Genomic DNA, 41,336 nt, shown 5'->3' with positions numbered 1-41,336 from the left:
ACGGAGCTTCGCTCCTGCTCCGCCCTAGAATGACGATCGCGATGGGCGTTTCGGCCAATCTCCAACGCATGCCACCTTCCAACGCTACCAGAGCCGACTGGTCAAAATCCCTGTGCAGTGCCGTTAGGTCAGCGCTTGTGGCTGCCCAACTCGCCAAGCAGCTTGGTCATCTCGTCATCGAGCGAAGGCTTGGCCGCGGGCTTGCTGGGTGCCGGCTGGGAATGCGTCTCGTCGAGAGAAGTCTCGAGCTCGTGCATCAGCGTGTCGTCGATGGAATCGTTTGGGGGCGGCGGCGCATATCGGGTGCTGCCGTTCGTCGTTCCGTAGCCCGGCAGCGGCATAACCTTCGCCGTCGGCTGGCTCGGCGCCGCCGGCTTGGGTGCGGGTGCGGGCGCCGGCGCGCGCGGACGTGCGACGGCAGCTGGCTGGGCGGCAGGCGGCGGCGCCGGCCTAGCGGCGGCAGGGGCGGGTGCGGGCGCCGGTTGCGGCGCGCGCGGGCGTTGCGCAACTCCTGCCTGCTGCTGACTGGCGTCGCCCGTCAATGCCGGGCGGCGCAGCGCCGCCAGCCTGATGTCGCGCTCGACCACGACATCGGTCGGCCCGCCGATCAGGATCAGATGCTCGATGTCGTCGCGGCGCACCAGGACAAGCCGGCGATGGCTGTCGACAGCGGTGGCATCCATCACGGCAAGCCGCGTCTTGCGGTTCCTGCCGCCGGCGACGAAGGTGCCGAACGTCAGGTTGCGGACCACCTTGATGGCGAGCAGGACGACAACCAGCATGATGAGAGCCGCTACCGTCCACAGGATTGCAGCGACATAACCCGGGCCCGCTACATTATCCAGCCACTGCATCAGTGCACCCCAATCGCCATCTTTGAAGTCAGGGGACACTAGACCGTTGGGACCAGCGACCGCAAGTTCACATCACCCATCGTGAACAGTTTGAAACATGAATCGTTGATTTTATCGGACATTTGCCGCCGAGGCCTTTTCCGCTACAGGAGAATGTGATTCAACCGGCCGTCCGTGCCCGTCGGACACCGGAATCACGAGCAGGGGGACCATGGCCAAGGAAGCGCGCGGCGATTTCTATCCGGTACCGATCGTCGACCAGAACACGCGTCCGGGCGCCGTCACCAGGCTCATCGTCTTCATCGTCGTCTTGACCGGCGCCGCGATCGTCTTCGGACTTTTCCGCGAGCGCCTCGGCGATCCTTTCCTGCTCGGCATGCTCGGCGTGCTCGCCATGATCGGCGTCGGCTTCCTGTTCGCGACCGCGATCGGCTTCGTGCAGATCGCACCGCGTTCGACCGGCGACGAATTGTCTAAAGCCTTCGTCGATTCCATGTCGCAGGGCCTGCTGGTCACCGACACCAAGGGCCGCGTCGTCTACGCCAACCGCGCCTATGCCGACATGACGGGCGCTGCCTCGGCCGCCGATCTCAAGACCGTCGAAGGGCTGTTGTCGGATGTTCCCGAGGCCTCGATGACGATCTACCGGCTGGCGTCGGGCCTGCGCGACGGCCAGGCTGGCGACGGCGAGTTCCGGCTGGCGCAGTCGATCAAGCCGGGCGCCGAGCCGGGCGCGCGCTGGTACCGCGCCCGCGCCCGCGCCTTCAGCATGCCCGGGCAAAGATTGCCGATGTTGGCCTGGCAGCTCGCCGACATTTCGCAGGAACGGGCGGAGCAGGAGCGTTTCTTCCTCGACCTGCAGAAAGCCATCGACCATCTAGACCATGCGCCGGCCGGATTCTTCTCTGCCGACCAGGAAGGCCGCGTCACCTATATCAACGCCACGCTCGCCGAGTGGCTGGGCATCGACCTTGCCTCCTTCACGCCGGGCGCCATCACGCTGCCGGAAATCATCGCCGGCGACGGCATGGCGCTGGTCCGCTCGGTCAAGGCCGACCCCGGTACCACCCGCAACGCCGTCATCGATCTCGATCTCACCACGATGAGCGGCCAGGCGCTGCCGGTGCGCTTCATGCACCGGGTTTCGGCAAGCCGCGAAGGCGTGAACGGCCCGACCCGCACGATCGTGCTCAACCGCACCCAGGGCGAGGACGCTTCCGCGGAGCTGCGGGCCTCCGAGGTTCGCTTCACCCGCTTCTTCAACTCGACGCCGATGGCCATTGCCGGCGTCGATGCGAGCGGACGCATCCTGCGCACCAACGCGCCGTTCCTGCAGCTGTTTTCGTCCGTGGTCGACCGCGACGCCGTCGACCGGCGGGTGCGGTTCGAGACCATCGTCCACGAGCGCGATCGGCCGGCATTCGCCGCCGCCTTCGAGAAGGCGCGGCAGCGGCAGGCCAATATCGAGCCGATCGATTCCGTCCTGCCCGGCAATGAGGAGCGCCACATCCGCTTCTACGTCAATGCCGTCGCCGACAGCGCGGGCAGCGAAGGCGCCGAGGAGGCGGCGATCGTCTATGCGGTAGAGACCACCGAGCAAAAGGCGCTCGAGGGCCAGATGGCGCAGAGCCAGAAGATGCAGGCGGTCGGCCAGCTCGCCGGCGGCATCGCGCACGACTTCAACAACGTGCTGACCGCCATCATCATGGCGTCCGACCTTCTCTTGACCAACCACCGGCCGTCGGACCCATCCTTCCCCGACATCATGAACATCAAGCAGAACGCCAACCGGGCGGCCTCGCTGGTGCGGCAATTGCTCGCCTTCTCGCGCAAGCAGACGCTGCGGCCGGAAGTGCTCAACCTGACCGATGTTCTTGCCGATCTCAGGATGCTGCTCGCACGCCTCGTCGGCAACGACATCAAGCTGAAGATCGACCACGGCCGCGACCTGTGGCCGGTCAAGGTCGATATAGGCCAGTTCGAGCAGGTGGTGGTCAATCTCGCCGTCAATGCGCGCGACGCCATGCCGAGCGGCGGCGATCTCACCGTGCGCACCCGCAACGTCCCCGCCGACGAGTGCAAATCCTTCGCCTACCGCGAATTGACGCCGGCCGACTACGTGCTCGTCGACGTCGAGGACACCGGCAGCGGCATTGAGCCCGACGTGCTGAAGAAGATCTTCGAGCCGTTCTTCACGACCAAAGAAGTGGGCAAGGGCACCGGCCTCGGCCTGTCGATGGTCTACGGCATCATCAAGCAGACCGGCGGCTTCATCTTCTGCGATTCCGAAGTCGGCAAGGGCACGGTGTTCCGTATCTTCCTGCCGCGCCACATCGCCGAGGTGAAGAAGCAGGCCGAGCCTGGCGAGGCGCCGTCGACAGCGGCGACTGCTCCGGCCAAGACCGCCGACACCGCGAAAGATCTTTCCGGCTCGGCCACGGTGCTTCTAGTCGAGGACGAAGACGCCGTGCGCATGGGCGGCGTGCGGGCGCTGACCTCGCGCGGCTATACCGTGCACGAGGCGTCGTCCGGCGTCGAGGCGCTTGAAGTGTTCGAGGCGCTCGGCGGCAAGGTCGATATCGTGGTGTCCGACGTGGTGATGCCGGAGATGGACGGGCCGACATTGCTCGTCGAGCTGCGCAAACGCCAGCCTGACATCAAGTTCGTGTTCGTTTCGGGCTATGCCGAGGACGCGTTTGCGAAGAACCTGCCGGCCGAGGCGCATTTCGGCTTCCTGCCGAAACCGTTCTCGCTCAAGCAACTGGCGACGATCGTCAAGGACGTGCTGGAATCCTAGGGCGTTCAGCGCTTCCCTGGATTGCCCTAAATAAGCCAGAGCTTGCGCATTGCGGCAGTCCTGCCATGATGGTCGCCGGATGGGTCTATCAGGGGTGATAGCGCGTGACGCCGCATATCGAGGCGGAGAGGGGGGACTATGCCGAAACGGCGCTCTTGCCGGGCGATCCCGAGCGCGCCCGATGGATGGCGGAAACCTTTCTCGAGGCGCCGCGTTGCGTCAACCGCCGAAGGGGCGCGCTGGGATTCACCGGCCGGTTTCGCGGCAAGCCGGTCAGCATCCAGGCGACCGGGATAGGGGCGCCATCTTTCCTGATTTATGCCTTTGAGTTGATGGATTATTACGGCGTCAAAACGCTGATCCGCACCGGCACATGCGGCGGCTTGTCGGAAGAGGTGCCTTTGCGCGGCGTCGTCATCTCCAGCGAGGTGCGGGCCGAGAGTGCAATCAGCGGGCAGGTGTTCGGGCTTTACCAGCCGGCGGGACCGGACCCGGCGCTGCATGCGCGGGCGCTGCAATGCGCCGCCGATCTCGGTATCGCCTGCAGCGCCGGACTGACGATCTGCAGCGACGTCTTCCACCATCCCGATGGCCGCGCTCGGTTTGACGAGCCGATGGCGCTGCGGGCGTTGGCCGTCGATATGGAAACCAGCGCGCTCTATCGCATTGCGACACAGTTCGGCGTTCGAGCGCTGTCGCTGCTGACCGTCGTCGATCATGTCGCCACCGGCGAGCTGACCGACGATTCGGAACGCCAGGCGCTTTTCACCGACATGACCCGGCTGGCGCTCGAAGTCGCAGCTGAGAGCTAGATTTTAGGGCTACCTTTTGGTGCAGGTCGAGGCTGTGAAGGCGCCGTCCTGCTGTTTCATTATGATGTCGAACGAAGGACCGCTCGGGTCATCCAAGGTCGCCTGGGTCATCGAGATCGAATTGCCGCCGCTGGTGTAGCCGCCGAGCGGACCGAGCCAGGTGATCTCGCCATTGGGATTCATCTGGTAATTGTAAGGCGGCGGCGCGGCGCCGAAGGTCACCGGGCCGCTGTAGAGGCTGCCCTTGATGGTGATGTCGCCGAGGTTGAGGAACAGGCCGAGCAGGTAGACCTCGCAGTGATAGACGCCATCGGGGAGCTTGCCGTCGGCGAAATCGGCGCGGGCGCCGCCGGCGGCGGACATAAGAAGCAGGAAAGCCAGGATTGTTCGCAGGGCCATGACGTCGCTCATTTGCACGGCGACCTTGCCCCATTTCGCCATGAACCCGCAACAGGGCCGACGAAGCTATCCTTGCCCATGTGGTGAAATCATAGGCATTTCTAACATTTGGGCAAAATCTAGGCAGCGGTGCGTAAACTTTTCTCAATCCTGCCGCCTTGCAGTAGAGGCGGCAGTTGCGCGGCCATCAGATAACCAACTGTAATCACTGCGTTATCGCGAAAATCAGTTCAGCGCATTCCTATCTGGCACGTCGCTTGCACTGCTAATATTGCGATGCAAAACAACCAGCTTGGGAGTGTGTCATATGAGGGGTAACTTCGCGAAAATAACAAAAATCCTGTCCGCCGGCGTCGTCGCGGCCGGTTTGCTGGCTTCAGCTTCCGCCAAGGCGGCTGAAGACACGATCAAGGTCGGTATCCTCCATTCGCTGTCGGGGACCATGGCGATTTCGGAGACGACGCTGAAAGACGTCATGCTGATGCTGATAGACGAGCAAAACGCCAAGGGCGGCCTGCTCGGCAAGAAACTGGAGGCCGTGGTCGTCGACCCGGCGTCCAACTGGCCGCTCTTCGCCGAAAAGGCGCGCGAGCTGATTTCCAAGGACAAGGTCGCGGCCGTGTTCGGCTGCTGGACCTCGGTGTCGCGCAAATCGGTGCTGCCGGTGTTTTCGGAACTCGACAATATCCTGTTCTATCCCGTCCAGTATGAGGGCGAGGAGAGCGAGCGCAACGTCTTCTACACCGGTGCGGCGCCGAACCAGCAGGCCATTCCGGCCGTCGACTACCTGATGAGCGCCGATGGCGGCTCGGTGAAGCGCTGGGTGCTTGAAGGCACCGACTATGTCTACCCGCGCACCACCAACAAGATCCTCGAAGCCTATCTCAAGTCGAAGGGCGTGCCGGCCGAGGACATCATGGTCAACTACACGCCGTTCGGCTTCTCCGACTGGCAGACCGAGGTCTCGGCGATCAAGAAATTCGGCTCGGCCGGCAAGAAGACGGCCGTGGTGTCGACCGTCAACGGCGACGCCAACGTGCCGTTCTACAAAGAGCTCGGCAACCAGGGCGTCAAGGCCGAGGACATTCCGGTCATGGCCTTCTCGGTCGGCGAGGAAGAATTGGCCGGTCTCGACACTGGGCCGCTGGTCGGCCATCTCGCCGCCTGGAACTACTTCGAAAGCATCGACACGCCGGCGAACAAGAAGTTCATCGACGACTGGCACAAGTTCATCAAGAACGACAAGCGCACCACCAACGACCCGATGGAAGCCCACTATATCGGCTTCAACATGTGGGTGAAGGCGGTCGAGAAGGCCGGCACCACCGATCCGGACAAGGTCATCGACGCCATGGTCGGCGTTTCGGTGCCGAACCTGACCGGCGGCTATTCGACGATGATGCCCAACCACCACATCACCAAGCCGGTGCTGATCGGCGAGATCCAGGCCGACGGCCAATTCGAGGCCGTCTCGCAAACGCCCGGCCTCGTCATGGGCGACGAATGGTCCGACTACCTGCCGGATTCCAAGGACCTGATCTCGGATTGGCGCGCGCCTCTGTCCTGCGGCAACTTCAACGTCGCCACCGGAAAGTGCGGCGGCAAGGGCACCAACTGATCCCGGTCCGTGATCCCAGGTCTGTCGGATCGCGGAGTGGCCCCGCGATCCGAGACCGCAGCCCGGGCAGGTTCCTGACCCGCCCGGGCAAGATCCCCGAAACATAGTTTTGCGCAATTCCGGACGGAAAACCGCTTCACACTTTTCCTGGAATTGCTTGAGAAAGCTGCTTGAAGACGACAATGCTGCTGCTGCGCGCAATCGGTCTGATGTTGCTGCTGACGATGGCTGGACTGACGCCGTCGAAAGCGGCTGAGGCCGACCTTCGCGCATCGATCGGCAAATTCGCGACTGCAACCGGCTTCTCGGCTACCGAGGCCGTCGTGCGCGAGCTTGCCGCGAGCGGCGATCCCGCCGTCGAGCGGCCGCTTTCGGCGCTGACCGACGGCAATCTCTATATCCGCAAGGCCGATTCCCAGGTTTTTGTCGGCAAGGAGAGCGGCAACAGCATCGAGCTGCTCGATCCGCTGAGCGGCGAGAACGCCGCCGAAGCGGCCAAGGCCGACCTCACCAAGATCAAGGTCAATAACGGGCTGCGTCGTGTCATCCGCGACGCGCTGGGCACGCTGACCTTGCGCGCCAGGGACGCGAGCGTGCGTCTTGCGGCGGCAATGACGATGTTCAAGACGCCCGACGCGGCGAACATCGAGCCGCTGGATGCCGCAATCGCCGCCGAGATCGATCCCAGCGTCAAGGCCCTGTTCGAGCAGGCGCGCGCGGCGTCGGTTCTGGTTTCCGACAAGCCCGAAGCCGATAAGCTCGCGGCGATCTCGGTCGTCGCCGCCCGCGGCGACCGCGACGCGCTCTCGCTGCTCACCTCAGTTGAGGCGAACGCCCGGGGCGCGGTTAAGGAGGCGGCAACCGCCGCGATCGGCAAGATCAACGCGACGCTGGCCGTGTGGGATGCCGGCCAGAACATCTGGTACGGCATTTCGCTGGGATCGGTGCTGCTGCTTGCGGCGATCGGGCTTGCCATCACCTTCGGCGTCATGGGCGTCATCAACATGGCGCATGGCGAGATGGTGATGCTCGGCGCCTACACCACCTTCGTCGTCCAGCAAGTCATCCGCACCTCGTTTCCGGGCCTGTTCGACTGGTCGCTGGTAATCGCGCTGCCGCTCGCCTTCCTTGTCGCGGGGCTGGTCGGCCTTGCAATCGAACGCGGCATCATCCGCTTCCTCTATGGGCGGCCGCTGGAGACGCTTCTGGCCACCTGGGGCGTCTCGCTGGTCCTGCAGCAGGCGGTGCGCACCATCTTCGGGCCGACCAACCAGGAGGTCGGCAATCCGTCCTGGATGTCGGGTTCGTTCGATGTCGGCCAGCTGGCCATCACCTGGAACCGGCTGTGGATCCTGGTGTTCGCGCTCGCCGTGTTCGGTGTGCTGCTCTACGTCATGAAGCGCACGGCCTGGGGGCTGCAGATGCGCGCCGTCACCGCCAACCGGCGCATGGCTGCCTCGATGGGCATCAGGACGCCATGGGTCGACGCGCTGACCTTTGCGTTGGGCTCGGGCATCGCCGGGATCGCGGGCGTGGCGCTCAGCCAGATCGACAATGTCTCGCCCAATCTCGGCCGCGGCTACATCATCGACAGTTTCATGGTCGTGGTCTTCGGCGGCGTCGGCAATCTGTGGGGGACGCTGGTCGGCGCCTTCTCGCTCGGCATCGTCAACAAGTTCCTCGAGCCCTATGCCGGCGCGGTGCTCGGCAAGATCGTCGTCCTGGTGCTGATCATCCTGTTCATCCAGAAGCGCCCGCGCGGCCTGTTCGCGCTGAAGGGCAGGGCGGTGGAAGCATGATCGCGCAGCGCTTCCTTTCCGCCGATCGCCGTATCGGCATTGCCATCTTCGTCCTGCTGGCCGCCGCGATCATCGTGCCCCTGCTCAACCTGGCGGTCTCGCCGCAAAGCGCCTTCCACATCCCGCCTTACATCGTGGCATTGGTTGGCAAATATCTCTGCTACGCGTTGCTGGCGCTCGCGCTCGACATGGTCTGGGGCTATTGCGGCATCCTCTCGCTCGGCCACGGCGCCTTTTTCGCGCTCGGCGGCTATGCGATGGGCATGTATCTGATGCGCCAGATCGGCTCGCGCGGCGTCTACGGCAATCCGATCCTGCCGGACTTCATGGTGTTCCTGAACTACAAGCAGCTGCCCTGGTTCTGGTATGGCTTCGATCATTTCTGGTTCGCGGCGCTCATGGTGCTGGCCGTGCCCGGCCTGCTCGCCTTCGTCTTCGGCTGGTTCGCCTTCCGCAGCCGCGTCACCGGCGTCTATCTTTCGATCATCACCCAGGCGATGACCTATGCGCTGCTGCTCGCCTTCTTCCGCAACGACATGGGCTTCGGCGGCAACAACGGCCTGACCGATTTCAAGGATATACTCGGCTTCAGCGTGCAGGCCGACGCCACGCGCTCGGCCCTGTTTGCGGCCAGCGCCGTGACGCTGGCGCTCGCCGTCTTCGTTACCGCTGCGATCGTGCGCTCCAAATACGGCAAGCTCCTGATGGCTGTGCGCGACGCCGAAAGCCGCACCCGTTTCCTCGGCTGGCGGGCCGAGAACGTCAAGCTGTTCGCCTTCACGGTCTCGGCTATCATGGCCGGCATCGCCGGCGCGCTTTACGTGCCGCAGGTCGGCATCATCAATCCCGGCGAATTCGAGCCGTCCAACTCGATCGAAGTGGTGATCTGGACCGCTGTCGGCGGGCGCGGCACCATTATCGGCCCGATCCTCGGCGCGCTCCTCGTCAACGCCGGCAAATCCTGGTTCACGGGCGTGCTGCCGGAATTCTGGCTGTTCGCGCTGGGCGGCCTGTTCGTCGCCGTCACCCTGCTTTTGCCCAAGGGCATCGTCGGCATGTGGGACGGTTGGCGCGGCAGGGCGAAGGCGCTGCGCGCGGCCTCGCTTGCGGCGGAGGCCGGTGCCGATCCGCAGGCGCCGGAGCCGAAGATCGTGCGCTCGGCGGCGACGATGCCCGGCGCCTTGTCTGCCAGCGGCGCCGAGCCGCAGCCGGCGGAGTGAACGATCATGAGCAAGTCCAACACCATCCTTTATCTCGACGGCGTCTCGGTTTCCTTCGATGGCTTTCGCGCCATCAACAAGCTGTCGCTGGTGCTCGACAAGGGCGAGATGCGCGCCATCATCGGACCGAACGGCGCCGGCAAGACGACGATGATGGATATCGTCACCGGCAAGACGCGGCCGGACGAGGGCGAAGTGTTCTTCGACGGCGAGGTCGATCTCACCCGGCACGACGAGGCCGAGATCGCCATGATGGGCATCGGGCGCAAGTTCCAGAAGCCGACGGTCTTCGAGAGCCACAGCGTCGAGGACAATCTCATGCTGGCGCTAAAAGGGCCGCGCTCGATCTTCCCCGCGCTGTTCCATCGCCGTTCGGCGGCCGAGACGCGGCGCATCGACGATATCCTTGGCATCATCCGTCTCGGCGACAAGCGCGGCGAGCTCGCCGCCAACCTCAGCCATGGCCAGAAGCAATGGCTGGAGATCGGCATGCTCCTGGCGCAGGACCCAAAGCTTTTGCTCGTCGATGAGCCGGTCGCCGGCATGACCGATGCCGAGACCGAGGAGACCGCGCGGCTGCTCAAGGACATTGCCCGCGACCATTCGGTGATCGTCGTCGAGCACGACATGCATTTCGTGCACGAGCTCGGCGTCAAGGTCACCTGCCTGCACGAGGGCTCGGTGCTGTCGGAAGGCACGCTCGATTTCGTTTCGTCCGACGAGCGCGTCGTCGAAGTCTATCTGGGGCGGTGAGCATGGTCTGGCGGGTTCCCTTCCACCGTTTCGATTTCGCTCTCCTGAAGCGCTGGAGAAGGGGCTGATCATGCTCGAGGTCTCCAATGCCACGCTGCATTACGGCGCCGCCCAAGCGCTGCGCGGCGTTTCGCTGAAAGCCGGCGCCGGCAAGATCACCTGCGTGCTCGGCCGCAACGGCGTCGGCAAGACCAGTTTGATGAGATCGATCGTCGGCCATCACCGGCTGACGAGCGGAAGCGTTGCCTTCGAGGGGAAGGCGCTCGACCGGAGCGCGGCGTATGACCGCGCCCGGTCGGGCATTGCATTCGTGCCGCAGGGCAGGGAAGTCTTTCCGCTGCTGACGGTGCGCGAAAATCTGGAGTCCGGCTTCGCGCCGCTGCCGCGCGCCGACCGCAACATTCCGGCCTATGTCTTCGAGCTGTTTCCGGTGCTGAAGCAGATGCTGTCGCGGCGCGGCGGCGACCTGTCCGGCGGCCAGCAGCAGCAGCTCGCCATCGGGCGCGCGCTGGTGATGCGGCCCAAGCTCCTGGTGCTCGACGAGCCGACCGAAGGCATCCAGCCTTCGATCATCAAGGATATCGGCCGCGCCATCCGGTATCTGCGCGACCAGGCGGGGATTGCCGTGCTTCTGGTCGAGCAATATCTCGACTTCTGCCGGGAACTTGCCGACGAGGTCAACATCATGGATCGGGGCCAGACCGTGCATACCGGTCCCGCGGAAGACCTCGACCGGGCGGATGTGCGGAAGTTTCTGACAGTCTAGAATCGTTTGCTCGACTTCGGTCGACATCGCGAGGCGGCAGCAACCCCAGTATTTCTCTCCGCCGGCCAGCCCCAGCTCTGGCGCGTTGAATACCGCATGCTAGTCTTTTCTTGGCCTTGGTGAGTCGGCCGCTTTCCGTATCAGTCGCGAATGAGGGGGAAGGCGCGGACTCCGCCCGCAAGTTCCACGCAAGCCAATCCACCTAGCTTTCTCCGCAGTGATTGTCGGTCAATGCGTCCAAAAAGAATTTTGCCAGGGGACGGCGATGGAACGTTTTGTCGAGGACTACCAAAAGCGGCGCCTCACCGAGCGCGTCGACATCATGACCGCGATCAACATCCTGATGTCGCAAGGCTATGACGAAGATCATCTCCTGGATGAGATCACCAAGGTTTTCTATGTCGATCTCGACGCCTTCAACGAAGTGATCTCACATCATTGAGAGTTTGCACGCGGCGGTAAAACTCAACCGGCGCGGCGAAAATCCAGGACGCGGTTGCGGCCGCCGCGCTTGGCGGCATAGAGCGCCTTGTCGGCGGCGCTGAGCACTTTGTCGAAGCTCATGCCATCCGTGCTGCCAAATGCGAAGCCGGCGCTGACCGTGCAGCGCAGCGGTCCGGTCTCGGTCTCGACCGTGCGCGCGGCGAACGCGGCCCGGACGCGTTCGGCCGTCGCCTCGGCCGACTCGGGCAAGGTGCGCCTCAAGACCATGGCGAATTCCTCGCCACCCATGCGGGCAACGGAGTCGCTCGGGCGCAGGTCGGCGGAGAGCACTTCGGCAAAGACCTTCAACACTTCGTCTCCCGCGGCGTGACCGAACTGGTCGTTGATCGCCTTGAAGCCGTCGAGGTCGAAAACCACGACAGCCGTGAAGGCGCCGACCGGTATCTTGCCGTGCAGGTCGAACAGGGCGCGGCGGTTGAGAAGGCCGGTCAAGGCATCGGTGTACGCTTCGCGCTGATGGTGGCGCGCGAGCCGCCCCTGGTTGAGCGCCAGCGACAATGCGCCGATACCGGTCATGGAGGCGATGACGATGACGAGGCTCAGATCCTCAGCCCAATTGCTCGGCGCGTGGCCGAGAACCAGCCTGCCGTCCCATGCCAGCACGGCGGCGCACAGCACGAAGGACACAGCGGTCAGCGAATAGAGCAGCGCTACGCCGATGAGATGGACGGGCGCCTCCGCGCGACCGCGCCAATATTGATATGCGGTGCCGAACAGCAACAGCGCGGCCAGAGCGTTTTCCAGCATGAAGCCCAGCCCGTCATAGCCGAGCGCCATGGGCGGCAGCGCGAGAGCATAGGACATGCCGACGCCAAGCGCGATGAGCGGCAAGGGCGAGCGGCTGGTCCTGAACTGGTGGGCAGCGCCCAGCATGACCGAGAAGCCGAGCAAGAGCAGCGCCAACGTCAGCACGCCAAGGGCCGTTCCGGGTCTCTCGATGTATGCCTCGTAGACAAAGACTTCGGCCACCACGACCAGCACGCTAATCGCCCAGGTCAGCAGGAACTTGTCGGAACGGGCGGTCAGCCATGTCCCGAACAGCGTGAGGCCGAGGCAAGCGGCCGAAAAGCCGACGGCAAGCAGCAATGAATTGTAGTCGAGCAGCATTCACGCGTCCTTGCCGGCGCCGGGCTTCTGCAACCTGACGTAGATGCATTAGTGCAGCAAGGAAGTATCGATTACGTTACGATAGCGGTGAAGATGCCATCATTCCGCGGCGTCAGAGGACCGCCACCAACAACAGCAGGATGATGCCGACGCCCATCATCAGCAGACCTGGCCAGTTCTGTGAAAGGCCGAGGAAACCGAGGCCGCGCCGGCGTGGCTCAAGCGTCGGGCCAGGCGTTGTAAGGTTTGGCATCGGGCGATCCGAGGCTGCAGGTGCCGGATCGCTGAGTTTCCCGCGCCTGAGGACCGCGCCTGCCATGTACACGATGCCGGCGACAATGAGCAATGCCCCGATGAGGATGACAGCCATATCACCTCGCTTTCTTCGGGCTCCCCCGATACCGGAGCCTGGGCCATTGTTCCGCGAAAGCTCAACCGCTGTGAAAACCGGCTCCCGGCGAGAAAGACAAAACGGTCAAGATGCCTCGTAAGTTCCGACGGAGCTCGCCCCTTCAATCGGTCACCCGCTTCATCAGCGCCATGGCGCCGAAGGGAGCGCGCACCTTGCCCTCGGTGATGAAGTAGGCGAACACGTCGCGCGGCTTGACCGGCGCATCGGTCTTGGGATCGGCGCGCGGCAGGTCGGCGGGTTGCTTGCCTTGCGCCCATGTCTTCACGCGTCCCGCCCATTCGTCCAGGCCTTTCGGCGTGTAGCAGTCGGGGTTGTCGTCGCTGCCGGTCTGCAGCCGCGCATAGACGAAATCGCCGGTTACATCGGCGATCGCCGGATATTTTGCGTGGTCGGCATAGACGATCGCGGCGTTGTATTTTCGGGCGAGCGCCGGGAATTCGGGCACAACAAAACTGTCGTGCCGCACTTCGACCGCGTGACGCAGAGGCACGCCGTCCTGCTTTTCAGGCAGCAGTTTCAGGAAAGCTTCGAAATCGTCCGCGTCGAATTTCTTGGTCGGCGCGAACTGCCACAGAATCGGGCCTAGCTTCTCGCCGAGCGCGGCGACGCCGGAGCCGAGAAAGCGCATCATCGATTCGCCCGCTTCGCCGAGCACGCGGCGGTTGGTGACGAAGCGGTTGCCCTTCAGCGAATAGACGAAGCCGTCAGGGGCCTCTTTCGCCCACTTGACGAAAGTCGGTTCCTTGAAGCTGGAATAATAGGTGCCGTTGACCTCGATGCTCGGCACCTGCCGGGTGGCGTAGTGCAGCTGCTTGGCCTTCGGCAGCTTGTCCGGATAGAAGGACGTGTCCCAGGGCTCGAAGGTCCAGCCGCCCATGCCGGAGCGGATCGTTCCTTGGCTGCTCATCGTCTTCCTCCTCCGTGTTTTCGAAATACGAATCAGGCGGCTCTGTCGACCGGCTTCACCATGTCGACCAATGTCCATCCTGGCCGGTATGGGTTGGCCCGGCGACCCGTTTCGCGATAGCCGTAGGCCAAATAGAGCGCGATGTTCCGCTCCATCCGTGAATTGGTGTAGAGCCGCACCTCCGGCGCGCCCCATGACCGCGCCTGCTCGTCGGCAAAATCGAGCAGCGCGATGCCGAGCCTCCTGCCTTGGAAAGCCGGCGCGACGGCGACGCTGAAGATCATGGCGTGGTCGGGATGACGCTCGAGGACGATCAGTCCTCCAAGGTCGGCGCCTTCTTCCAGCAGCCAGACCTCGCCGCGCTCGATCCGCGGTATGTAATCCTCGGTGACCGGGACCGGCGGCCCGCCGAAGATGGGCGTGTAAGGCGCATAGGCATTCGCAGTCAGCGCGACGACGGCGGCGAGATCGTCGAGGCGGGCCAGTCTCATGATTGGTCTACTCCGGCAGCGGCCGCGACAACCTTCTGCATCCCGGCAGCTATGGCTGCGACGGCGTCGCGGCTTGCATCGCCGAGGCCGTGGCGCTCCGCCAGCCAGTGTGGGCTGTTGTAGGACAGCCAGACCTTGCCTTGCTCGTCTTCCCAGGCCAGCGCCTTGATCGGCAGGTCGATGCCCGCAAGCTGCCGGTCCTGCATCAAGGGTGTGCCACCCTTCGGATGGCCGAAGATCAGCAATTCGGTTGGACGAAGCACGGCACCGATCTCGCGCGCGCCGGCGGCATGGTCGATGCGGGCGAAGACGCGCAGTCCGGCGCCGGTGACGATTTCAACGAGCCGATCGACCGTCTCCGCGACTCCAAAGCGGCTTTCGACGGAGACGAGACCGTTTTCAGTCATCACTCGGCCGCTTCGCGTTTGCCTCCGGGGCGCCGCTCCAGCAGCTCCTTGAGGAACTGGCCTGTGTAGCTGCGCTTCTCGCGCACGATCGCTTCCGGCGTGCCCGATGCGACCAACTCGCCGCCGCCGTCTCCGCCTTCGGGGCCGAGGTCCAGCACCCAGTCGGCGGTCTTGATCACTTCGAGATTGTGCTCGATGACCACCACCGTGTTGCCCTGGTCGACCAACTCGTGCAGCACTTCGAGCAGCTTGGCGACGTCGTGGAAATGCAGGCCGGTGGTCGGCTCGTCGAGGATGTAGAGCGTCTTGCCGGTCGCCTTGCGCGACAGTTCCTTGGCGAGCTTGATCCGCTGCGCCTCGCCGCCCGACAAAGTCGTCGCTTGCTGGCCGATATGGATGTAGCCCAGGCCGACCTGCTTCAGCGTCTCCAGCTTGTCGCGCACGCCCGGCACCGCCGAGAAGAAGTCGACGCCTTCCTCGACCGTCATGTCGAGCACGTCGGCGATCGATTTGCCCTTGAACAGCACGTCGAGCGTCTCGCGATTGTAGCGCTTGCCGTGGCAGACGTCGCAGGTGACGTAGACGTCGGGCAGGAAGTGCATCTCGATCTTGATGACGCCGTCGCCCTGGCAGGCCTCGCAGCGGCCGCCCTTGACGTTGAAGGAGAAGCGGCCCGGCTGATAGCCGCGCGCCTTGGCTTCGGGCAACCCTGCGAACCAATCGCGGATCGGCGTGAAGGCGCCGGTATAGGTCGCGGGGTTGGAGCGAGGCGTGCGGCCGATCGGCGACTGGTCGATGTCGATGACCTTGTCGAGGAACTCCAGGCCCTCGATACGGTCATGCTCGGCCGGATGCTCGCGCGAGCCCATGATGCGGCGCGAGGCCGCCTTGAACAGCGTCTCGATCAGGAAAGTCGATTTGCCGCCGCCGGACACGCCGGTGACCGCAGTGAAAGTGCCAAGCGGGATTTCCGCCGTCACGTTTTTGAGATTGTTGCCGCGCGCGCCGACCACCTTGATGCGCCGGTTCTTCTTCGCCTCGCGCCGCACCGCGGGCGTTGCCACTTCGAGCTCGCCCGACAAATATTTGCCGGTAATCGAGGCAGGTGTGGCCATGATCTGCTGCGGCGTGCCTTGCGCGATGATCTGGCCGCCATGGATGCCGGCCGCGGGGCCGATGTCGACGACATAGTCGGCATGCAGGATGGCGTCCTCGTCATGCTCGACGACGATCACCGTGTTGCCGATGTCGCGCAGGTGCTTGAGCGTATCGAGCAGGCGCGCATTGTCGCGCTGATGCAGGCCGATCGACGGCTCGTCCAGCACATAGAGCACGCCGGTGAGGCCGGAGCCGATCTGCGAAGCGAGCCGGATGCGCTGGCTCTCGCCGCCCGACAGCGTGCCGGAATTGCGCGACAAGGTCAGATAGTCGAGGCCGACATCGTTGAGGAAGCGCAGCCGCTCACAGATTTCCTTCAGCACGCGGACCGCGATCTCGTTCTGCTTGTCATTCAACTGCGCCGGCAAGTCCGTGAACCATTGGTCGGCCTTGCGGATCGACATCTCGGTGACTTCGCCGATATGCTTGCCGCCGATCTTCACCGCCAGCGCTTCCGGCTTCAGGCGGTAGCCGTTGCAGGCGGGGCAGGGGGTGGCCGACATGAAGCGCTCGATCTCCTCGCGCATCCAGGCGGATTCGGTTTCCTTCCAGCGCCGGTCGAGATTGGGGATGACGCCCTCGAAGGTCTTAGTCGTCTTGTAGGAGCGCAGGCCGTCATCATACTGGAAGGTGATCTCGCGCTCGCCCGTGCCGCGCAACACGGCTTCTTTGGCCTCGACGCTCAGATCCTTGAACTTGTCGCCGAGCTTGAAGCCATAGACCTTGCCCAGCGCTTCCAGCGTCTGCGCGTAATAGGGCGAGGTCGATTTCGCCCACGGGCTGATGGCGCCGTCGCGCAAAGAGACGTTCTCGTCCGGCACGACCAGGTTGGGATCGATGGCGCGCTGGCTGCCAAGGCCGTCGCAGGTAGGGCAGGCGCCGAACGGGTTGTTGAAGGAGAACAGCCTGGGCTCGATCTCCGGAATGGTGAAGCCGGACACCGGGCAGGCGAATTTTTCCGAGAACAGGATGCGCTCATGCGTCTCGTTCTTCGACTTGTTGACCGAATCCTCGCCGGTCTGGCTGGCGTCGAGCGGCTTGTCGGCGAATTCGGCCACGGCAAGACCTTCGGCAAGCTTCAGCGCCGTCTCGATCGAGTCCGCGAGCCGCGTGCCCAGGTCGCCGCGCACGACGACGCGGTCGACGACGACGTCGATGTCGTGCTTGTATTTCTTGTCCAGCGCCGGCACGTCGGCGATCTGGTAGAAGACGCCGTCGACCTTGACGCGCTGGAAGCCCTTCTTCTGCAGTTCCAGGAGTTCCTTGCGGTACTCGCCCTTGCGGCCGCGCACAATGGGCGCCAAGAGGAACAGGCGCGTGCCCTCGTCCAGCGCCAGCACGCGGTCGACCATCTGGCTGACCGTCTGGCTTTCGATCGGCAGGCCGGTGGCCGGCGAATAGGGGATGCCGACGCGCGCGAACAGCAGGCGCATATAGTCGTAGATTTCGGTGACGGTGCCGACGGTCGAGCGCGGGTTGCGCGAGGTGGTCTTCTGCTCGATCGAGATGGCGGGCGACAGGCCGTCGATCTGGTCGACGTCCGGCTTCTGCATCATCTCGAGGAACTGGCGGGCATAGGCCGACAGGCTTTCGACATAGCGGCGCTGGCCCTCGGCATAGATGGTGTCGAAGGCAAGCGACGATTTGCCGGATCCCGACAGTCCGGTCATGACGATCAGGCTGTCGCGCGGCAGGTCGAGATCGACGTTCTTGAGATTGTGTTCGCGCGCCCCGCGAATGGAAAGGTATTTATGGTCGGCCATCGCCGGTCGCCGCCTCAGATCTGGAATTTGCTGGATTGGCGGGATTGTCCCGGCCATCCCCTATGTAGGTATTTTCACCGCCACGTCGAGAGACGCCACAATCTCGACGGGACAAGCCGATCATGGGTTTAACCGTCTTTCGCGCGAGCGGGCAAGCGGAAAGAACAAAGGTCGAACACGCTCCTGACAAAGCGTTGTGGAAACAATCGCTCAAGCGTTGTGGAAACAATCGCCTGAGCGTTGTCGAAACAATCGCGGCCGAGATACGCGCAGTCGGCGTTTCGAAGCACTCGACTTACCTGCACGTAACCTCCAGGCGATCACATTTTTCGGTAACCGACTATTCAACGGTTGACGTCCCGGGCCCAGGGGAGCAGTCTCAAACGCGTCAACGAAGCCGGCCGTCTTCCGATGGCCTCGCCGCTCAGCAGGCGGCCTGCGAGACGCCGCAGGCGACAGCGATTTGCGCTTCGAACGACATTGTCGCAACGGACCCAGGAGCGGAGCATGACGCCACCGGACAGTCCCTTGAGGCTCCACACTGAGATGGAGCCGCGGCGGGCATAAGTGCCAGGGCAGACTTGAAACGCCGGCCCGACAAACCGTGACTTGCCGATTCCCTACAATTAGAGACGATAGTCGGATCGTCGGCTGAACGCCGCGTTGCATCCGAAACAGAACGCCGGCAGTACACTCCCGGCTAAAATTGGATTTCAGATCCATGAGGCCCCATCCGTCTGCACAGCAGGGATGGGGCTTACATTTTGTGGTGTTCGCGTGTGACTCGCTCGCGATCAGTGGTTCGGGATCCGGGCGCCGCCCGTGGCCATGTCAATTGTTATGCTGCCGCCGATCCTGACATCGGTGTTGCCGATCTTGAAGGAGACGCCTTTGCCGGTGGGCTGCGCGTCGTCCGGTTCCGGCTGCGGCGCCGGCTTGGCGATGCGGTAGTCGCCGCTGACGCCGGGCAGCTTCTGCGCCGAGCTGTCGTCGGCAAGCGCGGCGCCGGCAACCAGCACGCCGGCAAGCGCGGCGAGGGCAACGCACAAATGCCTGGATTGGAATGGATCGATCATGCGCGGACTATAGAGACGCGGCTCGAGCGATGCCAGTCGCGCGGCGATAACTTGCCGCGCGTCCGGCTCGAGGCGTCAGGCCGCTTTCTTGCGGGTGTCGTAGACGTGGTCGACAAGGCCCCAGGTCTTGGCTTCCGCGGCGCTCATGAAGTAATCGCGATCGAGCGTGCGCTCGACCTCCTCGTAGGTCCGGCCGCAATGCTTGGCGTAGAGCTCGGTCATATGCTGCTTGGTGCGCACGATGTCCTCGGCATGGCGCTGGATGTCTGAGGCTTGGCCCTGGAAGCCGCCCAGCGGCTGATGCAGCACGATCCTCGTGTTGGGCAGCGCGATCCGCCGCCCCGGCGCGCCGGCCATCAGCAGGAAGGAGCCCATCGAGGCGGCAAAGCCCATGCAGACCGTCGACACCGGGCAGGAGATGTACTGCATCGTGTCGTAGATGGCGAAGCCGCTGGTCACCATGCCGCCCGGCGAGTTGATGTAGATCGAGATTTCCTTGTCGGGGTGGTCCGATTCCAGCGACAGAAGCTGTGCGCAGACCAGCGCCGAGACGCTGTCGTTGATCTCGCCGTTGATGAAGACGATGCGCTCGCGCAGCAGCCGCGAGAAGATGTCGAAGGCGCGTTCGCCGCGGCTCGACTGCTCGATGACCATCGGCACCAGATTGGCCAGGGCGCTCATGTCGGATCTCCTCGGTTTTTTCGTTGATCAGGCCGCGCGCAGCATCATGCAGGGCGCGTTGGCGGCGATCGGGTTCTTGCGCGCGTGAAGCGAGAGCCCGCAGCCGGCTCCGGCAATGGCGAGGACAGGTTCCGCCACCGGCACGAAGCCGTCATGGACGATGCTGAGATGCGTGCCGCCTGAGGCGGTGCGCACCAGCGTGAAGGTGACGATGCTGTCGAAGGCGGGAAACCCGTCGCGGTCGTTCGCGTCGGGCCGCTGATGCCAGGAATAGCGCAGCAGCTTCCCGTGCTCGGCCTCGAGCACCTCGCATTCGATCGGTTCATCCGGTCCGGCAAAGGCAAAGCGGGCGCCGGCTTCCGCCTTCATGTCGTTCGGCATCATCCAGGCCGCCAGCAGTTCCGGCTCGGTCAATGCCCGCCAGACTTTTTCCGGCGGATCTGGAAGGTCGCACTCAAAGCAGAGCGGCGCTTCATTGACCGTCGGGTTTTCGGTTGCCGTCATTGGTCCATTCCCTTCAGAACCGTCTTCAACTTCTCGATGCGTTCCGGCCAGAAGGCGCGGTAGCGTTCGATCCAGCCGAGCAGCGGGTCGAGCCCTTGCGGATCGGCGCGGTAATAGGCGTTACGGCCGGCGCGTCGCTCGACCACCAGGCCGGCGCCTCGCAGCACGGCAAGGTGCTGCGAGACCGCCGGCTGGGACACGCTCATGCCGGCGCGCAGCTCGCTCACACTCATCTCGTCAGCGGTCAGCCGCTCGTAAACCGCGCGTCGCGTCGGGTCGGCCAGAGCGCGAAAAATCTCTGCTTCGATCATGGCAGAAGCATAAGTCGATACTTATCGATTTGGCAAGCTCCTATTTGATCGCCATATCAAGACGCACGTTCAAGCCTGCCTTTGCTGACATTCCTTGACAGAAAGTGCAGCTATGACTAGAACGAAAAGAGAACAAAAACCTTGTGGGAAAAGCCAGCCTTTTGCGGGCGGCGACGACCTGCAGGCTGTAAGGTGAGCGACTTGAAATTTGTTTCGGATGAGCGCGGAGAAGTAAGATGGCGGGTAGCGTCAACAAGGTCATTCTGGTCGGCAATCTCGGAGCGGATCCTGAAATCCGCCGCCTGAATTCCGGTGATCCGGTCGTCAACATTCGCATCGCCACGTCGGAAAGCTGGCGCGACAAGAACTCGGGCGAGCGTAAGGAAAAGACCGAGTGGCATAACGTCGTCATTTTCAACGACCAGCTCGCCAAGGTGGCCGAGCAGTATTTGAAGAAGGGCATGAAGGTCTATGTCGAGGGCCAGCTGCAGACCCGCAAATGGCAAGACCAGACCGGTGCCGACAAATACACCACCGAGGTCGTGCTGCAGAAATTCCGAGGCGAGCTGCAGATGCTCGACGCGCGCGGCGAGGGGGGCGGCGGCCAGGTCGGCAATTATTCCGGCGGCGGCAACAGCCGTGGCTCGGATTTCGGCCAGTCCAGCCCGAATGAAAGCTTCAACCGCGGCGGCAGTGGCAGCTCCAGGGGCGGCGGTGGCGGCGGCTCGTCACGCGAGCTGGACGACGAGATCCCGTTCTAAGCGTCTCGAAACGGCCGTCTAAGGGGAAGGCGTGATGTCGCTCGGACCGCTTTTGTCGGCGTCGCCTCCCATTCCGTGGCATGCATTCGCGGCCTTCGCCGCTTTAGCCATCGGCGGCGCCCAGCTGGCGCTGCCGAAAGGTACTGTGCGTCATCGTGTGCTGGGCTACAGTTGGGTGGCGTTGATGCTGGTCATCGCCATATCGAGCTTCTGGATCCAGCAGATCCGGCTCGTCGGTCCGTTCAGCCCGATCCATCTGTTGTCGATCCTGGTGCTGGTCACCGTGCCGCTGGCGACCTGGTATGCGCACACGCATAAGGTAACCGCGCATCGCGGCGCCATGATCAAGCTCTATCTGTTCGCGCTGGTCGGCGCCGGCATCTTCACGCTGCTGCCCGGCCGGATCATGCATGCCGTCGTGTTCGGCCAGTAGGCGACGCAAACCTCGTAAGGAAGATCAACGTGAAAGCACGCGTCAAATGGGTCGAGGAACGCACTTTCGTCGGCGAGTCCGGCAGCGGCCACAAGGTCGTGCTGGGCACGGCGCACGGGCCGGATGGCAAGACGCCGGGACCGAGCCCGATGGAACTGGTGCTGATCGGCACCGGCGGCTGCTCGGCCTATGATGTCGTGCACATCCTCGAGAAGGGCCGCGAGGCGGTCGAGGATTGCGTGGTCGAGCTCGACGCCGACCGAGCCGAGGCCGATCCAAAAGTGTTCACCCGCATCCACATGCATTTCATCGTCAAGGGCAGGGCCCTGTCGCACGACAAGGTGAAACGCGCGATCGATCTGTCGATCGAAAAATACTGCTCTGCTTCAGCCATGATGGCGAAGACCGCGACGATCACGCACGATTTCGAGATCGTCGATACGGCGGCGAAGTAAGGCGGTAGGCATTAGGCATTAGGCATTAGGCATTAGGCATTAGGATATTGTTCAAGCGGCCATCAGCGCCTTGATGCCGTCCGCCACGAACTGCACGGCAAGCGCCGCGAGGATCACACCGAGCAGACGGGTCAGGATCGAGCGGCCGGTCTGGCCGAGGATGCGGTCGATGCGCTCGGACAGCACGAAAACCAGAAAGGTGATCACCAGGCAGATCGCTATGATGCCGACCAGCGCCGCCTGTGCGCCAAAACCCTGGAAGGAGCCCGCCAGCAGCACGGTTGCCGAGATGGCGCCCGGACCGGCGATCAGCGGGATTGCCAGCGGGAAGGCGGCTATGTTGTGAATCATGTCCTTGGTGATGGCGACGTCGCCGATCTTCTCTTTGCGGTCCTGGCGGCGCTCGAACACCATTTCGAAGGCGATGAAGAACAAGAGGAAGCCGCCGGCGACGCGGAAGGCCGGCAGCGTTATGCCGAACACCGACAGGATCGAGGCGCCGGCAATCGCAAACAACGCCATGACCAGGAAGCCGATCACCGAGGCGCGGACCGAAACCTGCTGGCGCTCGTCACGGTTCATGCCGCGCGTCACGGCAAGGAACAGCGGCGCCAGTCCCGGCGGGTCGATGGTCACCAGGATGGTGACGAAGGCGTTGAACAGGCTGTCGAAACTCGGCATCGCTGGTCCCCTCCCGCCGGGCGAAGCCCAGTCTCCGCAATTGGTAGAGCAAAGCCCGGGCGCTGGAAAGCGGAAGGAAATGGTGTGCGAAGCTGTGAAAGCAGGCGCGAAGGATCGCTACTTTCAATTCCTTGCGGCTTTTCGATCGCTATCGAGGTTCATTTAGGCGGCGAGCCAGAAGCTCGACCTCCATGCGCCAGGTCGCGCCGCCATCATGCGAGCGCTCGCCGAGCCAGCGAAACGATTTTTCGGTAATGCGTGAAAAGCTCCAGCGCACAGACGCGCCGGTGCCGTCGGTACCGACCTGGACGATCGTGCCGTCCTCGGCGTGGCCGAGTTGGCGGCTGTAATACTGGTTGCGCGGATCGCTCCAGAAGATATGCCAGGCGTCGGCGCCCGGATCGTAGACACGCAATGTGGTGCCGTAGAAGGTCCATGCTCCGAGCGAAGTCTGGGCCCCGGTGTTCCGCGCGGGCAAGATCCAGACGTCCTGCACGGCGCGGCCTTCGAGAACCCAGCCGAAATGCACTTCGCCGCGACCCGTGAGCCTTGTGCCATCCTCGAGAATGCGTGTGGCATCGAACGTCCAGGCGCCGATGAAGCGGCCATAGAGCCTCAGCTTCTCGGCAAGGTCCGGTTTTGGGCCGTCGCTGTGCAGGGCCTCGGCAAAGGGATCTGTCATTGTTGCTGCCTCGTTTGTCAGGAGAGGGCCAGCAATAGCGGTATGGCAGGGTTCTGCGCTTGGGAAAAATTGCTATCTTTCAGCCATGGCGACCGCGCAGAAAACTCTGGCTTCCGGACATGGCTGGCAGGTGTCCGACGTCGTGTGCACGGCCATCGCCGGCGACAAGCCATTCGAGGAAGAGCATTGCAGCTTTTGCGTCGCCGCCGTGACCAGGGGCGCGTTCCGCTATCGCACGCGCCAAGGCACGGCGATGCTGGCGCCGGGCGCCATCCTGCTCGGCAATCCCGGCGCCTGCTATGAATGCGGGCATGAGCACGGCGCCGGCGACCGCTGCCTCTCCTTCCATTTTTCGCCGGCCTATCTGGAGCGCGTCCTGGCCGACCTGCCGGATGTGAAACGGCTCGGCTTTACCCATCCGCGCCTGCCGCCCTTGCCGGCGCTGGCGCCTCTGCTGGCCGAGGCGGAAGCGGCACGGGAAGCGGGCGACGGCGAGGCATTCGAGGAACTCGGCCTGCGCATGGCCGGGGCGGTCGCTACGGCTGCGGCCGACACTTCCACACCTAGCCGGGCGCCCAGCCGCCGCGACCAGAAACGCGTTGCCGAGGCGGTGCGGCTGATCGAGCTCAACGCCGATCGACCATTGTCGCTGACCAAGCTCGCCGCCGGCACGGCGACAAGCCCGTTTCACTTCCTGCGCACGTTCCGGCAGGTTGCTGGCATGACGCCCTATCAGTTCCTGCTGAGGACGAGGCTGCACCGCGCCGCGGTGCGTCTGCGCAGCTCGGGCGCGGCGATCTCGACGATCGCCTTCGATGCTGGCTTTAACGATCTGTCGACCTTCAACCGCCGGTTCCGGCGCGAGATGGGACAAGCTCCCGGCGCCTATCGCGCCAGACGGACCAGAGGACGCTGACGCCGGCCGAAGCGAAATCGACCTTGGCCATATCGTCGCAATCAGCGATATCCATTTGAAATTGCCATCAAAATTGTCTCTGGAAAAGTCCGGCTGACATTGGAGTTTCGGCGAGGCTTCCTATATAAGCGGTGAGTGATTCCCGACTGGATTGTGACCTGATTTGACCGACCAGAAGACACCGCGCGGGCCGGACGGCGGCCCCACCGGCATCGAGCCGATTTCGATCATCGAGGAGATGCAGCGCTCCTATCTCGATTACGCCATGAGCGTGATCGTCAGCCGTGCGCTGCCCGACGTGCGCGACGGCCTGAAGCCGGTGCATCGCCGCATCCTCTATGCCTCGCATGAGAGCGGCTACCACTGGAACCGCAAATATGTGAAATCGGCCCGCCCGGTCGCCGACGTGATGGGTAAATACCATCCGCATGGCGATGCCTCGATCTATGACGCGCTGGTGCGCATGGCGCAGGACTGGTCGCTGCGCGTGCCGCTGATCGACGGTCAGGGCAATTTCGGCTCGATCGACGGCGATCCGCCGGCGGCGATGCGCTACACCGAATCCAGGCTCACCAAGGTCGCGCATGAGCTCTTGGAGGACATCGACAAGGAAACCGTCGATTTCCAGGATACTTACGACGCGTCCGGCAGCGAGCCCAAGGTACTGCCGGCCCGCTTCCCGAACCTTCTGGTCAACGGCTCCGGCGGCATCGCCGTCGGCATGGCCACCAACATTCCACCGCACAATCTCGTCGAGGTCTGCAACGGCGCCATCGCTCTCATCGACAATCCGGCGGTCGACCTGACGGCGCTGATGGAGATCGTGCCCGGTCCGGATTTCCCGACCGGCGGCATCGTGCTTGGCCGTTCGGGCATCTACAATGCCTATTCGACGGGCCGCGGCTCGATCGTCATGCGCGGCCGAGTCGAGATCGAGCAGCGCGGCAATGACCGCGAATCCATCATCGTCACCGAGATTCCCTATCAGGTGAACAAGGCCTCGATGATCGAGAAGATGGCCGAGCTGGTCCGCGACAAGCGCATCGAGGGCATTTCCGACATCCGCGACGAGAGCGACCGCCAGGGCTACCGCGTCGTAGTGGAGTTGAAGCGCGACGCCGTAGCCGACGTTGTCCTCAACCAGCTCTACCGTTTCACGCCGCTGCAAACCTCGTTCGGCGCCAATATGGTGGCGCTCAACGGCGGCAAGCCGGAAGTGCTGACGCTGATCGACATGCTGAAGGCCTTTGTCGGCTTCCGCGAGGAAGTCGTCAGCCGTCGCACGAAGTATCTGCTGCGCAAGGCGCGCGAGCGGGCGCATGTGTTGGTCGGTCTGGCGATTGCGGTCGCCAACATCGACGAGGTGATCAAGCTGATCCGCACCGCGCCGGATCCGCAGACGGCACGCGAGCAGTTGATGGAGCGGCGCTGGCCGTCACACGATGTCGCTCCGCTGATCCAGTTGATCGACGATCCGCGCCATCGCATCAACGAAGACGGCACCTATAATCTGTCCGAGGAACAGGCGCGCGCCATTCTTGACCTGCGCCTGCAGCGCCTGACCGCCCTCGGCCGCGACGAGATCGCCGACGAATTGAACCAGATCGGCGCTGAAATCGTCGATTTCCTTGATATTTTGTCATCGCGCGCGCGCATCCAGCAGATCGTCAAGGACGAGCTGGTCGCGGTCCGCGACGAGTTCGGCACACCGCGCCGCACCGAGCTGACCGACGGCGGTTCGGATATGGAAGACGAGGACCTGATCCAGCGCGAGGACATGGTCGTCACCGTCAGCCATTCCGGCTACATCAAGCGCGTGCCGCTTTCGCTCTACCGGGCGCAGCGCCGCGGCGGCAAGGGCCGCTCCGGCATGTCGACCAAGGAGGAGGATTTCGTCACCCGCCTGTTCGTGGCCAACACGCACACGCCGGTGCTGTTCTTCTCATCGCGCGGCATCGTCTACAAGGAAAAGGTCTGGCGGCTGCCGATCGGCAACCCGCAATCGCGCGGCAAGGCGCTGATCAACATGCTGCCGCTCGAGCAGGGCGAGCGCATCACGACGATCATGCCGCTGCCGGAGGACGAAACCAGCTGGGGCGAGCTCGATGTGATGTTCGCGACCACGCGCGGCACCGTGCGCCGCAACAAGCTGTCCGACTTCGTCCAGGTCAACCGCAACGGCAAGATCGCCATGAAGCTGGAGGAAGAGGGCGACGAGATCCTCGGCGTCGAGACCTGCACCGACAATGACGATGTGCTTCTGACCGCGAATTCCGGCCAGTGCATCCGTTTCCGGGTCTCCGATGTGCGTGTGTTCCAGAGCCGCAATTCCATCGGCGTGCGCGGCATAACCATGGCCGAGACCGACCGCATCATCTCGATGTCCATCATCGAGAACGTCGATGCGTCGCCCGCAGAGCGCGCGGCCTATCTGAAGCGCGCCGCGGCGGAGCGCAGGTTTGCCGCCGGCGGAGCCGGCGAGGAAGAGGAGATCGCGCTCACCAATGAGGAAATCGGCGAGGAAGCCGAGCTTTCCGAGGAGCGTTACGAGTTCCTCAAGGCGCATGAGAAGCTTGTGCTCACGGTGACCGAATATGGCTACGGCAAGCGCTCGTCGTCCTACGATTTCCGGCTGACGGGCCGCGGCGGCAAAGGTATCCGGGCCACCGATGTGTCGAAGGTAGCCGAGATCGGCCGGCTGGTCGCGACTTTCCCGGTTGGCAATGACGATCAGATCATGCTGGTTTCGGACGGCGGCACGGTCATCCGCGTGCCGGTCAACGGCATACGCTTCGCCAGCCGGGCCACCAAGGGCGTGACGATCTTCAACACGGCCGAAGGCGAGAAGGTTGTATCGGTGGAGCGGATTTCGGAACCGCAGTCGGACGAAGAGGCGGAAGACGTGGCTTCAGGCGAGACCGGCACCGACGACATGAGCGAAGGCGAATAGGTTCAAGCTTCACCGGCCCCTCTGGGCCGGTGCGATCATGATTAGTGGCGACGGTAGACGTTGCGATGGGCGAAACCATCGAGCCGCTTGGTATTGGCCTTGACGCGCACCCGTGCTGCTTCCTGATGCAACCCGAATGCAGTCGCGATCAGCATCACAATGGTCATTGCAGTGGCAAGCATATAGATCAGCATTTGCGTGTTCTCCTGGGCTTACAACGATGACATGGGGATTTGGTTTCATCCCTTGAAGCGGCAACCTAGTGAACGCTGAGTGAAACATTCGTGATTGCCGCGTTCATCTGTCGTTCATCGGCGCGAAAAGGTTCACGGGCAGAGCGTTTCACCGTTTCACGGAAACGGCAAACCGCTCTGCCTCCTCGTTTTGGCGCAATTCCGGACGGAAAACTGCTCACACTTTTCCTGGAATTGCCCTAGGCAATCAATGAGATTTGCCTTTGTTCGAGAGGCTCGCTAGAAGCCTGCCATGACCGAACGCACCGCCCTCTACGCCGGCTCTTTCGACCCGCTGACCAATGGCCATCTCGATGTGCTGAAAGCGTCGCTGGCGGTGGCCGACATCGTCTACGCGGCGATCGGCATTCATCCGGGCAAGAAGCCGTTGTTTTCCTTCGAGGAACGCGTTGAGCTGATCGAGGCCGCAACCAAGGCCGAATTCGGTCGCGACAGCGATCGTATCAAGGTCGTGTCCTTCGACGGGCTGGTCATCGACGCGGCCCGCAAGCACGGCGCCTCGATCATGATCCGGGGGCTGCGCGATGGCACCGACCTCGATTACGAAATGCAGATGGCCGGCATGAACGAGACGATGGCGCCGGAATTGCAGACAGTTTTTCTGCCCGCCAGCCCTTCGGTGCGCACCATTACCGCCACACTTGTGCGCCAGATTGCGTCGATGGGCGGCGATATCCGCCCGTTCGTGCCTGCGGCCGTTGCCGGCGCGCTCGCCGCCAAGTTCACCAAATAGGCTTTCCCGGAGATACCCATGCAGCTGCAGAAGCTCGCTTCGTTCCTTGTCGTGCTTGCCGGCCTTTTCGCGGCGTCCTTGCCCGCCGTCGCCGCCGACAAGGAAAACACCATGATCATCATGCTCAAGGACGGCGACGTGACCATCGCGTTGCGTCCCGATCTGGCGCCCAAGCATGTCGCGCAGATCAAGAAGCTGGTGCGCGACGGCGCCTACGACAACGTCGCCTTCCACCGCGTCATCGACGGCTTCATGGCGCAGACGGGCGACGTCAAATTCGGCAACATGAAGAAGGGGTTCAACCCCGAAGCCGTCGGCACCGGCGGCTCCGATCTTCCCGACCTGCCGGCCGAGTTTTCGCAGAGCGAGCAGTTCGCGCGTGGCGTGGTCGGCATGGCCCGTTCGCAGGACCCGAACTCGGCCAACTCGCAATTCTTCATCATGTTCGCGCCGGCGCCGAACCTCGACGGCCAATACACCATCGTCGGCAAGGTGGTCGGCGGCATGGATATCGTCGACAAGATCAAGAAGGGCGACGAGGCGGACAACGGCACGGTCACCGACCCCGACCGCATGATCAAGGTTCGCATCGCCGCCGACAGTAAGTAACTCCCTCAATTTTCAAAGGATTTTCCGACATGGCTGAGATCAAGGACCGCGAGAACGCGCTCATCATGGAAACCACCAAGGGCCCGGTCGTCATTGAAATGTATCCTGAGCTGGCGCCCGGGCACGTCGCCCGCATCAAGGAACTCGCGCGCGAAGGCGCCTATGACGGCGTGGTGTTCCACCGCGTCATCGACGGCTTCATGGCGCAGACCGGCGACGTCAAGTTCGGCAATTCGAGCAAGCCCACCTATGCGCCGTCGCGCGCGGGCATGGGCGGCTCCGACAAGCCGGACCTCAAGGCCGAGTTCTCCAATGCCAATCACGGCCGCGGCGCCTGCTCGATGGCTAGGGCCCAGAACCCGAATTCGGCGAACTCGCAGTTCTTCATCTGCTTCGACGACGCGGCCTTCCTCAACCGCCAGTACACGGTTTGGGGCCAGGTCATCGAAGGCATGGAGAACGTCGACAAGATCAAGCGCGGCGAGCCGGTGCAGGATCCCGACAAGATCGTGTCGCTGAAAGTCGCGGCAGACGTCAAGTAAAGGCGGATGATGATGGGCGCTGTCTGGTCCCTCCTCGGCATCCTATCCGGCGCCTTCATCGCCATCCAGGCGCCGATCAATTCGCAATTGGCTAAGGGCCTCGGCCTTCCGGTCGCGGCCGCCGCCTTTTCCTTCCTGTCCGGTGCCATCGTGCTCGGCATCATCTCGATCTCGGTGGTGAAGCTGCAGGGCATCTCGCTCGACTGGAAAGCGCCGGCGCCCTGGCTGTTCATCGCCGGCGGCATGCTCGGCGGCTTCTATGTGACGCTGTCGACGATCCTCACGCCACGCATCGGCGCTGCGGCGCTGATGGCCTTCCTGGTCGCCGGCCAGCTGATCGCCGGCATGCTGATCGACCGCGCCGGCTTCCTTGGCGTGGCGGTGCGCGAAATCTCGCTTGGCCGCGTCGCCGGCGCGGTGCTGCTCTTGGCCGGAGCGCTGCTGGTGCGGCTGACCTGAGTGTCAGCCGTTTCGTTCGGATTACTGTTTCGTCACCAGGACATGCATGGCGTGCTCGGAGTGTTCCATTGACGCGACGGCATAGCCGAGCGCGCTAAGGTCGAGGCCCGCGAACAGGTTTTCGCCTTGGCCCAGCAGAACCGGCCCGGCCGCCAGATGCATCTCGTCGACGAGACGGGCGCGCAGATACTGCCGCACGGTCGAAACGCCGCCGCCGATCTTCACATCGAGGTCTCCCGCCGCCGTTTCGGCCTGTTCGAGCGCCGATTCGATGCCGTCGGTGACGAAGAAGAAGGTAGTGCCGCCCTCCATGACGATCGGATCGCGCGGGTGGTTGGTTAGGATGAAGGTCGGCGCATGATAGGGCGGGTTGTCGCCCCACCAGCCCTTCCATTGATCGTCCGGCCACTCGCCGCGGATCGGCCCGAACATGTTGCGGCCGAGGATGAAGGCGCCGAAGCCATCCATCGCGCGGAAGGCATATTTCTCATCAATGCCTTCGGACCCGCCCGGTTGGCCATGCATGGCACGGAATGTTTTGGTGCCGAAGAACCACTGGAATATCTCAGGTCCGCGTTTGCCAAGCGGGTATTCCAGACTCTGGTCCGTCCCGGCGGAAAAGCCATCAAGCGAAACGCCAAACCCGGCAACACGCACCTTGCCCATACTCATCTCCTGAATTGGTTTGTTTTCGGAAGCAGCAGTGCGAATATCATACCGATTGCATTTTGCAAGCGGTTTGTTGAGATTGAGCGGCGAAGGGCAATCGACGGCAATTGCTCGCAAGGCGCGGCAACAAGACGGTGGCGAGAGCGCGGCGATCGGGTTATTGGCGCGGACATGAAAGTGGACCTCTTCGATTTCGATCTTCCCGAAGACCGCATCGCGCTCAGGCCGGCCGAGCCGCGCGACAGCGCTCGGCTGCTGGTGGTGAGACCGGGTGCCGGTTTCGAGGACCGGACGGTCCGGGACCTGTCGGCGCTGCTCAAGGCCGGCGACGTGCTGGTGTTCAACGACACCAAGGTCATCCCGGCGCAATTGAAGGGCATCAGGCTGCGCGGCGAAGCGGCGGCGCAGGTCGAGGCGACGCTGCACATGCGCACCGGCCCCGACCGCTGGCTGGCCTTCATGCGACCGGGCAAGCGCATCGCCGCCGGCGACCGCATCCAGTTCGGCCATGACGGCAATTCCTGCTTTCTGGGCCGGCTCGACGCCACAGTGCTTGAAAAAGGTGAGGGCGGCGAAGCGCTGCTCGGCTTCGATCTGTCGGGCGCCTTTCTCGACGAGGCGCTGCATGCCGTCGGGCATATCCCGCTGCCGCCCTACATTGCGTCGAAGCGCGAGGACGACGAGCGCGACCGCGCCGATTATCAGACGATCTATGCGCGCGAGGAAGGCGCGGTGGCCGCGCCCACCGCCGGCCTGCATTTCACCCCGGAGCTGTTCGCGGCGCTCGACGCCAAGGGCATCGAGCGCCGCTTCGTCACGCTGCATGTCGGCGCCGGCACTTTTTTACCGGTGAAGGCCGACGACACGACCGACCACAAGATGCACGCCGAGACCGGCTCGGTAAGCCCGCAGACGGCGGCGGCGCTCAACGCGGCCAAGGCGCGGGGAGGGCGGATCATCTGCGTCGGCACGACATCGCTGCGGCTCTTGGAGAGCGCGGCGCGCGACGACGGCAGGATCGAACCCTGGTCCGGACCCACCGACATCTTCATCACGCCCGGCTATCGCTTCCGTACGGCCGACATGCTGATGACCAATTTCCATCTGCCGCGCTCGACGCTGTTCATGCTGGTCTCGGCCTTCAGCGGGCTGGAGGCGATGCGCTCGGCCTATGCGCATGCCATCGAGAACCGCTACAGGTTCTACTCCTATGGAGACGCAAGCCTGCTTTTTCGATCGGAGACAAGCGATGGACGATGATCTCGAGGGCATGGACCGCGATACGCTGATCGCGGAGGTGAAGAAGCTGCGCGCCGGCATCCGCGCGCATCGCGACGCGACCGGGCATGATCTGTGCTGGCATCACCCCGATCTCTGGGACCTTTTGCCGGAAGGGACCGAGCCGTCGATCGCCGTGCCGCCATGGCCGAAATTCATGCGCGGCTGCATCCGCTACCGGCAGTCGCTCGACGAGCAGGCGCCCGGCGCGCCGGAGCACGACAAGGAATTCAATGGCTGAGACTTTTTCATTCGAGGTGCTTGCCACCGATGGCAAGGCGCGGCGCGGCCTGGTCACGATGCCGCGCGGCGAGATCCGCACGCCGGCCTTCATGCCGGTCGGCACCGGCGGCACCGTCAAGACCATGTATATGGACCAGGTGCGCGGGGTCGGCGCCGACATCATCCTCGGCAATACCTACCATCTGATGCTGCGACCAGGCGCCGAGCGCGTGGCGCGGCTTGGCGGGCTGCACGAGTTCGCGCGCTGGCCGCATCCGATCCTGACCGACAGCGGCGGCTTCCAGGTCATGTCGCTGTCGAAGCTCAGGAAGCTGACCGAACAGGGCGTCACCTTCCGTTCGCATATCGACGGCGCGGCCTACGAGATGTCGCCGGAGCGATCGATCGAAATCCAGGGGCTGCTGGATTCCGACATCCAGATGCAGCTCGACGAATGCACAGCACTTCCGGCCAAGCCCGAGGAGATCGAGCGCGCCATGGAATTGTCGCTGCGCTGGGCAGAGCGCTGCAAGGCGGCGTTCGGCGACCAGCCGGGCAAGGCGATATTCGGCATCGTCCAGGGCGGCGACAGCGCGGCCTTGCGCGTGCGCTCCGCCCAGGCGCTGAAAGCGATGGATCTGAAAGGTTATGCGGTCGGCGGGCTGGCGGTGGGCGAGCCGCAGCCGGTGATGCTGGAGATGCTCGACATCACCTGCCCGGAGCTGCCGGCCGACAGACCGCGCTACCTGATGGGCGTCGGCACGCCGGACGATATCCTGAAATCGGTGGCGCGCGGCATCGACATGTTCGACTGCGTGATGCCGACCCGCGCCGGCCGCCATGGGCTTGCCTACACGCGCCGCGGCAAGGTCAATCTCAGGAACGCCCGCCATGCCGACGATCCGCGCCCGCTCGACGAGGAGAGCGACTGCCCCGCCGCGCGCGATTATTCGCGCGCCTACCTGCATCACCTGGTGCGCTCGCAGGAAGCGCTCGGCGCCATGCTGCTCACCTGGAACAACCTGTCCTATTATCAGAGGCTGATGCAGGACGTCCGAGCGGCCATCGAGGCGCAGGCTTTCGAAGCGCGCGCCGCCGAGATTACTGAAGGCTGGGGGCGGGGCGATATCCCGGTCCTTTGATCAGGAAGCCGTCGGAAAACTTTTCATAAATCAGATCAAGAGTAAGTATGCCTTGCCATATCGAGGCAAGGGGCGGCACGACTTTGGTAAAGATAGACGCGTCGATCGTCGACCATAAAGTAGCAAGCGCTAATGGTCACCGGCCACGTTCGACGGCGACCCAGCAATGGAGTTACAGTCTATTACTTGTAATTTCAGGGGCCGTGCTTGTCGGCCTTATCTTGCGCCTGCTCGGCGCGCGCGGGGATCTCTGGCACGACGAGATCTGGAGCATCACGCTGCTGAAGCCCCTGACGTCGATCGACCAGATATTCTGGCGTGTGAACCACGACAACAACCACTTTCTCAACTCGATATACCAGTATGTCGTCGGGCCCGATGCCGCGCCGCTGGTCCAGCGCGGCTTGTCGATAACGCTCAGCGGATGCACCGTCATCGCAGCCGCGGCGATATCGCGCGGACGTTGGGCAATGATTGGGTCGGCGCTGCTGTTTGCGTTGAGCTATCCGATGGTTCACTATGGCTCGGAGGCGCGTGGCTATGCCGGCCTGACGCTGTTCACGCTCGTTGCCGTGGCTCTTCTGGAGCGCTGGTTCGACAAGCGGGGTGCGTATGGCGTCGCTCTTGCTGTCGCAATTCTGCTTGGCTTCCTTTCCCACCTGACAATGGCCGAAACGGTGGTGGTGCTCACGGCCTGGACGGCGTGGCTGAGCTGGCGAGGCAGCCGCAGCCTGATTGTCGTCAACAAGGAGGTCGTCCAGGCCTTTCTGCCTGCTTTCCTTGCCGTGCTTCCGCTTGCCGCGGCAATGCTTATAGGCGCGCGATTGTTCAGCTTCAATGTCGGCGGTTTTTCCTCTTTCTCGCTCGAGAAATTCGCCGCCGGTTATGGCGGAATGATCCGCTATCTTTTCGGTCTGCCGGACTGGATCGGCGACTGGACGTGCGTCGCGGTGACCTGCATCCTGGTCTTGGCACATGCTGGCGTCTCGCGTGATCGCCGGGCCAGCCTTTATGCCATCGGCATCGTCGGGCTGCCCGCCCTAATGGCGGCGGCGCATCTGCCGAATGTTGAATTCCCGCGCTATTTCATTGTCAGCGGAACCTTGTTGCTGCTTTGGGCCGGAGACTTGATCGGACGCGGCTTCGACGCCGGCGGTAAGAGAAGGCTTTTTGCCGCCGGGATGCTCGTTCTTGTGGTGGGCGGCAACGCGGCGTTGCTGGCCCATTTCTATGAGCATGGGCGCGGTTCCTATTCCGGGATGGTGGACGAGATGACAAAGAGCGGCGCCGCCACATATGCAACCAACGCCGATTTCCGCACCGGCATGGTGGTCGATTATTTCGCTGCGCGCATTGGCCGCCAGGCTTCGCTCGTCACCCAGGACAAGATTTGCGCCGGACGCGCGGACTGGCTGATTCTCGAAGGCGATACCCAAAAACAGCCGGAGCGCGTGGACTTCGATTGCGCACTTGCCTACGAACGAGCCGGAGCCTCGACCTTCTGGGGCCTCTCCGGTCTTGGCTGGACACTGTATAGCCGCCGAGATTGAGCGGTCATGCGGGGGCGGGTTCAGGTACTGACCGAAGTCGAGGCGCGCAGGCTGCAACCGGTGATCTTGAAGCTGCCGTCCGCCTGCTGCTGCAGCGTATAGACCGCCTCATAATCCTTGCCGTCGGGCCCGAGGATCAGCACCTGCTGGACGATTGAGCCGGGTCCGGTCTGCTCGACCTCGCCGAAGGAATAGGACCGGGGCTTGCGCACCGGTGCGTAGCCGTTCGTCACCATGTTCATGAAGGTGTCGACGGTCGGAAAGATCTGCTTCACGTTCGGCGCGGCGAAGCTGTAGGCGGTGGCGCCGTCATCGGCGACGAAGGCCTTCAACTGGCTGTCGATGACCGTCTGCGCGGCCTTGATCTCGGCGTCGCCGGCGAAAGCAAGCGAGGCCATCAACATCGGAACAAGAGCAAGTGCGAACAAAGCGCGGCGCATGGCGTGCCTCCAGGAATTCGCTTGGCGAACGAATCTAACATACGCGTCGCGGCATGGCGTGGTTTCACCGGGTTGCGAAGATTTCGCCATTTCAGCGTCGGGAAGCGGGATCAGGTACTCTTCGAGGTGCGCGGCGCGTGAAGCTTGAAAGCCGGGCAGCAGTCTGCCACAAGGGCCGCTTATTCATGAAGCAGGCTGGCAGGACCGGGCAATGAAGGCATTTTTCGTGCAGATCAAGTGCGACCTGGGCAAGGCCTATGAGGTCGCCAGCGCGCTAGCCGATGCCGAAATCGCTTCGGAAATCTATTCGACTGCCGGCAATTACGACCTGCTCGCCAAATTCTATGTCGACGACGAGGAAGATGTCGGCCACTTCGTCAACGAGCGGGTGCAGATTCTGCCTGGAATCAAGGACACCTTCACCATAGTCACCTTCCGGGCGTTCTGACCGGGGCTGTCTGTGCCCCGCCGGGAAGCAGGAGCTGACCTGGCCTTGCTGTCCGTGCCTTGATTTTAGGCAATTTGCATAGAGTGGCCGTCACGGCTTCCTAAATCACCGATTGCGCTTGATTTTCTCCGGCGGGGCCAGTGAAATGGTCTCAGAGGGGAGTACGCGATTGGCAGCGTTCGACGAAATGCTTCCGGAAGTTTCCGGATTGAGAAGACCTTATGAGGCTTACGATCGCTGGCTGAAGGAGCAGGACCCAGCCAGGCTTACCCAGAAGATGCAGGACGCCGAGCGCGTCTTCCGCAAGACCGGCATTACCTTTGCCGTCTATGGCGAGCAGGAAGCTTCCGAGCGGCTGATCCCTTTCGACATCGTCCCGCGCATCCTCTCCGGCCAGGAATGGCGCCGTCTGACGCAAGGCATCGAGCAGCGCGTGCAAGCGCTGAACGCCTTTCTCGACGATATCTACCACCGCCAGGAAATCCTGCGCGCCGGGCGCGTGCCGAGGGAGCTTGTCGCGAAGAACGAGGCCTTCCTGCCCGAGATGATAGGGGTCAGGCCGCCGGCCGGCGTCTACACCCACATTATCGGCGTCGACATCGTCCGCATCTCTGAGAACGAGTTCTACGTGCTGGAGGACAATGCCCGCACGCCGTCCGGCGTCTCCTACATGCTGGAGAATCGCGAGACGATGATGCAGCTCTTTCCGGAGCTGTTCCAGAAGATAAAGGTGCGACCGGTCGAGAACTACCCGCAACTCCTGCGCCAGTCGCTGGCCGCGGTGCGGCCGCAAAGCAGCAAGGGCGCGCCGACCATCGCGGTGCTGACGCCGGGTTCGTACAACTCGGCCTATTTCGAGCATGCGTTCCTTGCCGACCAAATGGGCGTGCAACTCGTCGAAGGGCAGGACCTGCGCGTCGTCGACGGCCATGTGGCGATGCGCACGACCGAAGGCTACAAGCAGATCGACGTGCTCTACCGGCGCGTCGACGACAACTTCCTCGATCCGCTGACCTTCAGGCCGGATTCCGCGCTCGGCGTGCCCGGCATCATGGATGTCTACCGCGCCGGCAACATCACCATCGCCAACGCGCCGGGAACCGGCATCGCCGACGACAAAGCGATCTATTCCTACATGCCGGAGATCGTCGAGTTCTACACCGGCCGCAAGGCGATCCTCGGCAACATCCCGACATGGCGCTGCTCGGAAGCCGACAGCCTGAAATATGTGCTGGAGCACATCCACGAGCTCGTCATCAAGGAAGTGCACGGCTCCGGCGGCTACGGCATGCTGGTCGGCCCGGCGGCGACCAAGAGGGAATGCCAGGAGTTTGCCAAGAAGCTGCAGGCGAAGCCCTCGAACTACATCGCTCAGCCGACCCTGGCGCTGTCGACCTGCCCGATCCTGACCGAGAAGGGCCTGTCGCCGCGCCATGTCGATCTCAGGCCTTACGTGCTCGTATCCGACCGCATCCAGATCGTGCCGGGTGGCTTGACGCGCGTCGCGCTCAAAGAGGGGTCCTTGGTGGTCAATTCCTCACAGGGGGGCGGGACGAAGGATACGTGGGTGCTGGATGATTGAAAGAGCGAATAGAGAGTAGCGAATAGCGAGTAGCGAAAAGGGGGATACGACGGCAATCAATTCCTACAGAGATCTGATTGTTTGGAAGGCGGCTTTGAGGTTGGCCGTGGATTGCTATTCGGCCACGAAAGGTTTTCCGAACAGCGAAGCATACGGAATGACCTCTCAGATACGACGTTCGGCGGCTTCCATCGCCGCGAATGTTGCGGAAGGTCACGGAAGAGAAAATACGGGAGCTTTCATCCAATTTCTTCGGGTAGCGCAGGGCTCTCTGAAAGAGTTGGAGACACATCTCATCCTGTGTGGAGAGGTTGGGCTGATGGTCGAAGCGAAGGTCGCCAGCTTGCTTGGCCAAACTGACGAAATTGGAAAGATGCTACGTTCGATGATCCGGAGCCTGCAGCAAAAGTCATGAAGTCTTTTTCTCCCTATTCGCTACTCGCTATTCGCTATTCGCTCGACACCGGAGCAAGCTGATATGCTTTTGGGCCGCACCGCAAACGGTCTCTATTGGATGAACCGCTATATCGAGCGGGCCGAAAACATGGCGCGCCTGGTCGATGCGGGATTGCGCATGGCGCTGACGCGCACGCAGAGCGCTTCGGAGGAATGGAACTCGGTGCTGCTCAGCGCCGGCTCGGACATCGCCTTCAGCCAGAAGTACCAGGACTATACCGCCGCCAACGTCTCGGACTTCCTGCTGCGCGACACCTCGAACCCGTCGAGCACGATGTCGTCGATCGAGACGGCGCGCAACAATGCCCGCATGGTGCGCACGGCGCTGACCCGCGAGACCTGGGAAAGCATCAACGAAGCCTGGATGTCGCTGAAGCGCATGCTGGCAAGGCCGATCGACGAACGCGACCTGCCGACGGTGCTCGATGCAATCAAGCGCGAGACGGCGCTGATCCGCGGTTCGTTCTACGGCACCATGCTGCGCAACGAGATTTTCGATTTCTCGCAGCTCGGCACCTATGTCGAACGCGCCGACAACACGGCGCGCATTCTCGACGTGAAATATTATGTGCTGCTGCCGTCGCTGTCCTGGGTCGGCTCGACGCTCGACAACTACCAGTGGGAATCGATCCTGCGCTCGGTGTCGGCGCACCGTTCCTATCGCTGGGTTTATGAAGCCGACTACAAGCCGACGAATATCGCCGACTATCTGATCCTCAACGTGCGCATGCCGCGCTCGCTGACTTTCTGCTACCGCTTCCTCGGCGAGCATCTGAAATTCCTCGCCGACGATTACGGTGAACGCCATGCCTGCCATGGCACGGCCGAGAAGATCCAGGCGCTGCTCAAAAGGGGTTCCATCAAGGACATATTCGATCATGGCCTGCACGAGTTCCTGGCCGAGTTCATTCGCGACAACACCAGGCTGGGCGACGAGATCGCCCAGGACTACCGATTCTATTGAGCACAGCCGAGGCGAGCGTTATGCGGCTCAAGATCACCCACCGCACCGAGTACCGCTACGATCAGCCGGTGCAGTATCTGCTGCAGCGGCTGCGCCTTTGGCCTTCCAGCGGGCGCACGCAGACCGTCGGCTCCTGGGCGGTCAAGGTCGAAGGCGCGCGCGAGGAGGTGCGCTTCACCGACCATTTCGGCAACGAGACGCGGCTGGTGAGCGCCGAGAGCGGCCAGAATTCGATCACTGTCGAGGCAGCCGGAGACGTGACCACGCATGACACGGCGGGCGTGACGGGTCCGCATCAGGGTTTTGCGCCGCTCTGGCTGTTCGCACAGCAGACGCCACTCACCGCCGCCGGCGAGGGCATACGCGAACTGGCCGGCACGCTGGGCCAGGGCACCGAGATCGAGCGACTGCACCGGCTGATGGGCGCTATCGGCGAACGCGTCGCCTACAGGCCGGGCACGACCAGCGTCGTGACGCTGGCGGAGGAGGCGCTCGCATTGAAGTCCGGTGTCTGCCAGGACCACTCCCACATCTTCATCGCCACCGCCGTCGCCCTAGGCTTTCCCGCCCGCTATGTCAGCGGCTACCTGATGATGGATGCGGCCGTCGAGCAGGCGGCAAGCCATGCCTGGGCCGAGGCCTATGTCGTGGGGCTCGGATGGGTTGCCTTCGACCCGGCGAACTGTATCTCTCCCGACGAACGCTATGTTCGGGTGGCGACGGGGCGTGACTATCGCGATGCCTCGCCGGTGTCGGGGATACTGCTGGGGCAGGCGCAAGAGAAGCTTGCCGTCACCGTCACGGTAGAGCAGTAATCTGCGCCGGAATCGCTAGCAGAAGAGCAATCATGACCTATTGCGTCGGCCTCAAGATCGATAGCGGGCTCGTGTTCATGTCGGACACGCGCACCAATGCCGGCATGGATTCGATCTCGACCTTCAAGAAGATGCATGTGTGGGAACAGCCCGGCGAGCGCGTCATCGTGCTGATGTCGGCGGGCAACCTTGCCACGACGCAGGCCGTTGTCAGCCTGCTCGACGAGCGTAACAAGGCGGTCGGCGACCGTCATCCGAAGCTGCTCGAAACTCCCTCCATGTACCAGACGGTGCGGCTGGTCGGCGATACAGTGAAGGAAGTCATCGAGCATGCCTCGCCGAATGGCGACAAGGCGGATTCCTACTTCAACGCCTCCTTCATCCTCGGCGGCCAGATCAAGGGCAGTCCGCCCAGACTGTTCATGATCTATCCGGAAGGCAATTTCATCGAGTCGACCGACGACACGCCTTTCTTCCAGATCGGCGAGACGAAATACGGCAAGCCGATCATCATCCGTGCCTATGATCGGGCAATGAGCCTGGCCGAAACGGTGAAGCTGCTTCTGGTGTCGTTCGACTCGACGCTGAAATCCAACCTCTCGGTCGGGCTGCCGCTCGATCTGCTGTTCATGGAACAGGATGCGCTCAGGGTGGGGCTGAACCGACGGATCGGCCATGATGATCCTTACTACCGCACCATATCGGACGGCTGGTCCAACGCGCTGAAAATCGCTTTTTCAAATCTGCCGGATTTTCCGGGATAGGGCTTTCCGAGAGCGGTTCGACCGGCCGGTATCTTCGACGGCCGCTGGGAGGGAAATATGGACAGCGATGAATTCCGCGATTGGTCGAGGCGCGCCGCCGACTGGGGCGCCGACTATCGCGCCGCAGATGTCGACGCGGCGTTCGACGTCGTAATAGAGATTGCGCGGCGCTCATCCTGAGGCGGCAGACCTGTTCCGCACTGGTTTGCCTTTTGCAATCAGGTGATTTTCGTTAGCCGGCTTATACCTTTTCTTCGCTTTCGTTTTCCGATATAGACGGAAAAAACGAAAATGGAGGACGCGCAATGTTTCTTTCGCCACGCCATGCAGAGATCATCCAGAGGGCGAAAGACCATGGCCGGGTGCTGGTCGATGACCTGGCGACGCATTTCAACGTGACGCCGCAGACCATCCGCAAGGACCTCAACGATCTGTGCGATCAGCGCCTGCTGACCCGTATCCATGGCGGTGCGCTGTTCCCGTCCGGCATCGAGAACATGGAGTACGAGGCACGGCGCAAGATTGCCGCCGACGAGAAGGAGGCGATCGGCAGCGCGGCGGCGCGGCTGATTCCTGACAATGCCTCGCTGTTCATCAATATCGGCACCACCACCGAAGCCGTCAGCAAGGCGCTGCTCGACCATAACGGGCTTATGGTCATCACCAATAATATCAACGTTGCCAATAGGATGCGCATCTACCCCACGATCGAGGTGGTGATTGCCGGCGGCGTCGTGCGCGGTTCTGACGGCGGCATTGTCGGCGAGGCGGCCGTCGATTTCATCCGCCAGTTCAAGGTCGATTACGCCGTCATCGGCGCCTCGGCGATCGATCATGACGGCGCGCTGCTCGACTTCGATTTCCGCGAGGTGAAGGTTGCGCAGGCCATCATCGCAAATGCCCGCCACGTCATTCTGGTCTCCGACCGGACGAAATTCGAACGCACGGCGCCGGTCCGGATTGGACATCTTTCGCAGGTGAATACCTTCATCACCGATCGTTGCGAGATCCCGTCGATTCGCAGGATTTGCGAGGAAACCGAAGTCCGGCTGATCGAGACAGCGTTCGAATAGGCACGCCTCGACGGCTTGCTCAGCCGACTGCGATATTTCGTTTGACATTCGCTTTGAGTTCGAAATAATTCCGTCACGGTTTCGTAAATCACAAAAATGGTGCAATGCGAAATCGTTGG

The 41,336-nt window shown here is 63.0% G+C and carries 46 protein-coding genes; 29 read left to right on the top strand and 17 right to left on the bottom strand.

The genetic code is table 11. The features are described from left to right. Positions 1 to 128: 128 nt before the first annotated feature. Positions 129 to 854 carry a flagellar biosynthetic protein FliO gene (locus tag FJ425_RS02775; RefSeq protein WP_140721569.1) on the bottom strand — a complete coding sequence of 242 codons (726 nt, stop codon included), beginning with the start codon at positions 852 to 854 and terminating at the stop codon, positions 129 to 131. A gap of 211 nt (positions 855 to 1,065) precedes the next feature. Between FJ425_RS02775 and FJ425_RS02770 the strand changes: the two genes are divergently transcribed. Both FJ425_RS02770 and FJ425_RS02765 read left to right on the top strand, forming a co-directional pair. Further along, a complete protein-coding gene (locus FJ425_RS02770) occupies positions 1,066 to 3,651 on the top strand; it encodes an ATP-binding protein (protein ID WP_140721566.1) in 2,586 nt (861 codons plus the stop codon). 104 nt (positions 3,652 to 3,755) lie between these two features. Beyond that, complete coding sequence (locus tag FJ425_RS02765) at positions 3,756 to 4,463, top strand: DeoD-type purine-nucleoside phosphorylase (RefSeq protein ID WP_140721563.1); 708 nt, start codon at positions 3,756 to 3,758, stop codon at positions 4,461 to 4,463. Positions 4,464 to 4,472: 9 nt separating this feature from the next. Here FJ425_RS02765 and FJ425_RS02760 read toward each other — a convergent pair whose 3' ends face one another. After that, the gene (locus FJ425_RS02760; protein ID WP_140721558.1) at positions 4,473 to 4,862 is read right to left on the bottom strand and encodes a hypothetical protein; all 390 of its coding nucleotides are present in this window, start codon (positions 4,860 to 4,862) and stop codon (positions 4,473 to 4,475) included. 307 nt (positions 4,863 to 5,169) lie between these two features. Here FJ425_RS02760 and urtA point away from each other — a divergent pair, with 307 nt between their 5' ends. From urtA to FJ425_RS02730, 6 genes are all read left to right on the top strand, one after another. Then, positions 5,170 to 6,480, top strand: a complete 1,311-nt coding sequence (gene urtA, locus FJ425_RS02755) for an urea ABC transporter substrate-binding protein (RefSeq protein ID WP_140721555.1) — start codon at positions 5,170 to 5,172, stop codon at positions 6,478 to 6,480. A 182-nt stretch (positions 6,481 to 6,662) separates the two neighbouring features. Next, positions 6,663 to 8,279 (top strand): urea ABC transporter permease subunit UrtB, encoded by a 1,617-nt coding sequence (gene urtB, locus FJ425_RS02750; protein ID WP_140721552.1) that lies wholly within the window; start codon positions 6,663 to 6,665, stop codon positions 8,277 to 8,279. Beyond that, entirely contained in the window at positions 8,276 to 9,499 is a 1,224-nt protein-coding gene (urtC, locus tag FJ425_RS02745) for an urea ABC transporter permease subunit UrtC (RefSeq protein WP_140721549.1), read from the top strand. Before urtB ends, urtC begins: the two co-directional genes overlap by 4 nt. Before the next feature lie 6 nt (positions 9,500 to 9,505). Beyond that, positions 9,506 to 10,252, top strand: coding sequence for an urea ABC transporter ATP-binding protein UrtD (gene urtD, locus FJ425_RS02740; protein ID WP_140721546.1), 747 nt, complete (start codon positions 9,506 to 9,508; stop codon positions 10,250 to 10,252). Positions 10,253 to 10,322: 70 nt separating this feature from the next. Continuing rightward, positions 10,323 to 11,018, top strand: a complete 696-nt coding sequence (gene urtE, locus FJ425_RS02735; RefSeq protein WP_140721543.1) for an urea ABC transporter ATP-binding subunit UrtE — start codon at positions 10,323 to 10,325, stop codon at positions 11,016 to 11,018. A gap of 265 nt (positions 11,019 to 11,283) precedes the next feature. Beyond that, positions 11,284 to 11,460, top strand: a complete 177-nt coding sequence (locus FJ425_RS02730; protein WP_095765283.1) for a hypothetical protein — start codon at positions 11,284 to 11,286, stop codon at positions 11,458 to 11,460. A 23-nt stretch (positions 11,461 to 11,483) separates the two neighbouring features. Here FJ425_RS02730 and FJ425_RS02725 read toward each other — a convergent pair whose 3' ends face one another. The 10 genes from FJ425_RS02725 to FJ425_RS02680 form a co-directional block, all read right to left on the bottom strand. Then, positions 11,484 to 12,629: a GGDEF domain-containing protein gene (locus tag FJ425_RS02725; protein WP_140627719.1), complete on the bottom strand. Its 1,146-nt coding sequence runs from the start codon at positions 12,627 to 12,629 to the stop codon at positions 11,484 to 11,486. Between the two features lie 112 nt (positions 12,630 to 12,741). After that, positions 12,742 to 12,999 carry a hypothetical protein gene (locus tag FJ425_RS02720; protein WP_140546959.1) on the bottom strand — a complete coding sequence of 86 codons (258 nt, stop codon included), beginning with the start codon at positions 12,997 to 12,999 and terminating at the stop codon, positions 12,742 to 12,744. A gap of 142 nt (positions 13,000 to 13,141) precedes the next feature. Continuing rightward, on the bottom strand, positions 13,142 to 13,948 hold the full coding sequence (locus FJ425_RS02715) for a DUF72 domain-containing protein (protein ID WP_140721540.1): 807 nt from the start codon (positions 13,946 to 13,948) through the stop codon (positions 13,142 to 13,144). Positions 13,949 to 13,980: 32 nt separating this feature from the next. Then, complete coding sequence (locus FJ425_RS02710; RefSeq protein WP_140721537.1) at positions 13,981 to 14,439, bottom strand: GNAT family N-acetyltransferase; 459 nt, start codon at positions 14,437 to 14,439, stop codon at positions 13,981 to 13,983. Continuing rightward, complete coding sequence (locus tag FJ425_RS02705) at positions 14,436 to 14,846, bottom strand: DUF302 domain-containing protein (RefSeq protein ID WP_181175769.1); 411 nt, start codon at positions 14,844 to 14,846, stop codon at positions 14,436 to 14,438. The genes FJ425_RS02710 and FJ425_RS02705 overlap by 4 nt, the downstream gene beginning before the upstream one ends. Then, complete coding sequence (gene uvrA, locus FJ425_RS02700; RefSeq protein WP_140721532.1) at positions 14,846 to 17,767, bottom strand: excinuclease ABC subunit UvrA; 2,922 nt, start codon at positions 17,765 to 17,767, stop codon at positions 14,846 to 14,848. Before uvrA ends, FJ425_RS02705 begins: the two co-directional genes overlap by 1 nt. Positions 17,768 to 18,561: 794 nt before the next feature. After that, positions 18,562 to 18,843, bottom strand: coding sequence for a hypothetical protein (locus tag FJ425_RS02695; RefSeq protein WP_140627739.1), 282 nt, complete (start codon positions 18,841 to 18,843; stop codon positions 18,562 to 18,564). Positions 18,844 to 18,918: 75 nt separating this feature from the next. Continuing rightward, complete coding sequence (locus FJ425_RS02690) at positions 18,919 to 19,524, bottom strand: ATP-dependent Clp protease proteolytic subunit (protein ID WP_140627741.1); 606 nt, start codon at positions 19,522 to 19,524, stop codon at positions 18,919 to 18,921. Positions 19,525 to 19,551: 27 nt separating this feature from the next. Continuing rightward, positions 19,552 to 20,028, bottom strand: a complete 477-nt coding sequence (locus FJ425_RS02685) for an SRPBCC domain-containing protein (protein ID WP_140721529.1) — start codon at positions 20,026 to 20,028, stop codon at positions 19,552 to 19,554. After that, positions 20,025 to 20,339 carry a metalloregulator ArsR/SmtB family transcription factor gene (locus tag FJ425_RS02680; RefSeq protein ID WP_140721526.1) on the bottom strand — a complete coding sequence of 105 codons (315 nt, stop codon included), beginning with the start codon at positions 20,337 to 20,339 and terminating at the stop codon, positions 20,025 to 20,027. The genes FJ425_RS02685 and FJ425_RS02680 overlap by 4 nt, the downstream gene beginning before the upstream one ends. Before the next feature lie 236 nt (positions 20,340 to 20,575). On the opposite strand from FJ425_RS02680, the gene FJ425_RS02675 reads away from it, so the two are divergent. The 3 genes from FJ425_RS02675 to FJ425_RS02665 are packed head-to-tail and all read left to right on the top strand — an operon-like array spanning position 20,576 to position 21,988. Beyond that, the gene (locus FJ425_RS02675) at positions 20,576 to 21,100 is read left to right on the top strand and encodes a single-stranded DNA-binding protein (RefSeq protein WP_140696293.1); all 525 of its coding nucleotides are present in this window, start codon (positions 20,576 to 20,578) and stop codon (positions 21,098 to 21,100) included. Between the two features lie 34 nt (positions 21,101 to 21,134). Then, the gene (locus FJ425_RS02670) at positions 21,135 to 21,533 is read left to right on the top strand and encodes a DUF2306 domain-containing protein (protein ID WP_140721524.1); all 399 of its coding nucleotides are present in this window, start codon (positions 21,135 to 21,137) and stop codon (positions 21,531 to 21,533) included. A 29-nt stretch (positions 21,534 to 21,562) separates the two neighbouring features. After that, the gene (locus FJ425_RS02665; protein ID WP_140721521.1) at positions 21,563 to 21,988 is read left to right on the top strand and encodes an OsmC family protein; all 426 of its coding nucleotides are present in this window, start codon (positions 21,563 to 21,565) and stop codon (positions 21,986 to 21,988) included. Between the two features lie 51 nt (positions 21,989 to 22,039). Here the strand turns inward: FJ425_RS02665 and FJ425_RS02660 are convergent, their stop codons facing one another. Next, positions 22,040 to 22,669, bottom strand: a complete 630-nt coding sequence (locus FJ425_RS02660; RefSeq protein ID WP_140721518.1) for a MarC family protein — start codon at positions 22,667 to 22,669, stop codon at positions 22,040 to 22,042. Between the two features lie 148 nt (positions 22,670 to 22,817). Continuing rightward, positions 22,818 to 23,351 carry a hypothetical protein gene (locus FJ425_RS02655; RefSeq protein ID WP_140721515.1) on the bottom strand — a complete coding sequence of 178 codons (534 nt, stop codon included), beginning with the start codon at positions 23,349 to 23,351 and terminating at the stop codon, positions 22,818 to 22,820. 85 nt (positions 23,352 to 23,436) lie between these two features. Between FJ425_RS02655 and FJ425_RS02650 the strand changes: the two genes are divergently transcribed. Next, positions 23,437 to 24,267: an AraC family transcriptional regulator gene (locus FJ425_RS02650; RefSeq protein ID WP_140721512.1), complete on the top strand. Its 831-nt coding sequence runs from the start codon at positions 23,437 to 23,439 to the stop codon at positions 24,265 to 24,267. 163 nt (positions 24,268 to 24,430) lie between these two features. After that, entirely contained in the window at positions 24,431 to 27,217 is a 2,787-nt protein-coding gene (gene gyrA / locus FJ425_RS02645) for a DNA gyrase subunit A (protein WP_140721509.1), read from the top strand. 41 nt (positions 27,218 to 27,258) lie between these two features. Here the strand turns inward: gyrA and FJ425_RS02640 are convergent, their stop codons facing one another. Continuing rightward, positions 27,259 to 27,411, bottom strand: coding sequence for a hypothetical protein (locus FJ425_RS02640; RefSeq protein ID WP_095765297.1), 153 nt, complete (start codon positions 27,409 to 27,411; stop codon positions 27,259 to 27,261). A gap of 292 nt (positions 27,412 to 27,703) precedes the next feature. Here FJ425_RS02640 and coaD point away from each other — a divergent pair, with 292 nt between their 5' ends. The 4 genes from coaD (at position 27,704) to FJ425_RS02620 (ending at position 29,814) form a co-directional block, all read left to right on the top strand. After that, positions 27,704 to 28,204, top strand: a complete 501-nt coding sequence (gene coaD, locus FJ425_RS02635) for a pantetheine-phosphate adenylyltransferase (protein ID WP_140721506.1) — start codon at positions 27,704 to 27,706, stop codon at positions 28,202 to 28,204. A gap of 111 nt (positions 28,205 to 28,315) precedes the next feature. Further along, positions 28,316 to 28,813: a peptidylprolyl isomerase gene (locus FJ425_RS02630; RefSeq protein ID WP_246677861.1), complete on the top strand. Its 498-nt coding sequence runs from the start codon at positions 28,316 to 28,318 to the stop codon at positions 28,811 to 28,813. Between the two features lie 29 nt (positions 28,814 to 28,842). Further along, positions 28,843 to 29,355 carry a peptidylprolyl isomerase gene (locus tag FJ425_RS02625; protein ID WP_095765300.1) on the top strand — a complete coding sequence of 171 codons (513 nt, stop codon included), beginning with the start codon at positions 28,843 to 28,845 and terminating at the stop codon, positions 29,353 to 29,355. A gap of 9 nt (positions 29,356 to 29,364) precedes the next feature. Next, positions 29,365 to 29,814 carry a DMT family transporter gene (locus FJ425_RS02620; RefSeq protein WP_140545854.1) on the top strand — a complete coding sequence of 150 codons (450 nt, stop codon included), beginning with the start codon at positions 29,365 to 29,367 and terminating at the stop codon, positions 29,812 to 29,814. 21 nt (positions 29,815 to 29,835) lie between these two features. Here the strand turns inward: FJ425_RS02620 and FJ425_RS02615 are convergent, their stop codons facing one another. After that, positions 29,836 to 30,480, bottom strand: coding sequence for a dihydrofolate reductase family protein (locus FJ425_RS02615; protein WP_140721501.1), 645 nt, complete (start codon positions 30,478 to 30,480; stop codon positions 29,836 to 29,838). A 174-nt stretch (positions 30,481 to 30,654) separates the two neighbouring features. Here FJ425_RS02615 and queA point away from each other — a divergent pair, with 174 nt between their 5' ends. The 4 genes from queA to FJ425_RS02595 all read left to right on the top strand — a co-directional run bounded on the left by queA (position 30,655) and on the right by FJ425_RS02595 (position 34,675). Beyond that, on the top strand, positions 30,655 to 31,743 hold the full coding sequence (queA, locus tag FJ425_RS02610) for a tRNA preQ1(34) S-adenosylmethionine ribosyltransferase-isomerase QueA (RefSeq protein ID WP_140721498.1): 1,089 nt from the start codon (positions 30,655 to 30,657) through the stop codon (positions 31,741 to 31,743). Continuing rightward, positions 31,733 to 32,002 carry a hypothetical protein gene (locus FJ425_RS02605; RefSeq protein ID WP_140627762.1) on the top strand — a complete coding sequence of 90 codons (270 nt, stop codon included), beginning with the start codon at positions 31,733 to 31,735 and terminating at the stop codon, positions 32,000 to 32,002. Before queA ends, FJ425_RS02605 begins: the two co-directional genes overlap by 11 nt. Further along, positions 31,995 to 33,125 carry a tRNA guanosine(34) transglycosylase Tgt gene (gene tgt, locus FJ425_RS02600; protein ID WP_140721495.1) on the top strand — a complete coding sequence of 377 codons (1,131 nt, stop codon included), beginning with the start codon at positions 31,995 to 31,997 and terminating at the stop codon, positions 33,123 to 33,125. The genes FJ425_RS02605 and tgt overlap by 8 nt, the downstream gene beginning before the upstream one ends. An 83-nt stretch (positions 33,126 to 33,208) precedes the next feature. Continuing rightward, the gene (locus FJ425_RS02595; protein ID WP_140721492.1) at positions 33,209 to 34,675 is read left to right on the top strand and encodes a hypothetical protein; all 1,467 of its coding nucleotides are present in this window, start codon (positions 33,209 to 33,211) and stop codon (positions 34,673 to 34,675) included. A gap of 20 nt (positions 34,676 to 34,695) precedes the next feature. Here the strand turns inward: FJ425_RS02595 and FJ425_RS02590 are convergent, their stop codons facing one another. After that, positions 34,696 to 35,115, bottom strand: a complete 420-nt coding sequence (locus FJ425_RS02590; RefSeq protein WP_140627767.1) for a DUF4864 domain-containing protein — start codon at positions 35,113 to 35,115, stop codon at positions 34,696 to 34,698. A 211-nt stretch (positions 35,116 to 35,326) separates the two neighbouring features. Between FJ425_RS02590 and FJ425_RS02585 the strand changes: the two genes are divergently transcribed. The 8 genes from FJ425_RS02585 (at position 35,327) to FJ425_RS02555 (ending at position 41,217) form a co-directional block, all read left to right on the top strand. After that, on the top strand, positions 35,327 to 35,563 hold the full coding sequence (locus FJ425_RS02585) for an Lrp/AsnC family transcriptional regulator (protein WP_027166286.1): 237 nt from the start codon (positions 35,327 to 35,329) through the stop codon (positions 35,561 to 35,563). Positions 35,564 to 35,732: 169 nt separating this feature from the next. Next, positions 35,733 to 37,145 carry a circularly permuted type 2 ATP-grasp protein gene (locus FJ425_RS02580; RefSeq protein WP_181175767.1) on the top strand — a complete coding sequence of 471 codons (1,413 nt, stop codon included), beginning with the start codon at positions 35,733 to 35,735 and terminating at the stop codon, positions 37,143 to 37,145. Between the two features lie 22 nt (positions 37,146 to 37,167). Continuing rightward, the gene (locus FJ425_RS02575; RefSeq protein WP_181175775.1) at positions 37,168 to 37,560 is read left to right on the top strand and encodes a four helix bundle protein; all 393 of its coding nucleotides are present in this window, start codon (positions 37,168 to 37,170) and stop codon (positions 37,558 to 37,560) included. Between the two features lie 63 nt (positions 37,561 to 37,623). Further along, entirely contained in the window at positions 37,624 to 38,565 is a 942-nt protein-coding gene (locus tag FJ425_RS02570; protein WP_095765309.1) for an alpha-E domain-containing protein, read from the top strand. 20 nt (positions 38,566 to 38,585) lie between these two features. Then, positions 38,586 to 39,380: a transglutaminase family protein gene (locus FJ425_RS02565; protein ID WP_140627771.1), complete on the top strand. Its 795-nt coding sequence runs from the start codon at positions 38,586 to 38,588 to the stop codon at positions 39,378 to 39,380. A 32-nt stretch (positions 39,381 to 39,412) separates the two neighbouring features. Continuing rightward, positions 39,413 to 40,144 carry a peptidase gene (locus FJ425_RS02560; protein ID WP_140627773.1) on the top strand — a complete coding sequence of 244 codons (732 nt, stop codon included), beginning with the start codon at positions 39,413 to 39,415 and terminating at the stop codon, positions 40,142 to 40,144. Positions 40,145 to 40,201: 57 nt separating this feature from the next. Further along, positions 40,202 to 40,324, top strand: coding sequence for a hypothetical protein (locus FJ425_RS32295; protein WP_281405763.1), 123 nt, complete (start codon positions 40,202 to 40,204; stop codon positions 40,322 to 40,324). Positions 40,325 to 40,449: 125 nt separating this feature from the next. Next, entirely contained in the window at positions 40,450 to 41,217 is a 768-nt protein-coding gene (locus FJ425_RS02555) for a DeoR/GlpR family DNA-binding transcription regulator (RefSeq protein WP_140545843.1), read from the top strand. The last annotated feature ends 119 nt before the right edge of the window (positions 41,218 to 41,336 follow it).

This window comes from Mesorhizobium sp. B2-7-2 (assembly GCF_006440775.1).
Taxonomy (GTDB): Bacteria; Pseudomonadota; Alphaproteobacteria; order Rhizobiales; family Rhizobiaceae; genus Mesorhizobium.
Note: the sequence above shows the minus strand (reverse complement) of the source record. Positions and strands in the feature narration are given on the sequence as shown.

What these genes read in the sequence shown, in the direction of transcription:
- FJ425_RS02775 (WP_140721569.1), bottom strand. Translation starts at nt 854, where the DNA reads ATGCAGTGGCTGGATAATGTAGCGGGCCCGGGTTATGTCGCTGCAATC.
- FJ425_RS02770 (WP_140721566.1), top strand. Translation starts at nt 1,066, where the DNA reads ATGGCCAAGGAAGCGCGCGGCGATTTCTATCCGGTACCGATCGTCGAC.
- FJ425_RS02760 (WP_140721558.1), bottom strand. Translation starts at nt 4,862, where the DNA reads ATGGCCCTGCGAACAATCCTGGCTTTCCTGCTTCTTATGTCCGCCGCC.
- urtA (WP_140721555.1), top strand. Translation starts at nt 5,170, where the DNA reads ATGAGGGGTAACTTCGCGAAAATAACAAAAATCCTGTCCGCCGGCGTC.
- urtB (WP_140721552.1), top strand. Translation starts at nt 6,663, where the DNA reads ATGCTGCTGCTGCGCGCAATCGGTCTGATGTTGCTGCTGACGATGGCT.
- urtC (WP_140721549.1), top strand. Translation starts at nt 8,276, where the DNA reads ATGATCGCGCAGCGCTTCCTTTCCGCCGATCGCCGTATCGGCATTGCC.
- urtD (WP_140721546.1), top strand. Translation starts at nt 9,506, where the DNA reads ATGAGCAAGTCCAACACCATCCTTTATCTCGACGGCGTCTCGGTTTCC.
- urtE (WP_140721543.1), top strand. Translation starts at nt 10,323, where the DNA reads ATGCTCGAGGTCTCCAATGCCACGCTGCATTACGGCGCCGCCCAAGCG.
- FJ425_RS02730 (WP_095765283.1), top strand. Translation starts at nt 11,284, where the DNA reads ATGGAACGTTTTGTCGAGGACTACCAAAAGCGGCGCCTCACCGAGCGC.
- FJ425_RS02725 (WP_140627719.1), bottom strand. Translation starts at nt 12,629, where the DNA reads ATGCTGCTCGACTACAATTCATTGCTGCTTGCCGTCGGCTTTTCGGCC.
- FJ425_RS02720 (WP_140546959.1), bottom strand. Translation starts at nt 12,999, where the DNA reads ATGGCTGTCATCCTCATCGGGGCATTGCTCATTGTCGCCGGCATCGTG.
- FJ425_RS02715 (WP_140721540.1), bottom strand. Translation starts at nt 13,948, where the DNA reads ATGAGCAGCCAAGGAACGATCCGCTCCGGCATGGGCGGCTGGACCTTC.
- FJ425_RS02710 (WP_140721537.1), bottom strand. Translation starts at nt 14,439, where the DNA reads ATGAGACTGGCCCGCCTCGACGATCTCGCCGCCGTCGTCGCGCTGACT.
- FJ425_RS02705 (WP_181175769.1), bottom strand. Translation starts at nt 14,846, where the DNA reads ATGACTGAAAACGGTCTCGTCTCCGTCGAAAGCCGCTTTGGAGTCGCG.
- uvrA (WP_140721532.1), bottom strand. Translation starts at nt 17,767, where the DNA reads ATGGCCGACCATAAATACCTTTCCATTCGCGGGGCGCGCGAACACAAT.
- FJ425_RS02695 (WP_140627739.1), bottom strand. Translation starts at nt 18,843, where the DNA reads ATGATCGATCCATTCCAATCCAGGCATTTGTGCGTTGCCCTCGCCGCG.
- FJ425_RS02690 (WP_140627741.1), bottom strand. Translation starts at nt 19,524, where the DNA reads ATGAGCGCCCTGGCCAATCTGGTGCCGATGGTCATCGAGCAGTCGAGC.
- FJ425_RS02685 (WP_140721529.1), bottom strand. Translation starts at nt 20,028, where the DNA reads ATGACGGCAACCGAAAACCCGACGGTCAATGAAGCGCCGCTCTGCTTT.
- FJ425_RS02680 (WP_140721526.1), bottom strand. Translation starts at nt 20,339, where the DNA reads ATGATCGAAGCAGAGATTTTTCGCGCTCTGGCCGACCCGACGCGACGC.
- FJ425_RS02675 (WP_140696293.1), top strand. Translation starts at nt 20,576, where the DNA reads ATGGCGGGTAGCGTCAACAAGGTCATTCTGGTCGGCAATCTCGGAGCG.
- FJ425_RS02670 (WP_140721524.1), top strand. Translation starts at nt 21,135, where the DNA reads ATGTCGCTCGGACCGCTTTTGTCGGCGTCGCCTCCCATTCCGTGGCAT.
- FJ425_RS02660 (WP_140721518.1), bottom strand. Translation starts at nt 22,669, where the DNA reads ATGCCGAGTTTCGACAGCCTGTTCAACGCCTTCGTCACCATCCTGGTG.
- FJ425_RS02655 (WP_140721515.1), bottom strand. Translation starts at nt 23,351, where the DNA reads ATGACAGATCCCTTTGCCGAGGCCCTGCACAGCGACGGCCCAAAACCG.
- FJ425_RS02650 (WP_140721512.1), top strand. Translation starts at nt 23,437, where the DNA reads ATGGCGACCGCGCAGAAAACTCTGGCTTCCGGACATGGCTGGCAGGTG.
- FJ425_RS02640 (WP_095765297.1), bottom strand. Translation starts at nt 27,411, where the DNA reads ATGCTGATCTATATGCTTGCCACTGCAATGACCATTGTGATGCTGATC.
- coaD (WP_140721506.1), top strand. Translation starts at nt 27,704, where the DNA reads ATGACCGAACGCACCGCCCTCTACGCCGGCTCTTTCGACCCGCTGACC.
- FJ425_RS02630 (WP_246677861.1), top strand. Translation starts at nt 28,316, where the DNA reads ATGATCATCATGCTCAAGGACGGCGACGTGACCATCGCGTTGCGTCCC.
- FJ425_RS02625 (WP_095765300.1), top strand. Translation starts at nt 28,843, where the DNA reads ATGGCTGAGATCAAGGACCGCGAGAACGCGCTCATCATGGAAACCACC.
- FJ425_RS02620 (WP_140545854.1), top strand. Translation starts at nt 29,365, where the DNA reads ATGATGGGCGCTGTCTGGTCCCTCCTCGGCATCCTATCCGGCGCCTTC.
- FJ425_RS02615 (WP_140721501.1), bottom strand. Translation starts at nt 30,480, where the DNA reads ATGGGCAAGGTGCGTGTTGCCGGGTTTGGCGTTTCGCTTGATGGCTTT.
- queA (WP_140721498.1), top strand. Translation starts at nt 30,655, where the DNA reads ATGAAAGTGGACCTCTTCGATTTCGATCTTCCCGAAGACCGCATCGCG.
- FJ425_RS02605 (WP_140627762.1), top strand. Translation starts at nt 31,733, where the DNA reads ATGGACGATGATCTCGAGGGCATGGACCGCGATACGCTGATCGCGGAG.
- tgt (WP_140721495.1), top strand. Translation starts at nt 31,995, where the DNA reads ATGGCTGAGACTTTTTCATTCGAGGTGCTTGCCACCGATGGCAAGGCG.
- FJ425_RS02590 (WP_140627767.1), bottom strand. Translation starts at nt 35,115, where the DNA reads ATGCGCCGCGCTTTGTTCGCACTTGCTCTTGTTCCGATGTTGATGGCC.
- FJ425_RS02585 (WP_027166286.1), top strand. Translation starts at nt 35,327, where the DNA reads ATGAAGGCATTTTTCGTGCAGATCAAGTGCGACCTGGGCAAGGCCTAT.
- FJ425_RS02570 (WP_095765309.1), top strand. Translation starts at nt 37,624, where the DNA reads ATGCTTTTGGGCCGCACCGCAAACGGTCTCTATTGGATGAACCGCTAT.
- FJ425_RS02565 (WP_140627771.1), top strand. Translation starts at nt 38,586, where the DNA reads ATGCGGCTCAAGATCACCCACCGCACCGAGTACCGCTACGATCAGCCG.
- FJ425_RS02560 (WP_140627773.1), top strand. Translation starts at nt 39,413, where the DNA reads ATGACCTATTGCGTCGGCCTCAAGATCGATAGCGGGCTCGTGTTCATG.
- FJ425_RS32295 (WP_281405763.1), top strand. Translation starts at nt 40,202, where the DNA reads ATGGACAGCGATGAATTCCGCGATTGGTCGAGGCGCGCCGCCGACTGG.
- FJ425_RS02555 (WP_140545843.1), top strand. Translation starts at nt 40,450, where the DNA reads ATGTTTCTTTCGCCACGCCATGCAGAGATCATCCAGAGGGCGAAAGAC.